This window comes from Lysobacter sp. TAB13 (assembly GCF_052113885.1).
GTDB classification, from domain to species: Bacteria; Pseudomonadota; Gammaproteobacteria; order Xanthomonadales; family Xanthomonadaceae; genus Lysobacter; species Lysobacter gummosus.
Window position 1 is genome coordinate 57491 of sequence record NZ_JBFRDR010000021.1, and the last position, 40464, is coordinate 97954.

The 40464-nt window shown below is 68.5% G+C and carries 35 protein-coding genes and 3 pseudogenes (1 of these 38 running past the window's edge); 20 read left to right on the plus strand and 18 right to left on the minus strand.

The features are described from left to right. Positions 1-660 carry the 5' portion of a hypothetical protein gene (locus AB4Y92_RS20395; RefSeq protein WP_441821327.1) on the minus strand. The gene continues 471 nt to the left of window position 1, outside the view, so only the first 660 of its 1131 coding nucleotides appear in the window; it begins with the start codon at positions 658-660; its stop codon lies beyond the left edge, outside the window. A 342-nt stretch (positions 661-1002) separates the two neighbouring features. On the opposite strand from AB4Y92_RS20395, the gene AB4Y92_RS20400 reads away from it, so the two are divergent. The 4 genes from AB4Y92_RS20400 to AB4Y92_RS20415 are packed head-to-tail and all read left to right on the plus strand — an operon-like array spanning position 1003 to position 5636. Further along, positions 1003-1506 (plus strand): Csu type fimbrial protein, encoded by a 504-nt coding sequence (locus AB4Y92_RS20400; RefSeq protein WP_441821328.1) that lies wholly within the window; start codon positions 1003-1005, stop codon positions 1504-1506. A gap of 8 nt (positions 1507-1514) precedes the next feature. After that, on the plus strand, positions 1515-2279 hold the full coding sequence (locus AB4Y92_RS20405) for a fimbrial biogenesis chaperone (protein WP_441821329.1): 765 nt from the start codon (positions 1515-1517) through the stop codon (positions 2277-2279). 4 nt (positions 2280-2283) lie between these two features. Next, positions 2284-4635 (plus strand): fimbria/pilus outer membrane usher protein, encoded by a 2352-nt coding sequence (locus tag AB4Y92_RS20410; protein WP_441821363.1) that lies wholly within the window; start codon positions 2284-2286, stop codon positions 4633-4635. Beyond that, entirely contained in the window at positions 4632-5636 is a 1005-nt protein-coding gene (locus AB4Y92_RS20415) for a Csu type fimbrial protein (RefSeq protein WP_441821330.1), read from the plus strand. Before AB4Y92_RS20410 ends, AB4Y92_RS20415 begins: the two co-directional genes overlap by 4 nt. 266 nt (positions 5637-5902) lie before the next feature. Here the strand turns inward: AB4Y92_RS20415 and AB4Y92_RS20420 are convergent, their stop codons facing one another. Beyond that, complete coding sequence (locus AB4Y92_RS20420) at positions 5903-6826, minus strand: 5'-nucleotidase, lipoprotein e(P4) family (protein ID WP_441821331.1); 924 nt, start codon at positions 6824-6826, stop codon at positions 5903-5905. A 143-nt stretch (positions 6827-6969) separates the two neighbouring features. On the opposite strand from AB4Y92_RS20420, the gene AB4Y92_RS20425 reads away from it, so the two are divergent. Further along, complete coding sequence (locus tag AB4Y92_RS20425; protein ID WP_441821332.1) at positions 6970-7389, plus strand: ArsR/SmtB family transcription factor; 420 nt, start codon at positions 6970-6972, stop codon at positions 7387-7389. After that, positions 7386-7877, plus strand: coding sequence for an SRPBCC family protein (locus AB4Y92_RS20430; protein WP_441821333.1), 492 nt, complete (start codon positions 7386-7388; stop codon positions 7875-7877). Before AB4Y92_RS20425 ends, AB4Y92_RS20430 begins: the two co-directional genes overlap by 4 nt. Positions 7878-7922: 45 nt before the next feature. Here AB4Y92_RS20430 and AB4Y92_RS20435 read toward each other — a convergent pair whose 3' ends face one another. The 6 genes from AB4Y92_RS20435 to AB4Y92_RS20460 form a co-directional block, all read right to left on the minus strand. Beyond that, positions 7923-8762: an alpha/beta fold hydrolase gene (locus AB4Y92_RS20435; RefSeq protein WP_441821334.1), complete on the minus strand. Its 840-nt coding sequence runs from the start codon at positions 8760-8762 to the stop codon at positions 7923-7925. Positions 8763-8853: 91 nt separating this feature from the next. Beyond that, positions 8854-9321, minus strand: a complete 468-nt coding sequence (locus AB4Y92_RS20440; RefSeq protein ID WP_441821335.1) for a RidA family protein — start codon at positions 9319-9321, stop codon at positions 8854-8856. 96 nt (positions 9322-9417) lie between these two features. Then, entirely contained in the window at positions 9418-9936 is a 519-nt protein-coding gene (locus tag AB4Y92_RS20445) for a GNAT family N-acetyltransferase (RefSeq protein ID WP_441821336.1), read from the minus strand. Further along, the gene (locus AB4Y92_RS20450; RefSeq protein ID WP_441821337.1) at positions 9933-10538 is read right to left on the minus strand and encodes a GNAT family N-acetyltransferase; all 606 of its coding nucleotides are present in this window, start codon (positions 10536-10538) and stop codon (positions 9933-9935) included. The genes AB4Y92_RS20445 and AB4Y92_RS20450 overlap by 4 nt, the downstream gene beginning before the upstream one ends. Further along, on the minus strand, positions 10511-11536 hold the full coding sequence (locus AB4Y92_RS20455; RefSeq protein ID WP_441821338.1) for a DUF4272 domain-containing protein: 1026 nt from the start codon (positions 11534-11536) through the stop codon (positions 10511-10513). The genes AB4Y92_RS20450 and AB4Y92_RS20455 overlap by 28 nt, the downstream gene beginning before the upstream one ends. Before the next feature lie 413 nt (positions 11537-11949). Beyond that, entirely contained in the window at positions 11950-13929 is a 1980-nt protein-coding gene (locus tag AB4Y92_RS20460; protein WP_441821339.1) for a UvrD-helicase domain-containing protein, read from the minus strand. 117 nt (positions 13930-14046) lie between these two features. Between AB4Y92_RS20460 and AB4Y92_RS20465 the strand changes: the two genes are divergently transcribed. The 3 genes from AB4Y92_RS20465 (at position 14047) to AB4Y92_RS20475 (ending at position 16495) form a co-directional block, all read left to right on the plus strand. Continuing rightward, on the plus strand, positions 14047-14820 hold the full coding sequence (locus tag AB4Y92_RS20465; protein ID WP_441821340.1) for a hypothetical protein: 774 nt from the start codon (positions 14047-14049) through the stop codon (positions 14818-14820). Positions 14821-14965: 145 nt separating this feature from the next. Next, on the plus strand, positions 14966-15772 hold the full coding sequence (locus AB4Y92_RS20470) for a hypothetical protein (RefSeq protein WP_441821341.1): 807 nt from the start codon (positions 14966-14968) through the stop codon (positions 15770-15772). Positions 15773-15868: 96 nt separating this feature from the next. Then, on the plus strand, positions 15869-16495 hold the full coding sequence (locus AB4Y92_RS20475; protein WP_441821342.1) for a thymidine kinase: 627 nt from the start codon (positions 15869-15871) through the stop codon (positions 16493-16495). 149 nt (positions 16496-16644) lie between these two features. Here the strand turns inward: AB4Y92_RS20475 and AB4Y92_RS20480 are convergent, their stop codons facing one another. Further along, positions 16645-17469, minus strand: coding sequence for a nucleotidyltransferase domain-containing protein (locus tag AB4Y92_RS20480; protein ID WP_441821343.1), 825 nt, complete (start codon positions 17467-17469; stop codon positions 16645-16647). 130 nt (positions 17470-17599) lie between these two features. On the opposite strand from AB4Y92_RS20480, the gene AB4Y92_RS20485 reads away from it, so the two are divergent. Together AB4Y92_RS20485 and AB4Y92_RS20490 are read left to right on the plus strand one after the other, a co-directional pair. Then, a complete protein-coding gene (locus AB4Y92_RS20485; protein ID WP_441821344.1) occupies positions 17600-18109 on the plus strand; it encodes a GNAT family N-acetyltransferase in 510 nt (169 codons plus the stop codon). A gap of 7 nt (positions 18110-18116) precedes the next feature. Continuing rightward, positions 18117-18722: a YiiX family permuted papain-like enzyme gene (locus AB4Y92_RS20490; protein ID WP_441821345.1), complete on the plus strand. Its 606-nt coding sequence runs from the start codon at positions 18117-18119 to the stop codon at positions 18720-18722. Positions 18723-18762: 40 nt separating this feature from the next. Here AB4Y92_RS20490 and AB4Y92_RS20495 read toward each other — a convergent pair. The 3 genes and pseudogenes from AB4Y92_RS20495 to AB4Y92_RS20505 form a co-directional block, all read right to left on the minus strand. Then, positions 18763-18843: pseudogene (locus tag AB4Y92_RS20495) on the minus strand (DUF6053 domain-containing protein); the annotation flags it as partial. Positions 18844-18849: 6 nt separating this feature from the next. After that, positions 18850-19470 (minus strand): DUF938 domain-containing protein, encoded by a 621-nt coding sequence (locus AB4Y92_RS20500; protein WP_441821346.1) that lies wholly within the window; start codon positions 19468-19470, stop codon positions 18850-18852. A gap of 108 nt (positions 19471-19578) precedes the next feature. After that, a complete protein-coding gene (locus AB4Y92_RS20505; RefSeq protein WP_441821347.1) occupies positions 19579-21042 on the minus strand; it encodes an Hsp70 family protein in 1464 nt (487 codons plus the stop codon). Positions 21043-21361: 319 nt separating this feature from the next. Between AB4Y92_RS20505 and AB4Y92_RS20510 the strand changes: the two genes are divergently transcribed. The 6 genes and pseudogenes from AB4Y92_RS20510 (at position 21362) to AB4Y92_RS20535 (ending at position 27118) form a co-directional block, all read left to right on the plus strand. Then, positions 21362-23839 carry a DEAD/DEAH box helicase gene (locus AB4Y92_RS20510; protein ID WP_441821348.1) on the plus strand — a complete coding sequence of 826 codons (2478 nt, stop codon included), beginning with the start codon at positions 21362-21364 and terminating at the stop codon, positions 23837-23839. A gap of 21 nt (positions 23840-23860) precedes the next feature. Continuing rightward, positions 23861-24900 (plus strand): annotated as a pseudogene (locus tag AB4Y92_RS20515) (ribonuclease H-like domain-containing protein); the annotation flags it as partial. 217 nt (positions 24901-25117) lie between these two features. Next, complete coding sequence (locus AB4Y92_RS20520; protein WP_441821349.1) at positions 25118-25423, plus strand: I78 family peptidase inhibitor; 306 nt, start codon at positions 25118-25120, stop codon at positions 25421-25423. A gap of 236 nt (positions 25424-25659) precedes the next feature. Then, positions 25660-26070 carry an I78 family peptidase inhibitor gene (locus tag AB4Y92_RS20525; protein ID WP_441821350.1) on the plus strand — a complete coding sequence of 137 codons (411 nt, stop codon included), beginning with the start codon at positions 25660-25662 and terminating at the stop codon, positions 26068-26070. A gap of 137 nt (positions 26071-26207) precedes the next feature. Then, on the plus strand, positions 26208-26684 hold the full coding sequence (locus AB4Y92_RS20530) for a ribonuclease domain-containing protein (protein WP_441821351.1): 477 nt from the start codon (positions 26208-26210) through the stop codon (positions 26682-26684). Continuing rightward, positions 26681-27118, plus strand: a complete 438-nt coding sequence (locus tag AB4Y92_RS20535) for a barstar family protein (protein ID WP_441821352.1) — start codon at positions 26681-26683, stop codon at positions 27116-27118. The genes AB4Y92_RS20530 and AB4Y92_RS20535 overlap by 4 nt, the downstream gene beginning before the upstream one ends. Before the next feature lie 39 nt (positions 27119-27157). Here the strand turns inward: AB4Y92_RS20535 and AB4Y92_RS20540 are convergent, their stop codons facing one another. From AB4Y92_RS20540 to AB4Y92_RS20550, 3 genes are all read right to left on the minus strand, one after another. Then, a complete protein-coding gene (locus AB4Y92_RS20540) occupies positions 27158-28237 on the minus strand; it encodes a DNA topoisomerase IB (RefSeq protein ID WP_441821353.1) in 1080 nt (359 codons plus the stop codon). 64 nt (positions 28238-28301) lie between these two features. After that, positions 28302-28535, minus strand: a complete 234-nt coding sequence (locus tag AB4Y92_RS20545) for a hypothetical protein (protein WP_441821354.1) — start codon at positions 28533-28535, stop codon at positions 28302-28304. An 87-nt stretch (positions 28536-28622) separates the two neighbouring features. Next, complete coding sequence (locus tag AB4Y92_RS20550; RefSeq protein WP_441821355.1) at positions 28623-29900, minus strand: TCR/Tet family MFS transporter; 1278 nt, start codon at positions 29898-29900, stop codon at positions 28623-28625. A 519-nt stretch (positions 29901-30419) separates the two neighbouring features. On the opposite strand from AB4Y92_RS20550, the gene gltB reads away from it, so the two are divergent. Both gltB and AB4Y92_RS20560 read left to right on the plus strand, forming a co-directional pair. After that, on the plus strand, positions 30420-34874 hold the full coding sequence (gene gltB / locus AB4Y92_RS20555) for a glutamate synthase large subunit (RefSeq protein WP_441821356.1): 4455 nt from the start codon (positions 30420-30422) through the stop codon (positions 34872-34874). A gap of 271 nt (positions 34875-35145) precedes the next feature. Beyond that, positions 35146-36678: an FAD-dependent oxidoreductase gene (locus tag AB4Y92_RS20560; protein ID WP_441821357.1), complete on the plus strand. Its 1533-nt coding sequence runs from the start codon at positions 35146-35148 to the stop codon at positions 36676-36678. 245 nt (positions 36679-36923) lie between these two features. On the opposite strand, the gene folE is transcribed toward AB4Y92_RS20560, so the two are convergent. The 3 genes from folE to AB4Y92_RS20575 form a co-directional block, all read right to left on the minus strand. Further along, positions 36924-37517, minus strand: a complete 594-nt coding sequence (folE, locus tag AB4Y92_RS20565) for a GTP cyclohydrolase I FolE (protein WP_057945034.1) — start codon at positions 37515-37517, stop codon at positions 36924-36926. Between the two features lie 280 nt (positions 37518-37797). After that, complete coding sequence (locus AB4Y92_RS20570; protein WP_441821358.1) at positions 37798-38139, minus strand: hypothetical protein; 342 nt, start codon at positions 38137-38139, stop codon at positions 37798-37800. 270 nt (positions 38140-38409) lie between these two features. Then, positions 38410-40101 (minus strand): GGDEF domain-containing protein, encoded by a 1692-nt coding sequence (locus AB4Y92_RS20575; protein ID WP_441821359.1) that lies wholly within the window; start codon positions 40099-40101, stop codon positions 38410-38412. A gap of 290 nt (positions 40102-40391) precedes the next feature. Here AB4Y92_RS20575 and AB4Y92_RS20580 point away from each other — a divergent pair. Further along, positions 40392-40464, plus strand: a pseudogene (locus tag AB4Y92_RS20580) (IS1595 family transposase); the annotation flags it as partial.

Consider the following 40464-nt stretch of genomic DNA (forward strand, 5'->3'; position numbering starts at 1 on the left):
GCCGCCGAGCACCTGCTTGAGCCGCTCCACGAACGGCCCGAGCCGGCGCAGGCTGCGGTCCATGCCGGCCTTGGCGAAGGCGTCCGGCGCGGCCAGCCCGGTGGCGCGCGCGGCCGAGACCAACTGGGGTATCGCCTCCCGCGCCCGATTCGAATCGCCCAATGGCGCCATCTGCGCCCAATCGCTCATGACTCCGATCAACTGCGCATGGTGATCGCGCTCGGCCTCGCTGTAGTCCGGCTCGCTGCGCACGTACTGGGTCGCGAACAGGCCCAGGGTCTTGGCGGCCGAGCGCAGCTCGGCGTCGGCGCCGGCGAACTGGCGGCGATAGGTCGCCACCAGCTTGCGTTCGGCGTCCTGCTCGGCCAGCGCGGCGATGAAGGCGGGGAAGCGGTCGTCCAGCGGCAGCTCGGTCAGCGGCCAGACCGTGCGGCCCTCGCTCCAGGCGGTTTCCAGCCGGGCGTGCAGGGCCGGCGGCACGGCGTGGCGGGCGTAGGCGGCCAGATCGTTGCGGCGCAGGTCGCGGGCCAGCTGGCTCACCGCCTGGGCCGGCAGGGTCGGCACGGCCTCGACCGGCGCCGGCTCGGGCCCGCACGCGGCGGCCGCCAGCAGCACGGCCGTCGTCAGCACGGCGATGCGGGCGTGTCGGATGATGGACATCGGGGCTCCCCCATTCGCGGAGGAGCATCCGCAGGCAGGCATCTTGGCCGGGCCTCCCGACCGGCACAAGCCGTCGGCTCACGCTTCCTTACTTTTCCGCCCCGAACCGGCAGTAGCTGACCCGTTGGGTACAGCCTGCGCCCGAATTTGGTCTCGGCCGATACGTGAACGAAATCGCAGATTTGCCCCTGAACAGGGCCGGGGGACCATCCCGTGATCCTCATCACCCTATGTCCGTTTATGTCCGGATAAGGTGCGGCCTCTGGCATGTTTTATGCGTTCCAAATAGGTAAAACCGGTAATTTCCGGTTCGCCAACGCGCACAAGCGCAGGAGAACGATCATGCGTCCTACCCCGAGCCGTCTTTTCGTAGCCGTACTCGCCCTGGCCGCCGCCGGTCCCGCCTTCGCGGCGGTCGACACGACCAATCTCAACGTCACCATCACCATCACCAGCATCTGCGACATCCACACCGTCGCGACGCTGCCGGTCAATTTCGGCTCGGTCTCCTCGATCGCCACCAACGTCGATCAGCAGGGCCAGCTGACCATCAACTGCACCCCGGGCACGGCGTACACCATCGCCCTGGACAATGGCCAGAACGGCACCGACGTGAACACCCGCAAGATGGCCTCCGGCGCCAATCTGGTGCCGTATCAGCTGTACCGCGCCAGCGCGCGCGGCGCCGCCGATGTCTGGGGCAGCACCACCGGCGTCGGCGGCAACGTCCTGGCCGGCAGCGGCACCGGCGCGGCGGTCAACGTCCCCGTCTACGGCCGGACCCCCAGCGCCAACTTTCCCGCTGGTACTTACAATGACCTGGTAGTCGCCACGGTCACTTACTGACTCCAGCGATGATCAGCGGCCGGCTCCCTCAGGCAGTCCGCGCCGCCGCGGCCACGCTCGCGCTATGCGCCGTCCTGGCGCTGGCGCCCTGGTCGGCCCCGGCCGAAGCGGCCGGGCTGCAGGTCACGCCGACCTTGCTCACGCTGAGCGCCCGCCAGCAGGCCGACGCGCTGTGGCTCAACAACACCGGCACCACGCCCCTGCGCGCGCAGGTGCGGGTGTTCCGCTGGCTGCAGGAAAACGGCGGCGAGCGTTTCGAATCCAGCCAGGGGTTGGCGATCAGTCCGCCGATGATCGAACTGGCGCCGGGCGCGCGGCAGCTGGTGCGGGTGATCCGCCTGGGCGCGCCGCCGGACAGTGAAACCAGCTACCGCCTGATCGTCGATGAGCTGCCGCCGCCGCAGGACCCGAAACAAAGCGGTCTGCAGTTCGTGTTGCGTTACTCGGTGCCGGTGTTCGTGGCGCCGGCCTCGGACGCGCCGATCCGGCCCGAGCTGCGCGCGCAGCTGAGTTTCGAAGGCGAGCGCCCGTGGCTGGCGGTCGCCAACAGCGGCGGCCAGCACGCGCAACTGGCCGATCTGACGTTCGTCGATGCGCAGGGAAGCCGTCATCCGATCGCGCCCGGCTTGCTGGGCTATGCCCTGCCCGGCCAGCGCATGCGCTGGGCCTTGCAGGCCCCGGCGGATCTGCTGCGCGGTCCGGGCACGTTCAAGGCGAGGATCAATGGCGAATCCGACGAGCAGGCTCTGGCGCTGGACCCGCCGGCTCGCTGAAGCCATGCCGGCCGGACTGCTCCTGGCATCGACGCTGGGCCATGCGGCCGAACCGCCGCCGTTGCTGATCGCGCGCGCCGATGGCTGGCAGACGGGAGGCGGCGCGGCCGCCGCCAACATGGCCGTGTACCTGGAAGTCAGCCTCAACCAGATGCCCTACGGCGCGCCGCATCCGTTCGAACTGCGCGACGGCCACCTCTACGCCAGCGTCGCCACGCTGCGCGCGATCGGCTTCGTGCTGGACGGCCGCGACGACGGCGAAACCCTCGCCCCCGACAGCCTGCCCGGCGTCGCGGTGCGCTACGACGCCTCGGTCCAGCGCGTGGCGATCGATGCGCCGCTGTCGCTGTTGTCGTTGGCGACCACGCGCCTCAACACGCCCGGCGCGGACATTCCCGTCGCCAGCGCCTCGCCCGGCCTGCTGCTCAACTACGACTTCTACGCCAGCCGCGACGACCACGGCGACAACACCACCGCCTTCGCCGAACTGCGCGCCTTCGGCCTGGGCGGCGGCGTGCTCAGCCAGACCGCGGTGACCCGCAGCTATAAGACCCAGGGCAATCCGCGCCGCACCGACTCGGTGCGATTGGACAGCAGCTGGCGCTGGTCGAAACCCGAATCGATGTTCAGCGTGACCGTGGGCGATGTGATCAGCGGCCAGCTCGACTGGAGCCGGCCGCTGCGCCTGGGCGGCGTGCGCATCGGCCGCGACTTCGGCCTGCAGCCGTATCGCATCACCACGCCGCTGCCGACCTTGCTCGGCGAAGTCGCGGTGCCTTCGGCGGTGGATCTGTACGTCAACGGCATCCGCCAGTACAGCGGTGAAGTCGCGCCCGGGCCGTTCCAGCTGGCGACCATTCCCGGCATCACCGGCGCCGGCAACGCGCAACTGGTGGTCACCGATGCCTTCGGCCGCACGCGCACGCTCGACTTCCCGTTCTATGCCGCGCAACAACTGCTGGCCAAGGGCTTGTCGGACTGGTCGCTGAGCGTCGGCCTGGCGCGCGAGGACTACGCGGTGCGTTCGTTCTCCTACGGCAACGAACCCTTGCTCAGCGGCGACCTGCGCTACGGCGTCAGCGACCGCTTCACTGTCGAAGCGCATGGCGAAGGCGGCGACGGCGTGGTCAATGCCGGCGCCGGCGGCGTGTGGCTGCTCGGCCGGGCCGGCGTGGTCAGCGCCTCGCTCGCGCACGGGCGCGAGGGCGACGACAGCGGTTGGTTGTATGCGGCGGCCTACAACTGGAGCAACGGCCGCTTCAATTTCTCCGCCGACACGCAACGCACGCACGGCGATTACCGCGATGTCGCCTCGCGTTACGGACTGGGCGCGCCGCGCGTCAGCGAACGCGCGGTGATCAGTTGGAGCGATTCGCGCCTGGGCAGCCTGGGCCTGAGCTACGTGCGCCTGCTCTATCGCGGCGAAACGCCGGCGCGCTACGCCAGCGCGACCTGGAGCCGCAGCTTCGGCGGCCGCGCCGCGCTGAGCCTGTCCTACAACCAGAACCTGGATCGCGACGAAGACCGCAACGTGTTCCTGGGTTTCAGCCTGAACCTGGAGGATCGCGATCATCGCAGCACCCAACTCAACGTGTCGGTGCAGCGCGCGCGCGATCTCGACCAGGGCGTGGTCGAGCTGACCCGGCCGATCCCCGGCGACGGTGGTTTCGGCTGGCGTCTGCAAGCGCGCGGCGGCGACGGCGAGGAAGGCGGGCTGGCCGAAGCGGGCTGGCTGACCGAGACCGGCCGCTTCAACCTCGGCCTGGCCCGTCAAGGCGACAACGACTACAGCTACGCCAGCGCCAGCGGCGCGCTGGTGTGGATGGGCGGCCATGTATTCGCCTCGCGCAACGTCAGCGATGCGTTCGCGGTGGTGTCCACCGGCGTGGCCGGCGTGCCGGTGCTGCTGGAAAACCGCCCGTATGGCCGCACCGATCGCAACGGCATGCTGCTGGTGACGCCGCTCAATGCATGGCAACGCAATCGCATCGGCATCGATCCGATGGAACTGCCGTCCGACACCAAGCTCGATGAGGTCGAGACCCAGGCCACGCCGAAGGATCGCGCGGGCACCGTGGTGCGCTTCTCGATCCAGAAGATCCGCGCGGCGGTGCTGATCCTGCACGATACCGCCGGCCAAGCGCTGCCCGTCGGCACGCGCGTGCACGGCCCCGGCAATACCGACGCGGTGGTGGGTTACGACGGCGAGGTCTATCTGGAATCGCTGCAGGATCACAACGACCTGCGCGTCGATACGCCGGCCGGTGCGTGCCGCGTGCGTTTCGATTATCCGGCCGACGCGCAGGGCATCGCCCGCATCGGCCCGCTGCCGTGCACTGCGCAGGGGTCGCCATGAACCGCTGGCTGCTCGTACTGATCGCGGGCCTGCTGCTGGTCTGGCAACCGGCGCGCGCCAACACCACCTGCACCGCGAGCATGACCAACCTGAATTTCCCCGCCACCACCGGCGCGATCAGCGACGCCACCGCCACGCTCACCGTGACCTGCTCGACCGGCGCGCTGTCGCTGCTGGCGCGCGCGCGCGTCAACATGTGCGTGAGCATCTTCAGCGGCACCGACGGCGGCGGCACGCTGGCGCCGCGGCGCATGATCAACAGTTTCAACGATCCGCTGCAGATGCAGCTGTACACCGACGCGGCGCGCAGTTCGATCTGGGGCGCGCGCGGCGACGCCACCGTACCCAACTTCCTGCCGCTGCAATTCGATTACGACGTGTTGCTGATCGGCGGCAGCCAGACTCTCACCGCGACCTTGTACGGCCGCATCCCCGCGCAGACCGCGCTCAATGCCGGCACCTACACCAACCGTTTCACCGCCGCCGCCGACACGCGCATCGAGTTCCGTTACGCAGAACAACTGCTCGGCACCCCGCCGATGCCGGCCTCGTGCACCAGCGGCGGCAGCGCCGGCACGCCCAGCTCGTTTCCATTCACCGTCAACGGCTCGGTGCCCAACACCTGCACGCTCACGCCCAAGCCGGTGCCCGACCTCGCCTTCGGCAACGTGCCTGGCCTGATCACCTCCAATGTCGACCGCACCACCGACATCGGCCTGGTCTGCACCGGCCGCACCGCCTGGCAGATCGGCTTGAACAACGGTCTCAACGCCAGCGGCACCATCCGCCGCATGCGCAACGCCGGCGGCCAGTTCGTCACCTATGAGCTATACCGCAACAGCGGCCGCACTCTGCGCTGGGGCAACACACTCGGCACCGACACCCAGACCGGCACCGGAACCGGCACCGCGCAATCGCAGACCGTGTTCGGCCGCGTCGCGCCGCAGACGCCGAACGTGGGCAGTTACAGCGATACGGTTACGGTGACCGTGACGTATTGAGTGCGACGCTTCGGCGCGCGCGCAGGTCGCGACGGTTTCGCGCAGCGACGCGCGGCGCGCTTGCCTTGAATACAAAAAGAAAAGGAGGCCGAAGCCTCCTTGCAAATCGGCTTGCGCCGATAGATTTCGAGTTGTGGCATGGCCCCGGCTGGCACCGGGATGGCGGCAGCCTAACGCCGCGCCAAAGTTAATGCAACACCTGAAGTATTGTGATGTAACTTATTGATTATAAATAACTGTAAATCGCTTCGCCGGCTGAGATGGGCTCAGGGCGCCACATCCAGCGCGGCGCGCTTGGCCTGCCGGCGCGCTTCGCGCGGCTGGCTGTAGTCGTTGTTGAAGGTCATCGCTTCCCACGAGCCGTAGCTCGGGTTCGGCAGCATCCACCAGCGTTCGCCGAACCAGTCGTGGTACTGGCTCAGCAGCGCGTCGCGGCCTTCGGGCGTGTTGGCCACGACCTGGACGAAATCGCCGATCTGGTCGCCGAACTGCATCAGCACGCGGTACTGCTTGCCCGCCAGCAGGCGCCGGCAATTCTTCTCGCTGCCGTTCTGCTCGCAGCCTTCGACCACCGTGCCCAGGCCGAGGAAGACCGAGTCGTCGGCGACCGGTAGGCCGGCGCTGCGCAGGTTGGCCACGGTCGCGTCCTTCAGGTGCACGGCGCGGTTGGACAGGTACACGAGGGTGATGCCCTTGGCCTGCGCGGCCTTGGCGAAATCGACCACGCCCGGCAACGGCTTGGCCTTTTTCTCCGCGACCCAGGCGTCCCAGCTGACTTCGTCGTATTCCTTGCCGTCGCGCACCAGCCGCGCCTGGTAGGGCGAGTTGTCGAGCACGGTCTCGTCCACGTCCATCACCACCGCCGGCTTGAGGCCCTTGGCCGAGTTGCCGCGTTCTTCCGGCACCAGCGCGTCCCAGTTGGGCTGCTTGAGCGCGACGTCGAGCTTGTCCGCGGCGGCGCGGTAGATGGTTTCGGTGCTGGCGCGGTACTCGACCGAGCGCTGCATCCACAGCACCGCGTTGAGGTTGTCGTCGGCGCCGTCGCCGACCTTGGCCGCGGCCGGCGCGGCCGCGGGCTTGGTCTCGGCGACGGGCGCGGCGGCATCGGCGGGCCGGCCCGGCTGGGGTTTGCAGGCGCTCAGCGCGAGCGCGCAGGCCAGGGCGGTCAGAGACAGGGCGCGGATCTGCATGCGCGAGGGGTCCGTGGGAAAGGCGGGGAGTGTAGGCCGCGGCGCAAAAGCGTGTCGATTCTCGACCGTTCGTCGGAACCGGTTTGACGCGCGGGCCGGTGCGCCGTATATAGCCAACATGTTTTATAACTATTGAGTTATATATGCAGCCCGCCACCCGCCTCGACGCCACCTTCGCCGCCCTCGCCGATCCGACCCGGCGCGCGATCCTGGCCCGGCTCACCCTGGGCGAAGCCTCGGTCAACGAGCTCGCCGAGCCGTTCGCGATGAGCCAGCCGGCCATCTCCAAGCACCTCAAGGTGCTCGAAGGCGCCGGCCTGATCGTCCGCGGCCGCGACGCCCAGCGCCGTCCGTGCCGGCTTCAGGCGCAGGCGCTCGGCGACGCCAGCGCCTGGCTGGAGGAATACCGCCGTTTCTGGGAATCCAGCTTCAGCCAGCTCGACACCCTGCTCGAAGAAATGAAACGCGAGCGCGCCGCCGCGGCCAAACCCGCGCCCCGCCCGTCCACCGCCGCCAAGGCATCGGCCAAACCGGCCAAATCCGTCAAGAGGAAATCCCCATGAGCACCGACACCTTGAAGATCATCGCCCAGGGCGACCGCGAAATCGTCATCACCCGCGAGTTCGACGCTCCGCGCGAACTCGTGTTCGAAGCCTGGACCTCGCCGGCCCTGCTCAAGCGCTGGTTCGGCGTATTCGGCGGCTGGTCGCTGGATGTGTGCGACATCGACCTGCGCGCGGGCGGCGATTTCCGCTACCTGTGGATCAACGCCGAAGGCCGGCTGGAAATCCGCGGCAGCTATAGCGAAGTCGTCGCGCCCGAACGCATCGCCGGTGTCGAACGCTTCGTCGAGCCGTTCGCTTCCGAGGACGCCACCGGCACCACGGTGTTCAGCGAACGCGACGGCCGCACCTACCTGCGCAATACCGTGCGCTATCCCAGCCAGCAGGCGCGCGACGGCGCCCTGCAATCGCCGATGGAACACGGCATGCGCGCGAGCTACAACGCGCTCGACGAACTGTTGGCGAAGCAGCGCGCGACCGCGCCTTGACAGCGACGGGCCGTCCCGGCGAGGCGATCGCCGGGACCCGCCCGCTCAAGCGGTATGCGCGACGATCGCCTCGGTTATCGCCGGCCAATCGGCCGGATGCAGATCGTGTCCGCCGCCTTCCACGCGCAGCAATTTCGCGCCGTTGAGCGCCGCCACCAGCGCTTCGGCGTGGCCGATGGGGAAGATCGGGTCCGAGCTGCCGTGGATCGCCAGCACCGGCATTTTCAGTTCGCGCACGTGCCGGAACTGGGTGTCGTCGCCGTCCACCAACGCGAAATGATTGGTCGCGCTGGCGAAGTTGCGCGCGCGCGCGATGTCGCCGCGAACGAACTCCCGGGCCGCGGCGGCATCGTGCGGATGCCGGGTCGAGGCGACGGCGGCGACATCGCGGCTCACGTAGTCCAGGGCCGCGGCCGGATCGGACCAATTCACCGATTCGCCGGTCTCGCAGTGTTCGGCATAAGCCGCATCCATCGGCGGTAGGCCGTCGAGGCCGAGCGGCGAGGTGCCGACCAGACACAGGCTGAGGACGCGCTCGGGATGCGCCAACGCCGCGCGCTGAACGACCATTCCGCCCATCGACATGCCGACCAGATGCACCGCATCGAAGCCGTAGGCGTCGGCGATGAGGAACACGTCCTCGGCCAGATCCAGCATGCCGTAGTTCGGCTCGCCGGGCGGGCAGTTCGTGGACAGGCCGGTGTCGCGCTGGTCGTAGCGGATCACGTAGCGCCCGCTGCGCGCCAGCGCTTCGCACAAGCCCTGCGGCCACCACAGCATCGACGCCATCATCCCCATCACCAGCAGCACCGGCGGATGCGTGGGATCGCCGAAGGCTTGCGTGTGAAGCTCGACGTGCTCGCTGCTGACAATTTTAAGCGTCATTACCCATTCCTGTGATCGTACAGTCGGGGAATGTCAGCCTCATGCACCGAATAAGCAATAGCGGCGTGCAGGCAACCGTTGATATCGCTGCTTATTTGTCTTTACGCGGCGAATGGGCGATGCATTCGAGCTCGACCTTCGCGCCGAACGCCAGGCCCGATGCCGCCAACGCGCTGCGCGCCGGGAACGGCGCGCTGAAATGCTTGCGATAGACCTCGTTGAAGGCCGGCCAGTCGCCGATGTCGGCCAGGAACACCGTGCACTTGACGACATCGCGCATCGACGCGCCGTGGCGCTCGAGTACCTCGCGCACATTGTTCAAGGTCTGCTCGGCCTCGCCGCGGATGCCGCCCTGCGCCAAGGCGTTGTTCTTGCCTGGCACGGTGCCGATCTGGCCCGACAGGAACAGCAGGTCGCCGCTGCGCACCGCTTCGGAGAACGGCAGCTTGGCCATCTCCGGGTCGGGCGAATTCAGGAATTCGGGCTTGCTCGCCGCGCCGGCGAAGGCGGCATTCGCGAGCAGCAGGCACAGCAGCGGAAGCGATCGGACCGGACGCATGGCAATCTCCGTCATCGACGATGAAGTGCCGCGATCATCGACCCGCCCCGCTCCGCTGGCAAGGACGCAGCGCCCAGTGCCGGCAGATAACCGGCGTCAGCCGCGTTCGCGCCGATAACGCCAGAAGTCGCGCGGCCGCCCGTCCACCACGCGCAGGGCGCGCATCAGTTCGACCGGCCGGAAGCCGCTTTTCTCCAGCACGCGCATGCTCGCCGTGTTGCTGTCGAGGGCGTAGGCGTCGATGCGCGCGTAGTCGCGCTCGGCGAACGCCCATTGCGCGACCGCGTCGCAGGCTTCGCTGGCGATGCCCAGGCCCCAATGCGCCGGATGCAGGTTGTAGGCCATCTCGCCGCCGCGCGGCGCGGTCCAGACGGTGTGGAAGCCGACCGTGCCGATCAGTTCGTCCAGGTCGTCTACGATCGCGAACAGCGCGGCGGCGTCGCGATTGAACGGATTGGACGCGGCGATCTGCGGATACAGGACTTGCAGGCCATCGAGCGTCCAACTGGTGTGTTCGACCGCGCCCGGCATCGACAGATACTCGAACCACGCCGGCGCATCGCTCATCGCGATCGGCCGCAGATGCAGGCCGACGCGATGCAGCTGCGGCATCATGCCGGCGCGACGGCGGCCGGCACCGGCGCGATCTGCAGCGAGACCTGCTTGGCGCCGCCTGCCACCCACTGGGTGCCGACTTCGCCGAAGCCGTAGCGCGCGTGGAAGCGGCTGGACGCTTCGTTGAAGGGCACGATGTAGAACTCGCAGGCGATCTGGGCGAAGCCGCGCTCGCGCGCGAAGGCGAACAGGTCGTCGTAGAGCAGTCCGCCGAGTTTGCGGCCGCGATGGCTGGCGGCCACGGCGATGCGATCGACGTACAAGAACCGCGGATAGTGCTGAGTGAACCAGACGTAGTTGGGGCTGTCGTAATCGGCGCCTTCGCGGAACGCCAGCAGGAAGGCGACGATGTCCTCGCCGTCGCAGGCGACGCGGTGATAGACCGATTCGCGATCGAGCGCGGCCAGGCGCTGCGCGTCGAGCGGGCTCATCAGCGCTTCGGATTCCAGGTTCAGCGCGAGGACCGCCGGGTAGTCGGCGGCGGTGACGTTGCGGATGCTCAGGCTCATGCCGGAAGTATGCGCGAATCCGCCGACCGCGGCGGCGTCGCGGCCCGAGCCGCGCGCCGCGGCGCTCAGGTCGGCGTGCCGACCTCGTCCCAATCCTGTTCGTCGAAGCGCAGCAACCAGTTCAAGGCGTAATGGCGTTCGTAGACCACGCTCGGATGCAGGCCGATCGGCGGATCGCGCTCGTCCAGGCGCGCCTGCCGCACCAGCCAGTGGCGCCGGTACACGGCGTCGAGCGCGTCGAGCAATTCCGCCACCGGCCGCAGCCGCGCGCTCGCGATCGATGCCTCGTCGGAGTGTTCGATCGCCGCCCGCGCGATCGCGCCGGCGTCGCAGATCGCGGTCGGCGGCGGCAGCGCCTCGCTCAGGCCCAGCGCCCATTGCAGCAGCGCCGCGCTTTCGTAGCGCCAGCCGTGATTGGCCCAGGTTTCCTCGTCGGGCGCGTCGGTGTCGATGAAGGCGCGCTCGGCCGGGGTCAATGCGGCGACGCCGGGGCCGAGCTTGGCCTGGATGTCGTCCACCGACAGCGGCTGCGAACTCAGCGATTCGGCGCGCACCGCGACCGCGCACAGCGCGAGCATGCGGCGCATGGCTTCTTCCGCTGAACGCAGGCGCACCTCGCCTTCGCCGAGCACCGGCGGCAGGTGCGCGGGCGGCTGCGCGCCGAGCAGCTTGAGTTCGGCCTCGCTGCGCTGCTTGCGTTCGCGCGCGTCGGGCGGATACGGCAGGGTGGCGTCGGCTTCCACCGCGGGCTCGCCGCGGCTGACCAGGACGTTGCCGGCGGCGTCGCGCACGCTGCCGTCGGGCAGGAAGCACAGCACATTGGCGGCCTCGCCCCAGGCGGCGAGCGCGTCGAAATCGCGGTCTTCGACTTCGAAGCTGTAGTGGGTCTGCACGCGTTGCAGGTGGCGCAGCACGCCGAAGGTGCGCGCGTCCATGCCTTCGGTGACGGTGCTCAGCACGTAGCCGACGAAGCCTTGCAGATGCGGCACCAGTTCCGGATCGCTGCGATCGCGGAGGGACGGCGCGGCGCGCAGGAATTCCGGCGGCGGCGGCGAGGCGAGCGTGGAGTAGGCGTTGATCAGCAGGGACATGGCGTTGCGCGATCGGGGGACGTGGGGCAAGCCTAGCCGATTCGGGCGGCGGGGTCGTGGCGGAGGGGTTGCGGTTTACGTTGGCTGTGGGGCAAATCCCCCGGCGCAGCTAGTGGCATCGCTTGCTTGGGGTTGCGCAGGCGCCAGCCCCCTTTTTCAAAGGGGGCGCATTGTCTGGGGGTGTTGGGATGGTGCTGCTGCGCTGGCTGTTGGGGGCAAATCCCCCGGCGCAGAGAGTGGTGTTGCTTGCTTGGGGTTGCGCAGGCGCCCGCCCCCTTTTTAAAAGGGGGCGCATTGTCCAGGTGTTGTGAGGATGCTTCCGGCTGAGGATGCTTCGGCTGTCGCTGAGAACGCTGTTGCTGTTCCCCCCTTTGAAAAAGGGGGGCAGGGGGGATTCGCTTTTGCTCCCCGCCTTACCCTTCCAACAACGCCTTGATCGCCGCAAACCCCGCCGTAGCCCGCTCATGTTTGCGCGCCGCATCGGCCACCGGGTCGGCGCCGTCGCGCTGCAGTTCGGCCGCCGGCAGTTCGTCGATGAAACGGCTGGGCTTGAGCCGAATACGCTCGCCCCAACGCTGCGTTTCGCGCGAATGCGACAGATACAGCGCTTCCTTGGCGCGGGTGATACCCACGTACATCAGCCGGCGCTCTTCGTCCAAACGGCCTTCGTCGAGGCTGGCATCGTGCGGCAGGTTGCCGTCTTCCACGCCGACGATGAACACGTAACGGTATTCCAGCCCCTTCGCCGCGTGCAGGCTCATCAACCGCACCTGATTGCCGGCCTCGCCCTTGTCGGCATGCGACAGCAGCGCCAGCTGCGCGGCCAGTTCCCCCGGGCCCGAGCCCTTGCCGCCGTCGAACCAACCCGACAGCTCGGCCAGGTTTTCCTTGCGCCGCTGATAACTGGCTTCGTCCTTGCACTGCGCGCGGATCGAAGCGAGCAAACCGCTGCGCTCGGCCAGCACGTCCACAAGCTCAGCCGGGCTGATGCGCTGGGCCTCATCGCGCAACGAACGCACGATCTGCACGAAGCCATCCAGCGCGTTGCCGGCTCGCGGCGTGAGTTGCTTGATCGCGTTGATCGACTCGGCCATGCGCGACATCGGCAGATGCGCGTGCTGGGCCATTTCCGCCAGCTTGGCCAAGGTGGTGGCGCCGATCTCGCGCTTGGGCGAGGTCACCGCGCGCAGGAAGGCGGCATCGTCGTCGGGGTTGGCGATCAGGCGCAGCCACGACAGCGCGTCCTTGACCTCATGCCGCTCCAGGAAGGCGGTGCCGCCGCTGAGGTGATACGGCACGCGCAGTAGCTGCAGCGCCTTTTCCAGCACGCGGCTTTGATGATTGCCGCGGAACAGAATGCAGAAATCCAGCCACGGCGCTTCGTTCTTCTGCGCCAGGAACTGGATTTCGCTGGCGACCTTCTCCGCCTCGTGCGCGCTGTCGCGGCATTCCCACACGCGGATGCGTTCGCCGTCGGCCTGGTCGCTCCACAGCGTCTTGGGATGCTCGTGCGGGTTGTTGGCGATCAGCGCGTTGGCCGCGCGCAGCACGCGGTTGCTGCAGCGGTAGTTCTGTTCGAGCTTGACGATCTGCAGGCTCGGATAGTCCTTGCCCAGCTCCAGCAGATTGTCCGGATTGGCGCCGCGCCAGGCGTAGATCGACTGGTCGTCGTCGCCCACGCAGGTGAACAACCCGCTCGGGCCGGCGATGGCCTTGAGCAGGCGGTACTGGGCGTCGTTGGTGTCCTGGCACTCGTCCACCAGCAGATAGCCGATGCGCTCGCGCCAGGCCAGCTGCACCTCGCTGTCGGCTTCCAGCAATTGCACCGGCAGGCGGATCAGGTCGTCGAAATCCACCGCGTTGAAGGTGGTCAGGCGCGCCTGATACATCTCGTACATGGTCGCCGCCTCGATCTCGCGCGGGCTGCGCGATTGCGCCAGCGCCTGCTGCGGCGACAGGCCGGCGTTCTTCGCGCGCGAAATCAGGTTGCGCATGTCGTCGAGCACGTCGGGCTTGGTGCCGGCCGGCAGCAGGTCCTTGATCTGGGCGTTGCTGTCGTCGCTGTCGAACACGCTGAAGCCGCGGCGCAGGCCGAGCTTGGCGTGCTCGATCTGCAGAAACTTCAATCCCAGCGCGTGGAAGGTGCAGATGGTCAGACCGTCGGCGGCGTCGCCGCGGATGCGCTTGGCCACGCGCTCGCGCATTTCCTTCGCGGATTTGTTCGTGAAGGTGATCGCGGCGATGCGCTTGGCCGGCATCCGGCCCGAGGCGATCAGGTGGGCGATCTTCTCGACGATCACGCGGGTCTTGCCGCTGCCCGCGCCGGCGAGCACGAGCAGGGGGCCATCGGTGTGCAGGACGGCGGCGCGTTGGGGGGGATTGAGGCCGTGCATGGAAAGCTGAGTCGTCGGCGGGGCCGGTTCGGCCGGACAGTCTAACCGCCACGCCGCCGCAGCTGGGGTAGGCTAGGCCGGCAGCGCCCGGACGGTGCCGGGCGGTCGGAGCGGGCCATGAAACCGGGTTTCGTACTGATGCTGATCGGGGCCGGCGCCTGCGCCGCGCCGAGCGTCCACGCCAGCGCGCCGCCCGCGCCGCAGGCCGGCGCCCCGGCCGCGACCGCGGAGCAACTGGCCACGGCCGAGACCGACCACATCCATCTGCAGGAATTCGACGCGCGCCAGCGCTTCGCCGCCAACCATCCCAACGAACTGCACCGGCTGTACGGCTCGGAAGCCGCCGGCAAGGGCCAGTGGGGCGACGCCGCGGTGCAGTTCCGTCGCGCCGCGCGCTATGCCGACAAGTATTCGCAGCACCGGCTGAGCCTGATGTACTGGCACGGCCTGGGCGTGCCCAAGGACCCCGCGCTGGCCTATGCCTGGGCCGACCTGGCGGCCGAGCGCCTGTATCCGCAGTTCGTGCTGATCCGGGAAAAGATGTGGCAGGAAATGGACGAGGCCGAACGCGCGCGAGCGCTGCGCGAAGGCGGCGCGCTGTTCGACGAATACGCCGACGCGGTCGCCAAGCCGCGTTTCGAACGCGCCGTGGCCCGCGCCCGCGCCAACATGACCGGCAGCCGCGCCGGCGCCACCAGCGGCCCGCTGATGGTGTTCGCCACCCGCGACGGCGATCTGCAAGGATCGAACTTCATCGACCTCAAGCCGATGTACGCCGGCTGGCGCCTGGACCCCAAGCGCTACTGGGCGGTCGAGGACGTGGTCTGGCAGCAGGGCGGCAATGTCGAGGTCGGGCCGCTGGATACCTTGATCGACCAGGGCCGTCCGTAAGCCGCCTGCGCGCCTGAACAGGGCGGCGAAAAGTCGCGCGAATCGCACAGGTTTTTCCCACGCCGAAGTCAGGCGCGAGGCCGCGCGCGCTGGTACCCTGCGCCGCGAACGCGCTGGCAGCGCATACCCCAGGAGAGACGACGCCATGACGGCACCGCATCGCCATTCGATATCCCTCGCGCTCGCGGCCGCGCTGGCCGCCGCCTGCGCCGGCGCGCACGGCCAGAGCACCACGCCGGCCGGCTCGGACCCGGCCGAAGACCCGTTCATGGCCGAAGTCGGCTACATGGAGCTGCATCCGGACGTGGAGTACCGCCAGCTCGCCATGCAGTCGCACCGCCGCGGCCATTACCAGACCGCGCTGGAACATTTCCGCCGCGCCGGCTTCTTCGGCGACAAGCCCTCGCAGGGCCTGGCCGCGGAGATGTACTGGAAGGGCGAAGGCACGCCGGTCGATCGCGCGCTGGCCTATGTGTGGATGGACATGGCCGCCGAGCGCGGCTACCGCGACCTGGTCTCGCTGCGCGAGCGCTATTGGGCGGCTATGACGCCCGAGGAGCGCAAGCGCGCGCTGGAACTGGGCCCGGCGCTGTACAAGGTCTACGGCGACCCGACCGTCAAGCCGCGCTACGAGCGCCGGCTGACGCGCCTGCGCAACCAGATCACCGGCAGCCACATCGGCGTGGACATCGGCGTCGGCGCGAGCACCGGCAACGAGGGCATGTTCCAGGAACAGAGCAAGGTCGGCGGCCTCTACGCCCGCGCCAACTGGGACGCCAAGCAGTACTGGACCCGCCAGGACAGCTTCTGGCAGCGGCGCTTCGGCGGCACGGTCAACGTCGGCGACATCGAAACCCTGAGCCAGGGCGAGCCGGGCGCGGAAAAACTCCAGCCCGCGCCCGAAGCGGAGGCGAAACCCGCGCCGAAACCGGCGCCCGAACCGACGCCCTGACCCGGCGCGGCGACGGGAACGGCGCGCCACGCCCGGACCGCAATCGGCCCCGCGTCAAGTCTGTAGCGCCGCGCCCGCGCGGCCTACACTTCGTCCATGGCCAAGCTCTATTTCTATTATTCGGCGATGAACGCCGGCAAGACCACGACGCTGCTGCAGTCGGCGCACAACTATCAAGAGCGCGGCATGCGCGTGGCGATCCTGACCCCGCGCCTGGACGACCGCGCCGGCGCCGGCACGGTCGCCTCGCGCATCGGCCTGCGCGCCGACGCGGTCGCCTTCGATCGCGACACCGACCTGGAGACGCTGATCCACGCCGACATCGCCGCGCGCGGCGCGCTGCATTGCGTGTTGGTGGACGAGGCCCAGTTCATGAGCCGTTCGCAGGTGTGGCAGCTCAGCGAGATCGTCGACAACTTGCGCATCCCGGTGCTGTGCTACGGCCTGCGCACGGATTTTCGCGGCGAGTTGTTCGAAGGCAGCCAGTACCTGCTGGCCTGGGCCGATGAACTGACCGAGATCAAAACCATCTGCCATTCCGGCAAGAAAGCGACCATGACCGTGCGCGTGGACGAAGCCGGCCGCGCGGTCCAGGACGGGCCGCAGGTGGAGATCGGCGGCAACGACCGCTACGTTTCGGTGTCGCGCGCGGAGTACAAGAAAGTCATGCGCGGCGAAGGGACGATCGAGCCGTTGCAGCAGAACTTGCCGTTGTCGAACTGAGGACCTCGCGCCCGCATGAGGTCTTTTGTAGGAGGGGCTTCAGCCCCGATGCTTTTCTTTCAGCTCAGGTCTGGGTTGCACGCGGCGATCTGAGACGAAAGCATCGGGGCTGAAGCCCCTCCTACAAAAGACTTCGGGCTACGCGGGCATTACGCCAACGCCGAGCGGAAGAATTCGTCCAATCGCTCGCCGCGCCCGGCGCCCGCCGGCAACTGCGGCTGCAAGGCCTGCATCCGCTCGATCTCGGCTTCGAGAAAATCGCTGATCGCCGCGATCCGCGGCCCGGCCGCGACTTCGGCGCTCAGGCGCTTGCGCACCAGCAGCGCGTCGATCGCCTCGCGCACCGGGCCTTGCGGCAGCAGCCGCTCCAGCAAATCCTCGAAAGCCATCGGCGGCGCGCCGTCTTCGCGCTCGATCCATTGGCAGGCCAGCACTGGCCGTAGCACATACAGGTATTTCTTGGTGCGGATCTGCTCGCCGCCCAGATGGCCACGGAAGGTGCCGCGCGCGAGGCTGAAATAGTGGTGCCAGGCGGCGATCGGCGAATAGAACTCCTCCGCCAGCGCGCGCAGGCCGGCGCTGAGTGCCGGGTCTTGCCGATAGACGATCGGCGAGCGCAACCACTCCAACAGGGTGGGATTGGATTTCGACAACAACCGCAGTGTCTTGCGCAGATCCCAGCCGCTCACATCCAGATCGCTCTCGATCGGCAGCTCGATCACATCGCGCTGCGGCTCGCCCACGCCGGTGCGCTCGTTGACGGTCAAATACCACGGCTGCTTGTGCACGTAGACGAAGCGCGCGTCGTAGTCGCTGTCGGGCGAGGAGAAGCCCCAGCCGCGGCTGCCCGATTCGCAGGCGTAGACGATGCGCACCTCGTGCTCGCGCTCGATCGCCGCCAACGCGTCGAGCACCGCCCGGCGCTTGGCGTCGGACACCGGGTGGATATCGTGCGCGGGGGCGAGGTCGGACATGGCGGCGATGCGGGTGCGGGGCCGACAGTGTAGCGGCGCGCCGCCGCTTCATTCTCGCCTCACCCGGGGCCGTCATTGTCCGTGCCCGCTGTCGTATCGTTGCCGACACCGCCCATCGACCGATCCGCCCATGCCGCCGATACAGACCGACCGCCTCGTGCTCAACGAACTCACCGCCGACGACGCCGGCTTCATTCTCGAACTGCTCAACGAGCCGTCCTTCATCGACAACATCGGCGACCGCGGCGTGCGCGATCTCGACGGCGCGGTGCGCTACATCCTCGACGGCCCGGTGCAGAGCTACGCGCGCAACGGCTACGGCCTGTGGCGGGTAGACCTGCGCGACAGCGGCGAGGCGATCGGCATGTGCGGCCTGCTCAAGCGCGACACCCTGCCCGACCCCGACCTGGGCTACGCCTTCCTGCCGCGGCACTGGTCGCGCGGCTACGCGGTCGAGTCCGGCACGGCGGTGCTGCAGCACGCGCGCGACGCGCTGGCGCTGCCGCGGGTGCTGGCGATCACCGACCCCGACAACCAGTCCTCGATCAAGGTGCTGCAGCGGCTGGGCCTGCGCTTCGAACGCATGGTGCGCATCGGCGAGGAAGACCTGCGCCTGTTCTCGACCGAACCAGGGGAATAAGCCGCCGATGCGCCGGTTTAGCCTGCACTGCCTGCTGCTCCTGATCCTCGCCTGCGGCGGTTGCGCGGGCGCACAGCCGCCGCTGCGCGACGGCGACCTGATCTTCCAGACCTCGCGCTCGGCGCAGAGCCTGGCGATCCAGCGCGCGACCGGCTCGCGCTACAGCCATATGGGCGTGATCCTGCATCAGGGCGGCAAGCCCTGGGTGTACGAGGCGACCGGCCCGACCGTGTACGCGCCGCTGCGCAGCTGGATCGCGCGCGGCGAAGGCGGCCATTACGTGGTCAAGCGCCTGCGCGCGCCCTTGAACGCGCAGCAGCAGGCGCGGCTGCGCAAACAGGCCGACGCTTTCAGCGGCCGCGCCTACGATCTGAGCTTCGAGTGGTCGGACGACCGCATGTATTGCTCCGAACTGGCCTGGAAGATGTACGACCGCGCGCTGGGGATCAAGATCGGCGCCTTGCAACGGCTGGGCGATTTCAAGCTCGACGATCCGGCGGTGAAGGCCAAGCTGCGCGAACGCTACGGCGGCAAGGTGCCGTTGAACGAACCGGTGATCTCGCCGGCGGCGATGTACGACTCGCCGCTGCTGGTGACCGTGGTTTCGGATTGAGCCGCGCACGCCAGCAGCGAAATCTTTTGTGGGAGGGGCTTCAGCCCCGATGCTTTTCGCTCAGCCCAGGTTGGACCGCGGCGATCTGAGCGAAAAGCATCGGGGCTGAAGCCCCTCCTACAAAAGCCTAGGCGCCCCTGCGCCAGACCAGGCAGCGATTGTTCGCCGGCATCGCCACATCCTCGATCAGGCGCAAACCGATCCCGGCCGCCAGCGCATCCACGGCTTCGAAATCGCGCACGCCCGACACCGGGTCGCGCGCTTTCAGCCAGCCATCGAACTCGCGATCGCTGTCGCTGCTGAACTGCCCGCCGTAATTGAACGGCCCATAGACCACGACCGTCGCCTCGGCCGCCAGCGCCGTGTCCAGCCCGGCGAAAAACCCCTCGACCTGCGGCCAGCCCATGATGTGCAGAGTGTTGGCGCTGAACGCCGCATCGAACCCGGATGCATCCGCGGCCGGAGCCGGCATGAACCCCGCGACCGGCGCCGCCACCGCTTCCAGTTCCAGCGGCGGCGGCGTATTCGCCAGCGCCGCCTCTTCGAGCCAAAGCCCGATGCCAGGCAAGTATTCGGCGCGATCCGCGCATTGCCAGCTCAGCCACGGCATCGCCGCGGCGAAATGCACCGCGTGCTGGCCGGTGCCGCTGCCGACCTCCAGCACCTTGCGACGATCGACGAAACGTTCGCGCAGCACCGCCAGGATCGGCTCGCGATTGCGCTCGCACGAAGGCGAATAGGGTTTCATCGCGCGGTGGACTCCTGTGGGTGAGCGATCGTACCCTCGGCGCGGCGCGCGTCAGATCAAGCCGCCGCGCGAACCATCATCGGCGACTTCCGCCCCGGCGGGCCAGGCTCAAGCCGCCTGCGCCGCCGCGAACGCCAGGCCCGAGACCACGCCCAGCGACGGATCGCCCGCCACCAGCCGCGCCTGCGGGAAACAGCGCTGCACCGCCTCGCGCACATACGGCGCGCGCGACATGCCGCCGGTCAGGAACACCGCGCTCGGCGCCTCGCCCAGGCGCGCGTCGATTTCGGCGCCGACCTCGCGCAACAAATCGGACACGAAGCCCAGGAACGGCCCGGCCGATTCGCCCAGGTCGCGCGCGCTGGTCGCCAGCGCCAGGCCCGGCTCGATATAGCCCAGCTCGGCGCGATGATCCTCGCGCGTGCTCAATTCGATCTTGGCCGATTCCACCGCGCGGCTCAGGCGCGTGGTGTTGCCCGGCTGCTGCAGCGCGATCAGGCGCGGGCCGAACGGCTCGGCGACTTCGCGATAGGCGTCGCGGCGCTGGAAATCGCGCTGGCGCACCACGTCGTGCACGGTCGCGGCCTCGACGAAGTGATGCGCCGGCACCCGCGTCACCGCCTTGCCGAACAGCGGCATGAAGCGCGACAGGCTCAGCGACAAGTCCACGTCGACGCCGCCGCGGGCGATGCCCCACGAGCCGAGCACGACCGGCGCGTCCGCGCCGCCGACTTCGGCCAGGGTGATGTCGGTGGTGCCGCCGCCGATGTCCACCACCAGGGTGCGATGCCGCTGCGCGCTCTGGGCGTGATAGCCCAGCGCCGCGGCGACCGGTTCTTCGAGAAAGCTGACTTCGTCGAACCCGGCGCCGGCCGCGGCCTCGGTCAGGATCGCCAGCGCCTGATCGCCGCCGGCATCGCCCATCGAGCTGCGGAACTGCACCGGCCGGCCGAGCACGGCCGAGCGCACGTTGATGCCGAGCTGCTGGCTGGCGCTCAGGCGGATGTGTTCGAGGATGTAGCCGGCGATGCCGACGATGGTCTGGCGCACGTGCGGCGCCAGCTGATAGCCCAGCATCGACTTGGGCGACTGCACCAGATTGCCGAAGCCCTCCGTCAGATAGGCCTCGACCGCGTCCTCGCCGTACACCGCGTTCTGCAGCGAGGCCGCCGAGGCGCGCGCTTCGCGCACTTGTTCTTCCAGCCATTGCCGGCGCACGGCGCGGATGGCGTCGCGGCGCAGGTCGGTCTCCGAACGCGACGCGGGCGTGGCGATCAAGGCCAGCGCCGCCTCGCGCTGATCGGCGGGCAGGCGCGCGGCCTGTTCGCGGCGCGCGGCCTGGGCCTCGTTGGCGGCGCGGGTGTGCTGGGCGCGGGCGCTGCGCACCAGGGCATCGACCTGGGCTTCGAGCGCGTCGGTCAGCTCGAACTGGCTCGGATCGGGCACCGCCTCGGGGAAATACACGGTGGTGCGGAACTGCTGTTCCTCGCCGAAGCGCACGGTGCGCACACGGCCGTCGATCACCGCGGCGGCGGCGGAATAGCTGGTGCCGAAATCGATACCGATCTTCATGACGCCGGGTCTGGTTCGCGGCGCGCAAGAATACCCGCTGCGGGGCGATGCGACCTGAATTTCCGTAGGCCGCGGGCGTTTTCGCCGCCTGGGCCTTCGCGCGGGCAATGCGCGAAAGCAGACTCGGCAAAGCCGATTCCCGATTCCCGATTCCCGATTCCCGATTCCCGATTCCCGATTCCCGATTCCCGATTCCCGATTCCCGATTCCCGATTCCCGATTCCCGATTCCCGATTCCCGATTCCCACCGCCACGCCGCCGTCTCACACGCTGAGATCAGCGTCGCGTACAACGAGACTCCACCCGCTCAAGCCGCGCCATGTCCGCTCTGATCGACCCGTCCTCGCGCGACCTCGTCCCGTCCGCCGCCGGCGCCCGCGCGCTGGCGCGCAGCGACAACGAAGAAGCCATCGACGCACGCCACGGCGGCGCCCTGGCCGAGCGCCTGCAGCGCCGCTACCGCGACCGCATCACCGGCCACTTCACCCTGCCCGGCCGCGAAGGCCGCTACGCGCCGCTGCCGGAAGACCTGCCCGAATCGCTGAAGGCCGCGTTGCGCGCGCGCGGCATCGAGCGGCTCTACAGCCATCAGGCCGAAGCCTGGGAGGCGGCCCAGGCCGGCGAACACGTGGCCGTGGTCACTCCCACCGCCTCGGGCAAATCGCTGTGCTACACCCTGCCGGTGGTGGCCGCGGCGATGACCTCCGGCGCCAAGGCGCTGTACCTGTTTCCGACCAAGGCGCTGGCGCAGGATCAGGTGGCCGAGTTGCTGGAACTCAACCGCGCCGGCGATCTGGGCGTCAAAGCCTTCACCTTCGACGGCGACACCCCCGGCGATGCGCGCCAGGCGATCCGCCTGCACGGCGACATCGTCGTGTCCAACCCGGACATGCTGCATCAGGCGATCCTGCCGCATCACACCAAGTGGGCGCAGTTCTTCGAGAACCTGCGCTACGTCGTCATCGACGAAATCCACACCTACCGCGGCGTGTTCGGCAGCCACGTCGCCGGCGTGCTGCGGCGCTTGCGGCGCATCTGCGCGTTCTACGGGGTCAAGCCGCAATTCATCCTGTGCTCGGCGACGATCGGCAATCCCAAGGCGCACGCCGAGGCGCTGATCGAACAACCGGTGCGCGCGATCCTCGACTCCGGCGCGCCCACCGGCGACAAGCACGTGCTGCTGTGGAACCCGCCGGTGGTCAACGCCGACCTGGGCCTGCGCGCCTCGGCGCGATCGCAGAGCAACCGCATCGCCCGCATCGCGATCAAGGCCGGCCTGAAGACGCTGGTGTTCGCCCAGACCCGCTTGATGGTCGAGGTGCTCACCAAATATCTGAAGGACGTGTTCGATCACGACCCGCGCAAGCCCGCGCGCATTCGCGCCTACCGCGGCGGCTATCTGCCGAGCGAGCGGCGCGAAGCCGAACGGGCGATGCGCGACGGCCGCATCGACGGCATCGTCTCGACCTCGGCGCTGGAACTCGGCGTTGACATCGGCAGCCTGGATGTCGTGGTGCTCAACGGCTATCCCGGCTCGGTCGCGGCGACCTGGCAACGCTTCGGCCGCGCCGGCCGCCGCCAGCAGCCGTCGCTGGGGGTGATGGTCGCCAGTTCGCAGCCGCTCGATCAATACGTGGTGCGGCATCCGGATTTCTTCGCCGACGCCTCGCCCGAGCACGCGCGGATCGCGCCGGACCAGCCGCTGATCCTGTTCGACCACATCCGCTGCGCCGCCTTCGAGCTGCCGTTCCAGCACGGCGAGAGCTTCGGCCCGATCGATCCGGACGTGTTCCTGCAGGCGCTGGCCGAAACCGGCGTGGTCCATCGCGAGGGCGAGCGCTGGGAGTGGATCGCCGACAGCTATCCGGCCAATGCGGTGAGCCTGCGCTCGGTCGCCGACGGCAACTTCGTCGTGGTCGATCGCAGCGGCGGGCGCCAGTCGATCATCGCCGAAGTCGATTACTCCGCCGCCGCGCTGACCTTGTACGAAGGCGCCATCCACATGATCCAGTCGGTGCCGTATCAGGTCGAGCGGCTGGACTGGGAAGGGCGCAAGGCCTACGTCACCCGCACCCACGTCGATTACTACACCGACTCGATCGACTACACCAAGCTCAAGGTGCTCGAACGCTTCGACGGCGGCCCGGCCGGGCGCGGCGACAGCCATCACGGCGAAGTGCACGTGGTGCGGCGCGTCGCCGGCTACAAGAAGATCCGTTACTACACCCACGAGAGCATCGGCTACGGGCCGGTCAACCTGCCCGATCAGGAATTACACACCACCGCGCTGTGGTGGCAATTGCCGCAGGGCGTGCTGCTGTCGCGGTTTGAATCCAAGCAAGAGGCGCTGGACGGTTTTCTCGGCGCCGCGCATGCGCTGCACATCGTCGCCACGGTGGCGGTGATGGCCGATGCGCGCGATCTGCAGAAATCGGTCGGCAACGGCGACGGCGCCTGGTTCGCGACGCAGGACGCGGACGGCCGCGGCCAGTTGCGCGGCGGCGAGCACGATCCACCGCACGGCGGCGCACTGTCGATGCTGGAAGTGCAGCAGTTCGTGCCGACCGTGTACCTGTACGACAATTTCCCCGGCGGCGTGGGGCTCAGCGAGCCGTTGTGGTTGCGTCAGGCCGAATTGGTGACGCGTTCGCGCGAACTGATCGAGCGCTGCGATTGCCGCGCCGGCTGCCCAGCTTGCGTCGGGCCGGTGCTGGCATCGGACGAAGAGCGTGGCGCGGCGACGCCGAAATCACTGGCGCTGCGGGTGTTGCAGTTGCTCGAAGACGAAGCGGCATGACGGTCAGTCTTGCCAAGTTGCGGGCGTTGCAGCGGCAGGCCGGGCGGGTCGAGGCTTCGCCTGCGGCTGAGGAAAGAGCAAATCTCCCCCAGCCCCTCTTTTCCAAAGAGGGGAGACAAGCGGATGCGTCGCGCTCCACCGTCGTGCCCACTGCCGATGCAGCGAACACCGGGACGCACGCCCCTGACGCCGACGAATGCACTCCCCTCTTTGGAAAAGAGGGGTTGGGGGAGATTCGCTCTCCCCGCCCCGACCTGGACGCCCTGCGTCGCCTGATCGCACAACGCGAACGCAAGCCTGCCGCCGCGCCATCGCTGACCACGCCCAAAGCGTCATCGCCGCTCGCCCGCCTGCCCGCCGACCGCTCACTCCCCGGCGAACAGATCGCCCCGGGCCTGCACCTGATCCAGGCGCACCTGCCCATGCCGGCGCCGGCCGCGGCCTTGTCGCTGGCCTTCGCCAAGCGCCCCGACGACGCGCTCGATCCGCGCCGCCTGCTGTTCTTCGACACCGAAACCACCGGCCTGGCCGGCGGCACCGGCACCCGCGCTTTCATGATCGGCGCGGCCGATTGGCATCGCGACCCGCACCACGGCGACGGCCTGCGCATCCGCCAGCTGATGATCTCGACCCTCTCCGCCGAGCCGGCGATGCTGCGCGCGTTCGCGCAATGGCTCGCACCCGACACCGTGCTGTCGAGCTACAACGGCCGCTGCTACGACACCCCGCTGCTCAACACGCGCTATCGATTGGCGCGTATCGCCAATCCGCTGAGCGGGCTCGATCACGTCGATCTGCTGTTCCCGGCGCGGCGCATGTACCGCGGCGTGTGGGAAAACTGCCGGCTGGCGACGATGGAACGCGAGCTGCTGCGGATCGTGCGCGAGGACGACCTGCCCGGCTCGCAGGCGCCGGCGGCGTGGCTGCATTACCTGCGCGGCGGCTCCTCGTCGCTGCTGCGGCGCGTGGTCGCGCACAATCATCAGGACGTGGCGACATTGGCGCAGCTGATGCTCAGGCTGATCCAGACCCACGACGAGCGCGCGTTGTCTTCCGCGTAGCCGCCGCGCGCGACGCGACCGCGGTATCGCCGCCACGACGTCATGGTCGCGATCGCCGCCACACCCGGCATGAACGCATCGCGCATCGCGCCCGATCGCGACCGTCGCCCTGTCGCATCGCCCCGCTACACTGCGCGCCCCGGCCTTCATGCGCCGCACACGCCGCCGCCCGCAGGCTCGCGGCACCGATCTGACGAGCATCGCCAGGAGCATCGCCATGTCCCCCAACGCCTTCATCCGCACCACCCTGCCCGTCGCCGCGCTGAGCCTCGTCCTGGCCGCCTGCGCCACGCCGATTCCGCCGACCAACATCAGCCCCGCCGCCTGCAACGCCGAAGCTGCGCGCTGGGCGATCGGCCGCGCGCCCGACGAGGCCACGGTCGAACGCGCCCGCAGCGAAACCGGCAGCAAGTCGGTGCGCGTGCTCAAGCCCGGCACGGCGGCGACGATGGATTTCCGGCCCGACCGCTTGAACATCGACGTTAACGATCGCGGCGCCATCACCGGTCTGCGCTGCGGCTAAGCGGCTGTCGATCCGGCCGGCGGCGACAGCGTTCGTCGCCGGTCCGATCCGACCACTACCGCGCCGCGCCTTGTTGCAGCGCGGCAGCAATGAGGTTCGTGCACGCGATCGCGACCGCGCCCCTGTGCGCACAGTCCCGAAACCGCGCACCGGTCCGTCGCGTTAACCTGCGACACAGCCGCGACAGCGCAGGCTCGCCGCATCGCGCCGAGCGCGCACCCGCGAAGGAGATCGCCATGCCGAACCGAAACGACGCATCGCATCCGCTGCACCGCCTGATGCCCATGGCCGTGCTGGCGCTGGCCCTGTCGCTGGCGCTGAGCGCCTGCGCCAGCCCGCGCCCCGCCGCCGACATGGCCAGCTCGGCCGAGCCAGCCGCCGCCGCCGGGCAACCGGCTTCCGAACCCGCCACGCCTACGCAGCCCACTCCCATGCCCGCAGCACCGACCTGCAACGCCGAAGCGGCCAAATCCGCGATCGGCAAGACCGCCGACGCCGCCACCGTCGAACGCGCCCGCACCGCCGCCGGCGGCCACACCGTGCGCGTGCTCAAGCCCGGGCAGATCATCACGAAGGAATACATGGACGGCCGGGTCAACGTGCACGTCGATGAGAAGAACGTGATCGTCGATGTGGGTTGCGGCTGAGGCTTCGCTCTCATCGTCATGTCCGGCGCGGCAACCCGCTTGCCGCGCCGCAGTTCGAACGCGTGAAGCGGCGCGACCGAGCCGCCAGCGACGCATTGACCTAAACTGATCCGGCTTGTCGCACCCGGAGCTTTGCCATGCGCGTGTCCCCCCGCTACCTCTGGCTCGCGATAGCGATCCTGGCGATCGGCGTGTTGTATTGGAACGGATCGGCGCGCCACGGCGGCGATCGCACCGCGCAGGTGTCCGCTCCCGTCGCCGACGCTAACCTGCCCCGCGGCGAAGGCGATACCCGCACGCCCCGCGGCAACTCGGCCAACCACTATCCCGACTTCCTGCCGAGCCAGGCCCACGATGTGCTGCGCCGCATCGCCGCCGGCGGCCCGTTCGACCATCGCCAGGACGGCAGCGTGTTCCAGAACCGCGAGAACCGCCTGCCCCGGCAGCCGCGCGGCTATTACCACGAGTACACAGTGGAAACGCCCGGCTCGGACGATCGCGGCGCGCGCCGCATCGTCACCGGCGGCGATCCGCCGCGCGAGTACTACTACAGCGACGATCACTACCGCAGCTTCCAACGCTTCGATGTGCCGAACGAAGGAGCCGCGCGATGAGCCCGGTCGATCCGCGCGAACTGCTCGCCGATCCGGCCCAGGCCGGCGCGTACTTCATCGATGCGCGCGACGCGCGCGCCCTGGCCGACGCCGCGGCCGACCTCGACTACGCGGTGGCGCGGGCCGATTTCGCCGGCTGCGCGGGCAAGGACGAGGCCCTGCAGCGGATCGCGCGCGCGCTGCGGTTTCCGGAATGGTTCGGCGGCAACTGGGACGCGCTCAACGACAGCGTCAACGATCTGTCGTGGTGGCCGGCGCCGGGTTATCTGCTGCTGATCGAACACGCCGGCACGTGGCAGTCGCAGTACGCCGACGAGGCGACGATCCTGGTCGAAATCCTCAACGACGCCGCGCAGGACTGGGCCAAGGCGCGGGTCGCGTTCTGGGCGCTGCTGCCGTTGCCGGCGGCCGATCTGGCGAAGATGGCGCCGTAACCGCGGTTCGCCGTCGCGGCGATTCGCGGCGCAGCCGCATCAAGCCCCGTTGCGCCGCGACTGCTTGAGAAACCGCAACGCCGCGCGTTCCCACTGCAATTCGCCGCGCGCATCCTGGGCGTAGCGGCCCAGGCGCCTTTCGCGCCAACCGGCGAACACGGCCGGATCGATATACGCCTTGCGGCAGACCGACGGCGTGTTGCGCAATGCGCGCGCGACCTCGCCGATCACTGCGTTCTGCAGCGAGGCCAATGCGCGTTCGCTCGGCGCGCCGCCGCGCGCGGGCGGCGGCAACCGCAGATGGGCCAGCTGACGGAACGCCGCCAAGGTCCCACCCCAGGTGCGGAAATCCTTCGCGGTGAAATCCGCGCCCATGGCCTCGTGCAGGTAGGCGTTGACCGCGCCGGAATCCACCGGCTGTACGCGGCAATCGTCGTCGCGGTATTGGAACAGCGCCTGCCCCGGCAATTGCTGGCAGGCGCGGACCAGCCGCGTCAGCCTGGCGTTGTCGAGTTCGACATCGTGCGCTTGCCCGCCCTTGCCGCGGAAACGAAAGCGCGCGCGGCCGCCGCGCATGAATTCGACATGACGGTTGCGCAGCGTGGTCAGGCCGAAGGAGCGATTGCTGCGCGCGTATTCGTCGTTGCCGATGCGCAGCAGGGTTTGCGCCATCACCGCCACCACCATCGCCAGCACCTTCTCGCGCGGAAAACCCGGCAACTTGAGATCGCGCCGTACCCGCCGGCGCAGCGTCGGCAGCGCGCGGCCGAAGGCGATCACGCGCTCGAACTTGCCTTCGTCGCGGACCGAACGCCACTGCGGGTGATAGCGATACTGCTTGCGCCCGCGCGCATCGCGGCCGGTCGCCTGCAGATGGCCGCGCGCGTCGGTGCAGATCCACACCTCGGTGTAGGCCGGCGGAATCGCCAGCGCGCGGATGCGTTCGAGCGTCTTGGCCGCGCGCACCGGTTTGCCGCGCGCGTCGCGATAAGCGAAACCGCGGCCGGCACGACGGCGGGCGATGCCGGGCTCGCCGTCGTTGACATAACGCAGACCCGCCGCGCGCGCGGCGCGGCGATTGGTCGCGGCGGGAACGTCAGCTCCGGTGCGCTCGCTCATGCCCCAGCAATACGGGCGGCGACGTCAAGAGCGCGGCAAGAAAGCGCGCGCGGCCGGATGCGGTTCAGCGGCCGCCGTCGTCCTTCTTCTTCTTGAAATCGACCGGCTCGCCCTTGTCGTCGCCGCGCACCGCTTCGACCTTGCGCTCGCACCAGCCCGGCGGCGACTCGCCGGGGCGCGACGGGCCGCTGGCGCATTCGGGCCGCGCATCGACGGCGGCGTTGGTGTCGCGGTACTCCAGGCCGCCGCAGGCGCTCAGCGCCGCGGCGACCGCGATCGAAACGATGACTGCACGCATGCGGATGCTCCTGTCTGCTTCACCGCGACGATGCCGCGCCGATCCGGCCCGCACCTGTGCCATCGGTCAGGTGGGGACCGCGACGGTTCAGACCGCCGCTTCGGCCTCGGCCACGGCGGCGACCGGCACCACCGCCGGCGTGCGCGCGTAACGCCAGGCGATCAACAAGCCCACGAACAGCAGAGTCGCGGCGATGAACCACGGCGCGCCCGGCAGGTGGATCGGCGAGCTCTTGCCGATGAAGTAGCCGAAGCTGCCGGCGAAGATCGCCGGGCCCAGCACGCCGGCCAGCGAGATCAGGCTCATCAGCGAACCCTGGATGCGGCCCTGCACTTCCGGACCGACCTGACGCGTGACCAGCGCCTGCGTGGCCGGCGCGGCCATCGCCCACAAGGCGCTGATCGGCAGGCCGAGCAGGAAATACAGCCCGGTGTCGGACAGCCCGTAGATGACGAAGCCGATCACGCCGCAGCTCAGGCCGATCAGCAGCGTGCGCCGTTCGCCGACCTTGGCCACCATGCGGCCGATCACGAAGACGTTGACGATGATGTTGCACACGCCCACCACCAGCAGCACCCAGCCGACTTCGCGCAGGCCCCAGTGGTACTGGTAGTCGGCGAACAGCACGAAGATGCTCGGATACACGTAGTGCGCCATGTTGGCGATGAACACCACCGCGGCCAGGCCGAACACCTGCGGGTAGCGCTTGAGCAGCACCAGCGCGCCGAACGGATTGGCGTGGGCCCAGTCGAAGCGCTTGCTGCGCCGCTCCGGCGGCAGCGATTCGGGCAGCACGAACAGGCCGTAGAGGAAGTTCAGCAGCGCCAGGCTGGCGGAGAACCAGAACGGCAGGCGCAGGTCGATCTCGCCCAGGTAGGCGCCGATCACCGGCCCGACCACGAAGCCCAGGCCGAACGCCGCGCCGATCAGGCCGAAGCTCTTGGCTCGCTGTTCGGGCGGGGTGATGTCGGCGATGTAGGCGTTAGCGGTGGTGAAGCTGGCCGCGGTGATGCCGGAGATGATCCGCCCGATCAGCAGCAGCGGCAGGGTGTTGACCACCGCCATCAGCAGGAAGTCCAGGCCCAGCCCCAGGCACGACAGCAGGATCACCGGGCGCCGCCCGAAGCGGTCCGACAGGCTGCCCTGGATCGGCGAGAACACGAACTGGACCAGCGCGAACACCGTGCCGAACAGGCCGACCCACCACGCCGCCACGGCGGTGTCGCCGTTGACGAAGTTTTCGATCAGGTGCGGCAGCACCGGAATGATCAGGCCGAACGACAGCACGTCGATCAGGACGGTGATGAAGATGAAAACGAGCGCAGCACGACGCGCGCCCGAGGCGGGAGCGGAAGCAGAGGTCATGGAAGTAGGCGGCCGGCCTGGAGGATCCGATCGGCGCAGTCTAGCGCGCGAACCCCCGTCCGCCATGGACGATTGTCATCCCGCGATGGTTTCCGACGTTACCAATTGCCCCGCGAAGCATATATTTTTCCTGTCGGATCATTTGCTTACGAAATCGCATGTGAGCGCGCACGCTCACAAAGCCGTGCCAGCGCAAGAGCCGCAATTCCCGTGCCCCAGGGTGAATTGCCGCATCGCACAATTTGTGCTTTAGTCGGAACACGCTCGGTTATTACACCGCCGGTGCAGGAGAAATCCCGCGCCAGTGGCGGACTCGCCTTGCGCGACGGCAAAACGACACAGCGATATCGCGACCACGACTCGCGTTGGAGAGCATTACGTCGAAGCCGATCTCCACGGTCGCCGCATCAGGGGATGCGCGGCCGCGGAACCCATGAGAGAGGCGCGACACAGGCAAGGCCACAACGCGAAGGCGGTAGCGAGCTAGCGATCCACGGAACACTCACGTCCGGAGATGCGATGCAAGCCACGCAACAAAGTTTGTACGACCCCCGCGACGAGCGGGACAGCTGCGGTTTCGGACTGATCGCGCAACTCGACGATCGCCCTAGCCGAGCTTTGGTCGATCGCGCCCTGGAGGCGCTCTCGCGCATGACCCACCGCGGCGGCGTCGCCGCCGACGGCCTCAGCGGCGACGGCTGCGGTCTGCTGATCCGCCATCCCGACGCGTTTTTGCGCCTGATCGCGCGCGAAGCCAATATTCGCCCGGGCCAGCATTTCGCCGCCGGCCTGGTGTTCCTGCCGCACGACGCCACCCAGGCCGGCGTCGCCCGCGACACGCTCAACGAAACCCTGCGCAGCGAAGGCATGCGCGTGACCGGTTGGCGCGTGGTGCCGGTGAACCTGGAGGCCTGCGGCGATCTGGCGCGCAAGACCATGCCGCGCATCGAGCAGATTTTCGTCGATGCCGCCTCGCCGTTCGATCCGGCCGGCTTCCAGCGCTCCTTGTTCCTGGCGCGCCGCCGCGCCGAACAGCGCCTGCACGCGATCAAAGACTTCTATGTGGTCAGCCTGTCCTCGGCCAGCATCGGCTACAAGGGCATGGTGCTGCCGGACCGGCTGATGCAGTTGTATCCGGACCTGCAGCGCGCCGAACTGGCCGCCAGCGCGGTGGTGTTCCACCAGCGCTTCTCCACCAACACCACGCCGCGCTGGCCGCTGGCGCAGCCGTTCCGCCTGCTCGCGCACAACGGCGAGATCAACACCATCGCCGGCAACCGCGCCTGGGCGCAGGCGCGCGCCTATACCTGGCGCACGCCGACTCTGGACCTGCGCGAATTCGATCAGGTCGTCAGCACCGACGGCTCGGATTCGCAGAGCCTGGACAACATGCTGGAAGTGCTGCAGGCCGGCGGCATGGACCTGCTCAAGGCCATGCGCATCCTGATTCCGCCGGCGACCCAGTCGCTGGAATACAAGGACGCCGACCTGGCCGCGTTCTACGAGTACTACGCGCTCAACACCGAGCCGTGGGACGGCCCGGCCGGCATCGTCACCTGCGACGGCCGCTACGCCGCCTGCACGCTCGACCGCAACGGCCTGCGCCCGGCGCGCTGGCTGCGCTCGCGCGACCGCCACTTCCTAATCGCCTCCGAGGCCGGGGTGTGGGAACTGCCGGTGGAAGAGATCGAAGCCAAGGGCAAGCTCGGCCCGGGCGAGATGATCGCCGCCGACCTGTACCAGGGCGAGCTGCTCGATTCGGAAGCCATCGACCGCATCAACCGCGCGCGCGCGCCGTACAAGCGCTGGCTCAAGCAGGGCATGACCTACCTGCACAGCGAGCTGATCGACCCGAACCTGGCCGCCGAGCCGTTCGATCACGAAACCCTGGCCGGTTTCCAGAAGCTGTTCCAGCTGACCCGCGAAGAACGCGAGCAGGTGCTGCGCCCGCTGGCCGAGATCGAACAGGAAGCCACCGGCTCGATGGGCGACGACGTGCCGATGGCGGTGCTGTCGCAACAGGTGCGGCCGCTGTACGACCACTTCCGCCAGGCCTTCGCCCAGGTCACCAATCCGCCGATGGACCCGCTGCGCGAGGATTGCGTGATGTCGCTGGCGACCCAGATCGGGCGCGAGGGCAATGTCTTCGTCGATGGCCCGGGCAACGTCGGCCACATCCATCTGAATTCGCCGGTGCTCGCCCAGCGCAAGCTGCGCCAGCTGCTGTCGATGGCGCCGTACGATCAGTCGCACCACTACATCGACCTGAACTACACCGCCGAAGAAGGCCTCAAGGCCGCGTTGCTGCGGCTGTGCGCGCAGGCCGAGCAGGCCACGCGCGACGGCAACGTGCTGCTGATCGTCACCGACCGGCGTCCGCGTCGCGACGCGCTGATGATGCACGCGCTGCTCGCCACCGGCGCGATCCACCAGCACCTGACCCGGGTCGGCCTGCGCTGCGAGGCCAATCTGATCATCGAGACCGGCACCGCGCGCGACCCGCATCATTTCGCCTGCCTGATCGGCTTCGGCGCGACCGCGGTGTATCCGTACCTGGCCTACCAGACCCTGCACGACCTGGGCGCGCGCGGCATCCTGCGCACCAAGCACGGCGAGGCCGCGCAGATCGGCCGCAGTTACCGCCGCGCGATCAAGAAGGGCCTGCTGAAGATCATCTCGAAGATGGGCATCGCCACCATCGGCAGTTATCGCGGCGCGCAGTTGTTCGAGATCATCGGCCTGGATAAAGAAGTCGTCGATATGTGTTTCACCGGCGCGCCTTCGCGCATCGCCGGCGCCGGCTTCGAGCTGTTGCAGGAAGACAACCAGACCCTGGCCGACATCGGCTGGGACGCTAATCGCCTGCCCGAGATCGGCGGCCTGCTGAAGTACACGCCGGGCGGCGAATACCATCTGTTCAATCCCGACGTGGTCACGCGCCTGCAGCGCGCGGTCGGCAGCGGCGAGTGGAGCGACTGGCAGCACTACGCCGAGGCGGTCAACGAACGCCCGACCGCGGCGCTGCGCGATCTGCTGGAACTCAACGCCGACCCGGCCAAGGCGATCCCGATCGAGGAAGTCGAACCGGTCGCCGACATCGTGCGCCGCTTCGATTCGGCGGCGATGAGCCTGGGCGCGCTGTCGCCCGAAGCGCACGAAGCGCTGGCGATCGCGATGAACCGCCTGGGCGGGCGCTCCAATTCGGGCGAAGGCGGCGAAGACCCGGCGCGTTATCGCAGCGACAAGGTCTCGAAGATCAAGCAGATCGCCTCGGGCCGTTTCGGCGTGACGCCGGAGTATCTGGTCAACGCCGAAGTGCTGCAGATCAAGATCGCCCAGGGTGCCAAGCCCGGCGAAGGCGGCCAGTTGCCCGGGCATAAGGTCAACGAACTGATCGCGCGCCTGCGCTACGCGATGCCCGGCATCGGCCTGATTTCGCCGCCGCCGCATCACGATATTTATTCGATCGAGGATCTGGCGCAGTTGATCCACGATCTGCGTCAGGTCAATCCGCAGGCGTTGATCTCGGTCAAGCTGGTCTCGCATGCGGGCGTGGGCACGATCGCCACAGGCGTCGCGAAAGCCGGCGCCGACCTGGTCACGGTGTCGGGCCACGACGGCGGCACCGGCGCCAGCCCACTGTCGTCGATCCGCTACGCCGGCACGCCGTGGGAACTGGGACTGGCCGAAGCACGCCAGGCCCTGATTGCCAACGACCTGCGCGACCGGGTGATTCTCCAAACCGATGGCGGCCTGAAGAGCGGGCTGGACGTGATCAAGGCCGCGCTGCTGGGCGCGGAGAGCTTCGGCTTCGGCACCGCGCCGATGATCGCGCTGGGCTGCAAGTACCTGCGCATCTGCCACCTCAACAATTGCGCCACCGGCGTTGCCACCCAAGACGCCGGCTTGCGCCGCGATCATTTCACCGGCCTGCCCGAGCGCGTGGAGAATTTCTTCCGCCTGCTGGCCGAGGAAGTGCGGCATTGGCTGGCCTCGCTGGGCGTGCGCACGCTCGGCGAAATCGTCGGCCGCACCGATCTGCTCAAGCAAAGCGAAGGCGACAGCGCGCGCCAGCAGCGCCTGGACCTGTCGCCGCTGCTGGCCGGATCGGGCCTGGCCCACGGCGGCCATTGCGGCATGCCGGCGCCGGCGGCGGAACCCGACGGTCTGTCGGCGCAGCTGGAAGCCGAACTGGCCGAAGTAATCGCGAACAAGTCCGGCGGCGATTTCAGCTACAAGATCCGCAACACCGACCGCAGCATCGGCGCCCGCCTGTCCGGGCGCATCGCCCGCGCCCACGGCGATCGCGGCATGAACGATGCGCCGATCACCCTGCGCTTCAACGGCACCGCGGGGCAGAGCTTCGGCGCGTTCCAGGCTGGCGGCCTGCATTTCGAACTGTCGGGCGAAGCCAACGACTACGTCGGCAAGGGCATGGCGGGCGGCCGCATCGTGCTGCGTCCGCCGGCCGGCGCGCGTTATGTCGCCAACGAGACGCCGATTCTCGGCAACACCTGTCTGTACGGCGCCACCGGCGGCGAGCTGTACGCGGCCGGCCGCGCCGGCGAGCGTTTCGGCGTGCGCAACTCCGGCGCGACCGCGGTGGTGGAAGGCGCCGGCGATCACTGCTGCGAATACATGACCGGCGGCGTGATTGCGGTGCTGGGCCGCACCGGGCTGAACTTCGGCGCCGGGTTTACCGGCGGCATGGCGTATGTGCTCGATACCGAGCGCGATTTCGTCGATCGCTACAACCATGAGCTGATCGACATCCTGCGCATTTCCGCCGACGGCTTCGAGAATCATCGCTCGCATCTTCACGACTTGCTGGAAACGCATGTGGCGTTGACCGGCAGCGTGTGGGCTCGGCGGATTCTGGATGAGATGCGCGATTACCTGGGCAAGTTCTGGCTGGTGAAGCCGAAGGCGGCGAGTCTGGAGTCGCTGGCTGAGACGTTGAGGAGTGCGGCGTGATGGGGGCGGCGCTTACAGCAAGAGCAAAAGCGAATCCCCCCTGCCCCCCTTTTTCAAAGGGGGGAACGGCAAAGGCAAAGGCGGCAGATAGGACGGTAACGATGATGGCTGGCATTTCGCGATTAGTGCATTCGAGCAAGCATCTCCCCGCCCCGACGGTAAAACCGATTGGGTTCCCCCCTTTGAAAAAGGGGGGCCAGGGGGGATTCGCTCTTGCCGTTGCTCTTAACGCCACCACCACCCATCGACAACGCCAACCGGGCCCGCAGCAATGAGCAAGAAGCCAGTCTTCCAATTCCGCGACGCCCCGCGCGAGATGCCCTCGCGCATCCCCCTGCAACTGCGCCTCAACGGCGACTGGGGCGAACTCTACGGCCGCTTCGCCGAGGTCGAAGCCAAGAAACAGGCCGGCCGCTGCCTGGACTGCGGCAACCCGTACTGCGGCTGGGCCTGCCCGCTGCACAACTACATCCCGCAATGGCTGGAACTGGCGCGCGAAGGCCGCCTGCACGAAGCCGCGGCGCTGTGCCACGAAACCAATCCGCTGCCCGAAGTCTGCGGCCGCGTGTGTCCGCAGGACCGCCTGTGCGAAGGCAGCTGCACGCTCAACGACGGCTTCGGCGCGGTCACCATCGGCGCGGTCGAGAAATACATCGTCGATAACGCGCTCGCCGACGGTTGGCGCCCGGACCTGTCCACGGTCAAGGCCAGCGGCCACCGCGTCGCCGTGGTCGGCGCCGGGCCGGCGGGCCTGTCGTGCGCGGACCGGCTGGCGCGCGCCGGCATCCAGGCGGTGGTGTTCGATCGCTACGAAGCCATCGGCGGCCTGCTGCATTTCGGCATTCCGAGCTTCAAGCTCGAAAAATCGGTGATGGTTCAACGCCGCGAGGTGCTCGAAGGCATGGGCGTGCAGTTCCGCCTCGGCGTCGAGATCGGCCGCGACATCAGCCTGGATGCATTGATCGAAGAATTCGACGCGGTGTTCCTGGGCCTGGGCTCGTACCGCTACACCGACGGCGGCCTGCCCGGCCAGGACCTGCGCAACGTGCTGCCGGCGCTGCCGTTCCTGGTGCAGAACGGCCGCGTCGTGCACGGCGACGGCGAGACCCTGCGCTCGGCGCCGATCGCCGGCTGGGAAGATCAGCTGGAACTGCCGGACCTGCGCGGCAAGCGCGTGATCGTGCTCGGCGGCGGCGACACCGGCATGGACTGCGTGCGCAGCGCCGTGCGCATGGGCGCGGCGCAGGTGCGCTGCGTGTACCGCCGCGACGAGGCCAACATGCCCGGCTCGGCGCGCGAAGTCGCCAATGCGCGCGAGGAAGGCGTGGAGTTCCTGTTCAATCGCCAGCCGCTGGAACTGCTCGGCGACGGCACCACCGTCGGCGCGGTGCGCGTGGCCGAAACCCGCCTGGGTCCGCCGGACTCTCGCGGCCGCCAGCGCGCGGAGATCGTCGAAGGCAGCGAATCGGTGCTGGACGCCGACGTGGTCATCATCGCCTTCGGCTTCCAGCCCGACCCGCCGGCGTGGCTGGCGCAGCAGGGTATCGAACTGGCCGACAACGGCCGCATCAAGGTGCTGGCGACCTCCGGCAGCTGCGCGACCAAGCGCAAGACGGCGACGGGTTTGCCGTACCAGACCACGAATCCGAAGGTGTTCGCCGGCGGCGATGCGGTGCGCGGCGCGGACCTGGTGGTGACCGCGGCGTTCGAAGGGCGCGAGGCGGCGGCGGGCATCGTGTCGCTGCTCAGCGAGCGAGCGCCGGTGGCGGTGCGCAGCGATTCGAAGCTGGCGAAGTTCGGCTAGCGCTGTTCCCTTCTCCCGCTTGCGGGAGAAGGTGCCCGAAGAGCCTGCCCCCGCGAAGGCGGGGGCGGATGAGGGCGTGCGCGATCTGAGTTGCGACGCAAGTTGCTACGTCGCGAGCCCTCACCCCAGCCCACCCCGGCTCAAACGCACAGCGTTTGAGCGTTCGTGGGCGCGCGAGCCAATGGCTCGCAAGCAGCGCCCCCTCACCCCGCACGCGGGAGAGGGAGCAGATCACAGAAGCAGAATCAGCGCCCCGGACCCACGTCGATAAACCGCAGGAACTCCGCGCGCGTGCGCGCATCGTCGCGGAACATGCCGAGCATCTTCGAGGTGATCATGCTCACCCCGCGCTTGTGCACGCCGCGGGTGGTCATGCATTCGTGCGCGCCTTCGATCACCACGCCCACGCCCAGCGGCTGCAGCACGTCCTGGATCGATTGCGCGATCTGCGCGGTCATCTTTTCCTGCACCTGGAAACGCCGCGCATAAGTCTCGACCACGCGCGCCAGCTTGCTGATGCCCACGACCTTGCCGTTGGGCAGATAGCCGACATGGGCCTTGCCGATGATCGGCGCCATGTGGTGCTCGCAGTGGCTTTCGAACTCGATGTCGCGCAACACGATCATCTCGTCGTAACCGGCGACTTCCTCGAACGTGCGCGCCAGGTACTCGCGCGGATCGTCGTCGTAGCCGCTGAACCAGTCGCCGTAGGCCTCGACCACGCGCTTGGGCGTGTCCAGCAGACCTTCGCGGGCGGGATCTTCGCCGGCCCAGGCCAGCAGAGTGCGGACCGCGGCTTCGGCTTGATCGCGGCTGGGCTTGTCGGGGGTGTCGGCCATGAGTCGGCCTCGTTCGGTGGGAGGGGAATGCTACCAAAGCCGGGAGTTGGGAATGGGGAACAGGCAATGGAGAACTTTGCCGCAACTGCCAATCGCGCCGCGAAACCGGCACGTGAGAGAGAGAAAACGAGGATGCGCGGCCCCGGCCAAAGCGACGAATCCCGCCATTCCCTATTCCCCCCACCCCATTGCCCGCGTAAAAAAAAGGTCGCCCAAAGCGGGCGACCAGTTGACTCCCCGGGGGAGAGAGACCTAGGGAGCGGGGCCGGTGCGCGGGTTGTCAGCGCTCCGGCCGGTCGAGCGCGTGGGGCAGATTGCGCTCGATGTGGTGCCAACCGTCGCGCACGGCGTCGCGCGCTTCGGTCCAGTGCAGTCGCGATGCGGCCCGGCAATGGGGCCAGTCGCGCGCCAGTTCGTCCTCGACCTCCTCGAAGCGGCGTCCGCCGCAATGCAGAAAGCTGTCGTAGCCGTAGCGATAGGCCGGCTCGTAATCGGGCCATTCGCGACCGGCGCTGTAATACGCGGCGAAACGGAATTCACGGTGAAAGTGTTCTCGGTACTCTCCCGGGTCGATCGCCTGCGCAACGGCGGCGCCGACTTGGGTTTCGTCGTGTTTGCTCATGGCTTGCATCGACTTGCCTTAAAACGCCAAACGCGTCCGTGAGCCCACGCTAGGCCCTGGCGTATGCAATGCAGGTGAAGACGCGGCGTAACGGCGGCGATGTTCAGCTAAAACGCGCATCCCGCTCAGCAGCGTTAGCGCCGCGTGAGGATTTCGCTCCGGCGCGAGGTGCGCGAAGGCGGATACGCGGCATCGAAGCGATGCCCTTGTGCATCGGCCGAATGTTCAGGCCGACGCGCGGACGAGGGCCGACACCGATGCCGCCGGCGCTTACTCGGCCTGCAGCACCACCTCAATATCGCGGCTGCCGCTCTGCGCCACGCTGACCGCATTGCGGCCGGCGGCGGTGGCGTTGCGCAGGGCGAAGCGCGCGCGCTCGAACAACGCCGGCACCTGCTCGCCGCGTTGCGACATGGCCAGGCCGATGCTGACGCTGATGGTGATTTCGTGGCCGTCGATGCGGAACGGACGCTGGGCGAAGGTCTCGCCGATGCGCCGCGCCAGCAGCTCGCATTCGCCGCGCTCGCATTCGCTGACGATGCCGAAGCAATCGCCCTCCATGCGCGCGATGGTGTCGTCCGGGCTCAGCACCCCGCGCATGCGCGACAGGGACTGTTGCAGCAGCGCGTCGCCGACCGCGCGGCCGTAGCGCGCGTTGACCTCGCCGAAACCGTCCAGGTCCACCAGCAGCAGGCCGTAGGTGTTGACGTTGAGGCTGCCCGGCGAGGACCAGGCTTCCAGCATCTGCTCCAGCACCTGGGCGTTGAGCGCGCCGGTGAGCGGATCGCGTTCGACCGACTGCCGCGCCAGCAGCACGATGCGATGGCGGTTGGCGGCGTGCTGGCTCAGCGCCAGCGCCAGCACCGCCGATTCCAGCACCGCGGTCAGGGCCAGGCCGCGTTCGGCCCATTCGGCGTCCTGCAGGCCCAGGATGTTCGCCGCCAGCGCGGCGGCCAGCACCAGCATCGGCGTCCAGCCCAACAGGTAGTAGCCGGCGTAGGGCGCGCCCTTGCGCCAGGCCACCACCGCGATCACCAGCATCAGCGGCACGCCCAGCAGCAACAGCACGTTGCCGCCGATGTACCACCAGCCGTAGACGTGTTCGCGCAGCAGCACCAGGACCAGCAGCCAGAACATGTTCGCCCACTGGATGCTGCGCAGCACCCAGGCGGTGCGCGGCATCAATCGCGGCAGGTCGAGAAAGCGCAGACTGAAGCCGAGCTGGAAGATCGTCGCCAGGGTCGCCAGCGCCCAGGCCACAGCCGGCTCGCTGGCCATGCCGGCCAGCCCCCACATTTCCGAGGCGTCGCCCGATCGCAGCAACAGGTAGGTGGCCATGCACGCCAGATAAGCGCCGTAGCCCAGGTAGACGAAGTCGCGGAACGCCACCCACACGCCGACCATCGCCACCGCCATCAGCATCATCGCGGTGAAGGCGGCGGCCATGAAGCGCGCGTCGCCGCGCTCCTGCCGGGCCAGTTCGGGAATGCTCGCGAACGACAGGCGGATTTCGCTCATCGCCGCGCGGCCCTTGATGCGCACATAGGCCACGGTCGAAGTCGGCCAGCCGTTGGGCAGCGACAGCACCCAGCCGCGCCGCATCAGCGGCACGCCGCCGCGTTCGGCGTCCTGGATCTCGCGCAGATGCGCCGCGCCCGGCGGGTAGTACAGCAGCGGCCCCATCGCGCGCGAGCCGCGCACCACCAGCATCAGGCCGTCGCCGGGCTTGATCGAGCGCTGGCTGGTCAGGCGCAGCCAGTAGCCCTCCGAGCGGCGCGGCAGGCTGAAACGGATGATGTCGTCGGGACGCTCGGCGGTCAGGCTGCGCATCACCGGCGCGCCCACCGGCGGCGTCTGCAGGTCGGTGTCGGTCATCAACACCTCGACCTTCAGCGATTGCGCCGCGGCCGGCGCGCACAGGCAGGCCAACGCGACCATCAGCGCCCACAGGGCCTTGCGCATACCCAGGTCCGCCCCCGCGAGAATGAGCGTTGAAGTCTAGCCGGAGTAGGCGCGGGCGGGATGATCGATCGAGGTGCAATCGGCGTCCCGCCAGCCCCTACGCCCCCACCTACCGGGTTCCCCCCTTTGAAAAAGGGGGGTTAGGGGGGATTTGTTCTTGCTCGCCCCGAACGAAGACGCTTCAAGTTCAGCCGAGGACTGCTTTCGGAGCAAAAGCAAATCCCCCCTACCCCCCTTTTTCAAGGGTCTTAGGAAGCAAAGCTGCCCCATAACGCAGCTATCTTCCTGAAATGCAAAAGAAAAACAGGTATTACCGCCGTTCGAAAATCAGCGAGGCCCGATTTCGGGCGCTCGTGCGCTGTT

Coding starts and splice junctions, on each gene's coding strand:
- AB4Y92_RS20400 (WP_441821328.1), top strand. CDS start 1,003: ATGCGTCCTACCCCGAGCCGTCTTTTCGTAGCCGTACTCGCCCTGGCC.
- AB4Y92_RS20490 (WP_441821345.1), top strand. CDS start 18,117: ATGCGCCGGTTTAGCCTGCACTGCCTGCTGCTCCTGATCCTCGCCTGC.
- AB4Y92_RS20540 (WP_441821353.1), bottom strand. CDS start 28,237: ATGAGCGAGCGCACCGGAGCTGACGTTCCCGCCGCGACCAATCGCCGC.
- AB4Y92_RS20455 (WP_441821338.1), bottom strand. CDS start 11,536: ATGTCCCTGCTGATCAACGCCTACTCCACGCTCGCCTCGCCGCCGCCG.
- AB4Y92_RS20460 (WP_441821339.1), bottom strand. CDS start 13,929: ATGCACGGCCTCAATCCCCCCCAACGCGCCGCCGTCCTGCACACCGAT.
- AB4Y92_RS20550 (WP_441821355.1), bottom strand. CDS start 29,900: ATGACCTCTGCTTCCGCTCCCGCCTCGGGCGCGCGTCGTGCTGCGCTC.
- AB4Y92_RS20425 (WP_441821332.1), top strand. CDS start 6,970: ATGCAGCCCGCCACCCGCCTCGACGCCACCTTCGCCGCCCTCGCCGAT.
- folE (WP_057945034.1), bottom strand. CDS start 37,517: ATGGCCGACACCCCCGACAAGCCCAGCCGCGATCAAGCCGAAGCCGCG.
- AB4Y92_RS20525 (WP_441821350.1), top strand. CDS start 25,660: ATGCCGAACCGAAACGACGCATCGCATCCGCTGCACCGCCTGATGCCC.
- AB4Y92_RS20440 (WP_441821335.1), bottom strand. CDS start 9,321: ATGCGTCCGGTCCGATCGCTTCCGCTGCTGTGCCTGCTGCTCGCGAAT.
- AB4Y92_RS20430 (WP_441821333.1), top strand. CDS start 7,386: ATGAGCACCGACACCTTGAAGATCATCGCCCAGGGCGACCGCGAAATC.
- AB4Y92_RS20420 (WP_441821331.1), bottom strand. CDS start 6,826: ATGCAGATCCGCGCCCTGTCTCTGACCGCCCTGGCCTGCGCGCTCGCG.
- AB4Y92_RS20535 (WP_441821352.1), top strand. CDS start 26,681: ATGAGCCCGGTCGATCCGCGCGAACTGCTCGCCGATCCGGCCCAGGCC.
- AB4Y92_RS20470 (WP_441821341.1), top strand. CDS start 14,966: ATGACGGCACCGCATCGCCATTCGATATCCCTCGCGCTCGCGGCCGCG.
- AB4Y92_RS20475 (WP_441821342.1), top strand. CDS start 15,869: ATGGCCAAGCTCTATTTCTATTATTCGGCGATGAACGCCGGCAAGACC.
- AB4Y92_RS20510 (WP_441821348.1), top strand. CDS start 21,362: ATGTCCGCTCTGATCGACCCGTCCTCGCGCGACCTCGTCCCGTCCGCC.
- AB4Y92_RS20465 (WP_441821340.1), top strand. CDS start 14,047: ATGAAACCGGGTTTCGTACTGATGCTGATCGGGGCCGGCGCCTGCGCC.
- AB4Y92_RS20520 (WP_441821349.1), top strand. CDS start 25,118: ATGTCCCCCAACGCCTTCATCCGCACCACCCTGCCCGTCGCCGCGCTG.
- AB4Y92_RS20500 (WP_441821346.1), bottom strand. CDS start 19,470: ATGAAACCCTATTCGCCTTCGTGCGAGCGCAATCGCGAGCCGATCCTG.
- AB4Y92_RS20575 (WP_441821359.1), bottom strand. CDS start 40,101: ATGCGCAAGGCCCTGTGGGCGCTGATGGTCGCGTTGGCCTGCCTGTGC.
- AB4Y92_RS20480 (WP_441821343.1), bottom strand. CDS start 17,469: ATGTCCGACCTCGCCCCCGCGCACGATATCCACCCGGTGTCCGACGCC.
- AB4Y92_RS20435 (WP_441821334.1), bottom strand. CDS start 8,762: ATGACGCTTAAAATTGTCAGCAGCGAGCACGTCGAGCTTCACACGCAA.
- AB4Y92_RS20570 (WP_441821358.1), bottom strand. CDS start 38,139: ATGAGCAAACACGACGAAACCCAAGTCGGCGCCGCCGTTGCGCAGGCG.
- AB4Y92_RS20560 (WP_441821357.1), top strand. CDS start 35,146: ATGAGCAAGAAGCCAGTCTTCCAATTCCGCGACGCCCCGCGCGAGATG.
- AB4Y92_RS20405 (WP_441821329.1), top strand. CDS start 1,515: ATGATCAGCGGCCGGCTCCCTCAGGCAGTCCGCGCCGCCGCGGCCACG.
- AB4Y92_RS20415 (WP_441821330.1), top strand. CDS start 4,632: ATGAACCGCTGGCTGCTCGTACTGATCGCGGGCCTGCTGCTGGTCTGG.
- AB4Y92_RS20485 (WP_441821344.1), top strand. CDS start 17,600: ATGCCGCCGATACAGACCGACCGCCTCGTGCTCAACGAACTCACCGCC.
- AB4Y92_RS20445 (WP_441821336.1), bottom strand. CDS start 9,936: ATGATGCCGCAGCTGCATCGCGTCGGCCTGCATCTGCGGCCGATCGCG.
- gltB (WP_441821356.1), top strand. CDS start 30,420: ATGCAAGCCACGCAACAAAGTTTGTACGACCCCCGCGACGAGCGGGAC.
- AB4Y92_RS20410 (WP_441821363.1), top strand. CDS start 2,284: ATGCCGGCCGGACTGCTCCTGGCATCGACGCTGGGCCATGCGGCCGAA.
- AB4Y92_RS20530 (WP_441821351.1), top strand. CDS start 26,208: ATGCGCGTGTCCCCCCGCTACCTCTGGCTCGCGATAGCGATCCTGGCG.
- AB4Y92_RS20545 (WP_441821354.1), bottom strand. CDS start 28,535: ATGCGTGCAGTCATCGTTTCGATCGCGGTCGCCGCGGCGCTGAGCGCC.
- AB4Y92_RS20505 (WP_441821347.1), bottom strand. CDS start 21,042: ATGAAGATCGGTATCGATTTCGGCACCAGCTATTCCGCCGCCGCCGCG.